The organism is Streptomyces sp. NPDC058000 (genome assembly GCF_042886435.1).
Classification (GTDB): Bacteria; Actinomycetota; Actinomycetes; order Streptomycetales; family Streptomycetaceae; genus Streptomyces.
This window is the reverse complement of the sequence record NZ_JBHVQS010000063.1, coordinates 1-52405: the sequence shown is the minus strand read 5'-3', so window position 1 is coordinate 52405 and position 52405 is coordinate 1. Positions and strand designations below refer to the sequence as shown.

The following is a 52405-nucleotide window of genomic DNA, read 5'->3' as shown; positions in this document are numbered from 1 at the left end:
CGGCTCCAGCTTCGGGCCCCGACGAGGAACTGACGCACCAGCAGAAGAAGAGGTCACACAACAACTAACGATCAACTACTGGCGCAGGACACTAGTAGGACTCCGTTAGGTCGGTGTGGGTCTGGGTGGGCTGTGTCGGTCTGATGTTCTTGGTAGGGGGCGGTGGCAGGTGGTGCAGGTGCCGGTCCAGCAGTTCAGCAGGGTCTGGAGGGTGTCCAGGACTTGGTAGAGCGAGAGGCCGGTGTGTGGACTTTTGGGGAGAGCCGCTGTTCGGTAAGGAAGGCGTGGGCGGCTGTGACCAAGGTGACGTGATGGTGCCAGCCGGTCCAGGAACGGCCCTCGAAGTGGTCCAGGTCGAGGCCGTGCTTGAGTTCCCGGTAGTCGTGCTCGATCCGCCAACGCATCTTCGCCAGGCGGACCACGGCGGGTGTGCCGCGGCCCCGTGGTCTACAGCCGCCGAGGGCGGGCGCCGGACAACTCTGTCATCGCGTCTGACTCAGCCCCGCGACGAGGAGTGAGGCGAGTCGGCGTGCGTCGTATCGGGGGTCGCTCTCGGCGCCGATGCAGAGGTTTCCGATGCCGCGCATGAGCTGGTAGGCATCGATTCCGGAGTGGATCTCACCGGAGGCGGCGGCAGCGTCGAGGAGCTGGGTGCACACCGGCAGGAGGCGGTCGAGGAAGTAGGCGTGCAGCGTCTCGAAGCCGGCGCCGTCCCCCTGCATGGCGGCGGCCAGGCCGTGTTTGGTGACCAGGAAGTCGACGAAGAGGTCGACCCACCGCCCCAGGGCGGCATGGGGTGTTGGGCCGGCCGCCAGTAGCGCCGGGCCGGCCTCGGCGCAGGCGTCGACCTGGTGTCGGTAGACGGCGATGACAAGGTCTGCCCGGGTCGGGAAGTGCCGGTAGATCGTGCCCAGGCCGACTCCGGCCTGGGCTGCGATGTCGCGGACCGGCGCTTCCACTCCCGAGGCGATGAAGACCGCGGCGGCAGCGTCCAGCAGGGTCTGCTGGTTGCGCCTGGCGTCCTTGCGCTTGGACTGGGTCGAGGTGCCCGGGCCCTGGCCGCTGTCGTTCACTGCGGCACTCCTTTCGTGACGTGCATTGCAAACCGGAACAGCGTTCCGTATCGTTAGCGGAGCGACGTTCCGTTTCATTCGATGGTACCGGCGAGCGGCCCACCAGGGCCGCTGCTGCCGCCATCACGCTCCACCCGCACGGAAGAGCACGGCCCGCCGGCAGCCGACGCCGATGCGGCGTCTCACGAGAAGCACTCCTCGCTCCCCACCCGCGCCAGTCCTGCGACGCCGCCAACGAACCAGACGGCGCGAAGACACCGAACGGAAGGCAACTCCATGTCCGACTCCAACACCGCGAACGCCCAGCAGATCGCGGACGCACCCACCACGGTGGTATCCGCGCGGCCGGTCGCCCTGTCCGCCCCGGGCCGCGGCGAGGACCTCCAGGTCCGCGTGTCCGCCCCCGCGACCGGCAGCAACCTGCCCGTCATCGTCTTCTCCCACGGCTTCGGCTGGTCGATGGACGGCTACGCCCCGCTGGCGGACCACTGGGCCGCACACGGCTTCGTGGTCATCCAGCCCACCCACCTCGACTCCCGCACACTCGGCATCCCCGCCGAGGACCCCCGCACGCCGCGGATCTGGCGCTTCCGCATCGAAGACCTCACCCGCGCGCTCGACGAACTCGACGTTCTGGAAGCCTCCGTGCCCGGCCTCGCCGGACGACTCGACCGCGACCGCATCGCCGTGGCCGGCCACTCCTGGGGAGCCCAGACAGCGAGCACGCTGCTGGGCGCCCGCGTCCTCGACTCCGACGGCACGCCCGGCGAGGACATGTCCGACCCCCGCGTCACGGCCGGTGTGCTGCTCGCCCTGACCGGCCTCGGCGACGACCTGACCCCGTTCGCCGCCGAGCACTTCCCCTTCATGAAGCCGTCCTTCACCACCATGACCACACCGGCCCTCATCGTCGCCGGCGACCACGACCAGTCCCACCTGTCCACCCGCGGACCGGACTGGTTCACCGACCCCTACACCCACAGCCCGGTGAACAAGAGCCTGCTCACCCTGTTCCGAGCGGAGCACTCGCTCGGCGGCATCCCCGGCCACCAGGTCGCCGAGACGACGGACGAGAGTCCCGAGCGCGTCGCCCTGATCCAGCACCTCACCACGGCCTTCCTCCGCAGTGCCCTGCACGGCGAGGACGCCGGCTGGAAGGCGGCGGCCACCGCACTCGAAGGCGACCCCAACGCGCTGGGGAAGCTGCAGAGCAAGTAGGCGAACGCACCAGGGCCCACTGCGCGGTGCCGGTACGCGACAGGGGGAGTGGGCACCCGGGCGCCCCTTCCCTGTACCACGAGGTGGCGCCCGCCCCGCCCGACCGGCCCCCGGCAGGGACTGCCGACACCACCAAGCAGTCCGCACCGCACGGCATTCGAATGAACAAGGACCCAACGCCCATGACGCAATCCCTCCCTCCCCGCTTCGGGATCATGACGGCTCCCTCGCAGGTCGAATACCACGACATCCTGCGGGTGTGGCGCGAGGCCGACACCATCCCGGAGATCGAGCACGCCTGGCTGTTCGATCACCTCATGCCGATCGGCGGCGACCCCAACGGGGTGGCCTACGAAGGCTGGACACTCCTCTCCGCCCTCGCAGCCCACACCCGACGACTGCGCCTGGGCGTGCTCGTGACGAGCAACCGCTTCCGTCCGCCCGCGCTACTGGCCAAGATCGCCGCGACCGTCGACGTCGTCTCCGGCGGACGCCTCGACTTCGGCATCGGCGTCGGATCGCGCCCCAGCCACCCCGGCGCCCGGCGCGAGTACGAAGCCCATGGCCTGCCCTTCCGTGACACAGACCGCGCCGTGGCCCACCTCGCCGAAGCCTGCACCGTGATCCGGCGGCTGTGGGTCGAGGCCGAACCGTTCGACTTCCACGGCACCCACATCCAGCTGACCGGCGCCTTCGGGAATCCCAAGCCCGTTCAACGCCCGCACCCGCCCCTCCTCATCGGCGGACGCGCCGCCTCGACGCTGCGGGTCGTGGCCCAGCACGCCGACGTGTGGAACATCCCCGGCGGCGACATCGACGACGCAGTACGGCGCAGCGCGCTACTGGACCGCTACTGCGCCGAGATCGGCCGTGACCCCGCCGCCATCACCCGCTCGACCGTGCTGCCGGTCTCCTACGGCCACCCAGACGCGACCCGGAACGCGATCGGCGAGGCCACCAACGCCGGGTTCCACCACATCATCCTCGGCCTGCCGGCGCCCTACCCCGCAGGTGTCGCACGATGGGTCGCCGACGAACTCATCACCGGATCGCCCCAGGAACACTGCTCGGCATGAGCGCGAAAACGCCAGGATCCCGACCGGACAAGCAATGATCCTCGTCATCGGAGTCTTCGGTTCACCGGACTCCGCACCGTACGAGTCCTGCTCGACCAGGGCGAAGACTGCGCCGTGGTCCAGCGCACCGCCCGCGAACTCCCGGCCGTACTCGTCGCTCTTAGCCGCGACGATCTACCTGGGCGCTTGTCAGCTGTGTGCAGAGGGCGTCGAGTGTGTTTGTGGCACGAGCGAGCCCGAGATGGTCGATGTAGTCCCGCGACTCGACGATCAGCCCTTCGCGGATCCGGAAGACGATGATGCCCGGCATGGTCCAGCCCGCGTCGCCGCGGTAGGTGAACTCGCCGATGACCACCTCGGGGTCGGCAGTGTGATGGACGCGTACATCCTCAACGCGAAAGCCTGCCAGGCCAGCCATGAATGTCTTTCCCAATGCGCGGCCGGGAGCCCTGTTCTCCGACGCTGCCAGCTATCGATTCCGCGTCCGTCCGGCATCCGCGCCCGTGGGAGATTCCGGCTCACTCCTCGATGTCGGCACCGACGAATTCGCGCTTGCCTGCACCTTCTCAATTCCGGTCGGCCCGGATGACGACGGGGAGCTGACGCAGCGGGGAACGTGCGTGCTGCCCAACGGAGAATCGGTTTCGTTGCTGGTGAATGACGAGCGGGGCGGTGAGGGGCAGGACGTGCGGTGCTACGCCGGGCTGCGGCTGGATCCCTTCTTCATGGACGTGGCCAAGGAGGTGGAGACGCGGGCGAGGCGGCGGCTCGCCTTCGTACCGAAGGGCACCAACTCCCTGGAGGGCACCGACGTCCTCACCGTCGTGGCAGAGCTTGACGTCGCCGGGGTGTTCGGGGCGGCCTCGGGGAGCGTCTTCGCCGTTGCGGCGGAAACCGTCACGGTCGGACCGTATCCCGTGCGCCTCGAACGCCTCGGCCGCCCCGAGGTCAAGAACATTCTCCTGTCAGACAACGGGGTCGACGCCGCCAATAAAGTCGTTGACCTGCGCGACCTCTACAACGAGGAAGACCCGTTCCGGCTGGGCCCGGGCTACGTGGCCGCCTATCGCTCACGCCTCAACGCCAACCTGGTCTTCTTCGACGGCCTCGACGGCAAGGCGGACTGGACGACGCAGCCGGACGGCACGCATCCGCTGACGGAGCTGCTGCTCGCGGACTTCCTGGTCGTGGACGTGGCCAAGCCGTACGCCGAAGACAGCTATTTCGAGATCGAGCGGGCCCTACTGGAGGGACGAGAGCATGAGACCTGTGGCGGCCGGTCGCTCAACGACGATGTCATCGACACGCTCTACACGCTGATCGTCAACGCGGGCCATGGTCCGCGCGTGAGCGACGGCGTCGACGGGACCGTCCCGGCTTCGCGCGAGTTCCCGTACCTGGCACCGCCCAACCCCGACCCGCCCGAACCCGTTTCCGTCCCGACGGCCGCCGCAAGCTGATGAGCAGTTCCAGGGCGGCCACTCTTGCAGACGGTGAGAGGGGGCCCGGCCTTGCGGGCGGGCCGCCCACGACAGCCGGGGTCATCGCCATGGGCAACCTCGACGCGCGCATCGAAGGTCTGACGTCGCAGGCGACACAGGGAAGACTCACCGCCGACGGCTGGGGCGAGTTGGTAGAGCTGACCGCCCTGCGCGGGCACGTACTGGGTCGCATCGACGAGGCCGAGCGCGCGGCATCGCTGGCCGAGACGTTCGCCGACCAGGCGCCGCGCGATCCTCGCTCGCTCATGGCGCGCGCCAGGCTGGCGGGCCTTTTCCACCGGTTCGCGGCGGCGCTGGACGATCTGGACGCGGCGGCTGCGCTGGGGCTCGATCGGCGCAGCGTGGACGAGGAGCGAGCAGCCGTCTGCCAGGCGGTCGGGCAATACGAATACGCGCTTGCGCTGCATCGACAGGGGCTGTCGAGGAGGCAGGACTTCAGGACCCTCGGTGCCATGGCCCGCTGTCATGCCGAGTGCGGCGAGACCGAAGAGGCCGAGAGGTGGTTTTTGGCGGCGAGATGCGCCTACCGCGGGATCAGCCCCTTTCCACTCGCGGTTCTCGAATTCCAGTGCGGGCAGATGTGGCTGGTCCAGGGCGGTCTGGTGAGCGCGCGCGCCTGGCTGGAGTCGGCCGCTCGCCGACTGCCGTCCTATGTGCCGGCCCAGGGCCACCTCGCTGAGACCGACGCCGCCGAAGGCAGGACGGCCGTGGCGACAGGGCGCCTGCGCCGGCTGGCCCTCGTCAGCGACGATCCCGACTACGCGACCCGGCTTGCCCGCCTCCTGGGCAGGTCCGAGGCGTCGGCGGAGGCTCGGTTCTGGCGTGCCCACGCTGCCGTGCGCTACGAGGAGTTGATGGCGCGCCACCCCGAGGCGTACGCCGATCATGCGGCGGAGTTCTGGCTGACCGTCGGCGGCGATCCCCAGCGAGCGCTTCGGCTCGCGCGGTGGAACCTTGCGCTCCGAGCGACCCCGCGCGCTCAGGCGCTCGTCAATCGCGCGATGTGCCGTGTCGGACAGCATCGAAAGTAGCTGCAATTGGTACAAAGTCGCCGATAGCTGACCGGAAGGACCTCATGACAGCGACTGAAGCCCCACCGCTGCAGCTGGACGAGATTCAGGGCATCGTGCTGCGCAACCGGCCCTCCCCGTACGTCGGCACCTACATCCTGCTGCGTGTGGACGATCCCAGCGCCGGGCGCGAGTTGATGGGGCGTCTGGCCGAGCTGGTCGACTCCGCTGCCAACTGGTGGCAACCGGACCTGCCCGCACTCCTCAACGCCGGACTGACGTATCGAGGGCTCGAAGCGCTCCAGGTCTCGCCGGCCGCCCTGAACACCTTCCCCGAGGAGTTCCGGCAAGGCATGGCGGCGCGCGCCGAATTCATCGGTGACACCGAGGAGAGCGCGCCCGCACGCTGGGAGCCGCCCTTCGGCACCGGCCAGGTACACGTCGTGCTGTCCCTCCTGGCCGCCGACCAGGAGTCATTGGCGGTCGTCCTCGAACGTGCGCGCAAGGCCCACGCACAGCTTCCCGGTCTTCAGGTCGTCCATCGGCAGGACTTCTACCAGCTGTCCACCGGGCGCACCAGCTTCGGCTACAAGGACGGCATCGGCAACCCCACGATCGAAGGCAGCGGTGCCGAGAGTCCGCCCGGTGACGGTTCCGTGCTCAAGGCAGGCGAATTCGTGCTCGGCTATCGCGACGAGACCGGAAACCTGCCACCGATGCCGCAGCCAGCCGAGCTGGGCCGCAACGGCACCTTCGTGGCCTGGCGAAAGCTGCACACGCGCGTCGCGGCCTTCCGCCGGTATCTCCACGACAACTCCGGCAACCCGGAGGAAGAGTCGCTGCTCGCCGCCAAGATCGTGGGCCGCTGGCAGAGCGGCGCCCCGTTGATCCTGGCGCCCGAGCACGACGACCCGGCCCTGGGAGCGGACGACCAACGCAACAACGACTTCCGCTACGAGTCCGATCCGCGTGGCACGATCTGCCCCCACGGCGCCCACGCCAGGCGAGCCAACCCGCGCGACTCAGAGATCATCGGCGACATCCGCCTGCACCACATGATTCGACGGGGCACCAACTACGGCCCCCCACTTTCAGGCCGGCATCCTGGACGACGACGGCGCCGACCGTGGCATCGTCTTCGTCTTCATCGGCTCGCGCCTCGACCGGCAGTTTGAATTCGTGAAGTCGCAATGGTTGAACGACGGCCATTTCACCGGCCTCGACCAGGAGAAGGACCTGCTCACGGGCAATAACGACGGCACGGGCATCTTCACGATCCCGCAGCACCCCATCCGGCGCCGCCTGCACGGCGTAGAGCGTTTTGTTATCACCCGCGGCGGAGAGTACTTCTTCCTGCCGAGCCTCAGCGCGCTGCGTTGGCTGGCGAACCCTGGCGCCTGAGCCGGCCCAACGATCGCATCAATGGACCCACGGCTGTTGTGGGTGGCTGCCTGTCCACAGATGAATGAAGCCGACTGCCAGCAGCTGGGCATCGCGTCATCCTCCAGCAATGCGACTGACAGATAGTTAGTGGCCTGAATCAACAGAATTGCCATTCCGACCGTCAGGTCGCTGCCCGCCGGGGCACGCGGTGACGACCGCGATCACGAAGGTCAGGGCAAGCACGGCGCCGAGGAAGGCAAGAGGTAGGGGCCCTGGTCGCCCTTACTGGCGGTGCTGAAACAGGTCGGGCGTGCCCTGCTGGCGGCAGCTGCGGGACTGGAACGAGGTGGGTACAGTGGCGGGCAGTTGAAGGCTATCGGCGAGCCCGTTACCGGCCGGACTTCCAGGATTTGATGCCCACCGTGTGTGACCAGGGCGCTCTCCGTTTGGATCAGTCCCGCGAGTTGCCGAACAGGATGCGGTATCCGACACCGTGCAGGCGTGGCCGACACACTCCGCGAGCCCGCCGGCCGTTGTTTGTGACGGCAGGAGCCGCGGGGGAGAACCGCAACCCGCGGCTGTGGCAGGTCATGCCTATTCGTCTACTGGTGGCCGGATTCGTGGGCCGCGCTGAGGATGAGATCCGTGACGGCTTGGGGGTGGGAGACCAGGGACACGTGCGAAGAGTTGATCTCCACCGTCTTGCGTGCGTGTGCGCGTTTGGCCTCGTACCGCTCGAGGCTCGGGTTGATGGCCCGGTCCTGCTTGCCGACGAGCACGTAGACGGGCTTGTCCCGCCAGGCTGCCGCGGTGAGCTTGTCGGTGAAGGCCGACTGTGCGATCGGGCGCTGTGTCGCTGCCATGACGGACGCCTGCTGCTGGGAGAGGTCCTGGGCGAAGCTGGCGTGGAGTCTGGCGGGCTGGATGTACACGTCGGTGCCCGTGGTGCCGTCGCCGTTGCGGAACGGGACCTGCTTCAGCGCCTTGGTGAGCGGGGCGGCGGGGAACTTGCCGGAGAGGCTGGCGAAGGACTCTCCCTTGTCCGGCATGATCGCGTTGATGTACACGAGTGCTTTGACGTTGTCGACGCCGGTGGCTGCCTGTGAGATCACTTCGCCGGCGTAGGAGTGTCCGACGAGGACGATCGGTCCCTTGATGGTTTTGAGGAGGCTGTTCAGGTATGTGGAGTCCTGGGGTATGCCGCGCAGCGTGTTGGGTGGGGCGATGACCTGGTAGCCGTCCTGCTGCAGGCGCTGCACCACTGCATTCCAGCTGGACCCGTCGGCGAACGCGCCGTGTACGAGCACCACGGTCGGCTTCTGGCCCGTGGGGGCCCTGCCGAGATCGTCTGCGGCGTGAGTCGGCATCACGGTCAGGGCGGAGAGGAGTGCCACTCCGAGGGCCAGTCTGCCCTTGCTGGATGCCAGGATTCCAGAGACGGTCATGTGCTTCCACTTCCTTGGCGTACAAGTGAAGTTGGCCTGTCAGGCGACTGGGAACACTGAAGATCGTGCGGAAGACGTCGGCAACAGCGACCGCGATTGCCGTATGCGGTCGGCGACGCGAACCGGGACGGGGCCTCAGACGCGGAAAGCGTGATGGTCCGCGTTCCGCCATATGCCGCAGATCACCATCTTCGCGCGTCTGTGCTTGCCTCGCATCCGATGTCGTGCTGGATGAGCGGCAGCGGTTGTGGTGGCTGCTCGACAGGCCGTCGCTGTTGGAGCGCGGGGTTCTCGCCGGGCTGGAGGGCACGGAGCCCGATGGTTGGCACCGCGCTTGCGGTTTGGGCGAGGGCGCAAATGATTGAGTTGCGGCGGCGCGTTCGGCGGTGGCGGCGGCCCAGCGGCCGGAGGCCACGATGCCGAGGATCGCGACGGCCCCTCCGCAGCCGGCGGTGATCCACCAGGCTGCCGGGCGGGCCCCGGAGGCGACCGTGGTGCCGATCACCGCGATGCCGAGGGAGGTGCCGACCTGGCGGCTGGTGGCGGCGACCGCGGCGGCCGCCCCGGCTTGGGCGCGCGGCATTCCGGACACCGCCGTGTACGTGATCGGTGCGTTGACGAAGCCGAAGCGGGGTGGAACGAGGCGAGATCTGCCCCGACGTCGACCCCGACCTGATCTCCGACCTCCTCGTCTCCCCCCCCTCGTCCGTATGGCATCGGGCGGCACCGACCAGCTCGACCCGGAACAGGTAAGCCTGCGGATCATCGACCTTGTCCTCGACGGTGCGGCGCCCGCGCCGAGCTGACGGAAGATGAGCGGACTGGGACACAGCCCGACACGCCGTCACGGCCCCCAAGGCGCAGCCCGTCAGCCAGCACCCGCACCGGATCCCCGGCACCGTCCTCCTGGACGCCGGCCTCCCCGATTTCTGCAGCGACAGGAGAGCCGGTCGGCTTCCACCGCCCGGGTGCCGTCCGAGGTACCCCCGGCAGCCCGTTCGCGTACCGTCGACGCTGACTTCCTGTTGCACCGGTTGAGCCGGGACTGCTGAGGCGGGATCAGGCATCACCCGCCTGTGGGGCGCTGAGTGTGTAGGTGGTTCCGACGCTGGTCTGCACCCGTGCGTCCGGGAGGGCTGCGGCGAGGGTGTGCTGGGCGCGCCAGCCGGTGCAGTGACCGGGGGCGATCAGCTCGGGTGCGAGGAAGGAGCCCGCCGCGTCCGCCACCTGCTCACCCGCCAGCCCCTTACCCAACGGGCCCGCGGCGCCATGCTCTTCGAAGCCCTCTCCCTCGGCAGCCTCGGCCGTGCCCACGAAGCCGAGGCGATCTGGCACGAGTTGATCGCGCTGAGCACCACTACCGGCGACGACCTCCTCCTCGGCCAGGCCCACTCCCAGTACGCCGCGTTCCTCACCCGCAACGGTCGTAGCGCGGACGCAGCGCCTCATCTGGACGCGGCCATCGACATCTACCACCGCCGCAATGACGGCCGCGCCGTCGCCGCGCTCACCGGGCACCTCACCACCCTCGGCCCCAGCGGACAGACCATCACCGACACAGGGCAGTAGCCGCAGGTCTCCAGCTGCCGGGGACGCCCGGGGCGTGTCCGACGGGTCGTATGGCTGCCTGGTGTGCCTGTCGTCCTGATCCGCGTGAGGCGAGGCGAGCCGTCAGAGGCCGACCGGGCGCGGCCGGTGCCGCATCTGGCGTCCGGCCTGAGCACGGCTCGGCGGCCTGGGGCAGGCAGTTCATCCACTGGTGATCTTCGCGGACGGCTCGCCCGCGAAGATCACCACCGGCCCATCGCCCCAAGGAGTTGATCGATTACCCAACGCTCTCTCGGGTGAGGAACTCGTCGATGGCTGTCGCGATCTCCTCGGCATGGGTCTCCAGGGCGAAGTGGCCGGTGTCGAGGAGGCGGATGACGGCGTCGGGGAGGTCGCGCTTGAACGCCTCGGCGCCGGCGGGCAGGAAGAACGGGTCGTTCCGGCCCCACGCGGCCAGGAACGGCGGCTGGTGCTGCCGGAAGTACTTCTGGAAGGCCGGGTAGAGCGCGACGTTGGTGTGGTAGTCGCCGAAGAGATCCAGTTGAATCTCGTCGGCGCCGGGTCGCGCCAGGTACGCGTCGTCAAGTGTCATGCCGTCCGGGGAGACCGCAGTCGGATCGGCTGTACCGTGTGTGTACTGCCAGCGGGTGGTGTCAGGCGACAGGAAGCGGCGCAGCGCGTCGCGGTGGACCGGCGACCGGTCCTGCCAGTAGGCACGGATCGGGTTCCAGCCCTCGCTCAGGCCTTCCTCGTAGGCGTTGCCGTTCTGCGAGATGATCGCGGTGATCCGCTCCGGGTGCTTGGCCGCGATCCGGAAGCCGGTCGGCGCGCCGTAGTCGAAGACGTAGAGCGCGAAACGGTCCAGGCCGATCACCTCGGTGAAGCGGTCGATGACGCCCGCGATGTGCTCGAAGGTGTAGTTGAAGTCGTTGCGCGGTGGCATGTCGGACTGGCCGAAACCGGGCAGGTCGGCGGCCACGAGGTGGAACCGTCCGGCCAGGTGGGGGATGAGGTCGCGAAACATGTGGCTTGCGCTTGGGAAGCCGTGCAACAGCAGCAGTGTCGGGGCGTCGGCGGGACCGGCCTCGCGGTAGAAGATGCTCAGGCCGTCGACGTTTGCCGAGCGGTAGGCGATGGACGTCATGGTGTTTCTCCCTTGACTTTTTAACTGGTTAAGTATCTCTAGTCCGGTTACCTTCTCGGCTCGGTCACTCGGACTTCCCGGTCGTCGACACGCTGCGGGCGGCGTCCAGGATGATGTCCACGACGACGTTGGGGGCGGTGACCATCGGCGTGTGGTCGACCGGCTTCGACACCTGACGGGCCGACATCCGCCCGGCCATGAACCGTTGGGTCTCAGGGGCGATCATGCGGTCCTCCTCGGCCACGAGGAACCAGCTCGGCCGGTCCTTCCATAGCGGTCGCTGGACCTCAACGGTGATGTTGGACAGGGCGATCGGTCGCTGGACGGCTGCGAGAACTGCCTGCTCCTCGGTGGTGGCGCGCTGCGCGAACGCGGCTGCGAACGCCTCCTGCGGGAGCCAGATCAGGCCGTCGGGGTCGGGGTTGAGCACGGGGGCCTTCGGGTGCGGCTCGGCGCGGCCGAAGACGGCGGCGACCGTCTCGCCCTCGTCCGGCGCGAGCGCGGCGACGTACGCGAGGGCTTGCACTTTCGGGTTGCGCGTCTCGGCGATCACGGCGCCGGCATAGGCGTGGCCGACCAGCACGACCTGGCCTTCGACCCGATCGAGCGTCCGCTCCAGCGTAGCCACGTCCGCTGCCGGCGACGTCAGCGGCAGCTGTGCCGCGACCACGTTCGTACCGGCATCCCGCAAGGGGCCGATCACCTTGCTCCAGCTCGAACCGTCCGCCCATGCGCCGTGTACGAGCACCACGGACATGTCGTTGAGGGACATTGCCCACTCCTCTGGATCCGGTCGCCTCGAAGCTCAGCCCATAACCGCCTTGGCGACGTTTTGAAGGTTAGGTAGGTCGTTTGTAACTTGTCAAGAGCCGACAGAGTGGTTACTCTCGATTCGAGGCTGACATCGACCCATGGAGCGTGTTCCGTGTCGGACCACCGGCCGCCGGCCATCTTCATCGCCGACGCGCTCGGCCTGGACTTCCTGAACTCGCTCGCCACCCCGGCAGGTGCCCAGGTCGACTGGATCGCCGACGGCGAGGGCCTGGTGGCATGGCTGGACCAGGCAGAGCTGGTGCCGGCCGAGGTGCTCGAGAAACTGCGAGCGGAGGCCATGCCAGGGGAGATGGACCTTGTCGCCGCCCAGGCGAGAACCCTTCGGGAATGGTTCCGGGGGTTCGTCAACGTGCGGAAGGGGCGGGCTGTCCGGTCCGAGGACGCGCGCGATCTGGACCCGCTCAATCAACTGCTCGCGCGCGATGAACAGTTCGTGCGGATCGTGGCCGGCGGACCTGCAGGCTCCAACGGTCTGAAACTTCGCACGGAGCGCCGATGGCGGACACCGGAGTCGCTGCTGCTGCCGATCGGACAGGCGCTCGCGGGGGTCGTCAGCCAGGAGGACTTCACGAACGTCAAGGCGTGCCAGGGGTCGGCCTGCACACTGATGTTCGCGGACCATACCCGGAGCCGCGCTCGCCGCTGGTGCAGTATGGCGACCTGCGGCAACCGCGCGAAGCAAGAGGCTCACCGAAACCGCGCCAAGGCACCACGCTGAGGCCGGCTACCTCGCCCGGGGCACCGCTTGGTTCCGTGACCGCCTGGTGGCCGCCGTCCTGGCTCCGTCGAGGACGGGGGGCGACTGCCGTTACTGACTTCGGCTCGTCAAGGTGACGCTGGATTGCCGAGGGTCAGGCCGGTGCCCGGTTGGCCAGGCGTGCGTCGCGGCCTCAAGATCCCACCCGTACAGGGTAATTGGCCTGATTGCGGCCTTCTGTAACACGCTTTGGGGTGGCGCAGGTGGTCCAGGCCCGCACGTATCCTCCGACCCAGTCGCGAACCTGCTGTTCGGTCACCATCGGTGCCGCCTCTCCGTGACGCATGTACACGGTCCTTCAGCCTTGGGCGGTGGGCCGGACGACGAGTTCGTTGACGTCCACGTCGGCGGGCTGGGTGAGGGCGTAGTGGACTGCTTCGCCGATCGCGGCGGCGGGGATCGCGATGCCCATCTGCTCCTCCACCGCGTCCTTGACTCTGCTGTCGCCGATGGACCCGGTCAGCTCGCTGCGGGTCAGGCCCGGGCTGATCACGGTGACCCGCAGCTCCCTGCTCTCCTGGCGCAGTCCTTCCGACAGGGCGCGTACGGCGTGTTTGGTGGCGCTGTAGACGGCTGCGGTCGGGTCGACCTTCAGTCCGGAGACGGAGGAGATGTTCATGATGTGTCCGCTGCGCTGGGCGTGCATGATCGGCAGGACGGCGGCGATGCCGTGCAGGACTCCGCGCAGGTTCACGTCGATCATGCGGTTCCACTCGTCGACCCTCAGTGCGTCCAGGCGCGACAACGGCATGACGCCGGCGTTGTTGACCAGGACGTCGATGCGCCCGTACCGGTCGTGGGCGGCTGCGACGAAGGACCGCACGCTGGCCGGGTCGGTCACGTCCAACTCGTGCGGGAAGGCACTGCCCGCCCGGGCCTCGATGTCCTTGGCGAGGGCGGCGAGGCGATCGGTGCGCCGTGCCCCGAGAACCACGTGGTGGCCCGCGGCAGCAAGCCGTCTGGCGGTGGCCTCGCCGATACCGCTACTGGCCCCGGTGATCAGGACCACCTTCGGAGCGGCCATGGTGGTGGACGGGTGGGGCATGTTCTTCCCTTCGTGGCGCCGACGGCCGCGTGGTGCGTCGGCCGGTGCCGCCAGGATGCGGGCGATCGCGCGCAGGGGGCAGGACGGGTCTTCCTGGGTGCGCCGCTCCTGGGAACCGACGACTACGATCCGGGCATGAGCGGCAACGAACTGGGGGAATTCCTGCTGGCCCGTCGCTCCCGGCTCAGCCCGGCCGACGTGGGCCTTCCCCGCTCCCGAGGCCGCCGGGTCAGCGGGCTGCGGCGCGAAGAGGTGGCCGTCCTGGCGGGTGTCAGCGCCGACTACTACGCCCGTCTGGAGCAGGGCCGCGAGCGGCACCCTTCCGGTCAGGTCGTCGATGCCCTCGCCCGTTCCCTGCACTTGGATTCCGACGCCTGCTGGCACGCCTACCGCCTGGCCGGGCTCGTGCCAAGGCCCCAAGCCCCTTCGCCGGACGAGGAGCGGGTCGCACCGGAACTGCTGCGGCTGATGGACGCCTTCCCGGCGGCAGTGGCCTACGTGATCAACCGACGCCTGGACGTCCTCGCATCGAACGCCCTGGCCGACGCCCTGCTCTCCCCGCTCGCGGACCCGCGCGGCATGTCCCGTTCCCTCTTCTGCGACGCCGCGGCCCGGGAGTTGTTCGCCGACTGGCACACCGTGGCCCGTGACACCGTCGCCGCGCTGCGGCTGGCCCACGGCCACGAGCGGCACGACCCCCGCACGGCCGCCCTGATCGATGACCTGCTCGCGGAGAGCGAGGAGTTCGCGACGCTGTGGAGCCACCAGAACGTCGGCCGTCTGGGCAACAGGACCAAGACCTTCCACCATCCGCAGGCGGGACAACTGACGCTCGCCTACCAGACCTTCGAAGTACAGGACGCGCCCGGCCAGTGCCTCTTGGTCGGCACCGCAGAGCCCGGAAGCCCCGACGCCCACCGCCTGGCCCTGCTGGACGCCCACGGCGCGGGGGGCGATCAAGGAGTCGTCGCGGGGCAGCGGTAGCGGCATCCGCAACGGAAATCCTCGGGGGCTTGCCGCGGGCAGTCGTAACCATTAGAGTTACGACATGGATGGAGGTGAGGGGTGACGTGAGCGCCAACAGTAGATTGACCGTCGGTGCACACGCCCTGACCTGGATCGGGCTGTACCAACGCCGCGGCCATGAGGTCGCCACGTCCGAACAGATCGCGACGAGCGTCAACACCAACCCCGTGGTGGTCCGCCGCCTGCTGGGCCAACTGCGCAAGGCCGGCCTGGCCGACTCGCGTAGGGGTGCCGGTGCCGGCTGGACGCTGTCGCGGGACCTCTCGGCGATCACTCTGCTCGACGTCTACGAGGCGGTGGAGTCAGGGCCGATCTTCGCCCTTCATCCAGCCCAGCCTGACCCTGAGTGCGTCGTTGGTCACGGCATCACACCGGCGATGACCGCCGTCTACGAAGGGGTCGAGGCCGCCCTCCGCAAGGAGCTGACGAGAACCACCCTCGAGGACGTGCTGCAGGACGTCCTGAAAGCCGCCTAGCTTCGATCATCACGCCCTGTCGGCGACGGGAACTCCCGCGCCGCTTCCTGCGCCCCTAAATGTAACAAGAATAGTTACGTCAAAGATTCGGAGAACGTCATGGGACAGCTGGACAACAAGACCGCCCTCATCACCGGGGCCTCCACCGGCATCGGCCTGGCCATTGCCCGCCGGTTCACCGCCGAGGGAGCAACCGTCTACCTCACCGGCCGCCGCAAAGCCGAGCTGGAGGCCGCCGTCGAACAGGTCGGCAGCCACGCCATCGGCATCCGAAGCGACGTATCGCAACTCGACGACCTCGACCGGCTCTTCGCCGAGATCACAGAGCGCAGCGGTCATCTCGACATCGTCGTGGCGAACGCCGGCGTCGGCGACTTCGGTCCGCTCGGCACGATCACCGAGGAGGGGTACGACCGCACCACCTCCATCAACCTCAAGGGCACCGTCTTCACCGTCCAAAAGGCGCTTCCGCTGCTGCCGGCCGGCGCTTCGGTGATCCTGCTCTCCTCCAGCGCGGCCCTGCGCGGCGTCCCGGGCCTGGGCGTCTACGCCGCCACCAAGGCCGCGATCCGCAGCCTCGCCCGCACCTGGGCCGCCGAACTCGCCGACCGCGGCATCCGCGTCAACGCCCTCACCCCCGGCCCCGTCACAACCCCCGGCGCCGACGAGCTGCGAGCCGCATTCCCGCAAGGCGAGGGCGCCACCGCGGCCACCGAGTCCGCCGCGCCGACCCCGCTCGGCCGAGCCGGCCGCCCCGACGAGGTCGCCGCCACCGCCCTCTACCTCGCCGGGGACCAAAGCTCCTTCACCACCGGCGCGGAACTGCTCGTCGACGGCGGCGCCACCCAGCTCTAGGGCGAAACCGCCTCTGAGAGGTCGTTTTCAGCTGTGATGCGCCGGTATTTCCTGGGTTTGAGCGTGCGGGATTACCGTGTACCGGGCCTCGATCACACAATGGGAGGCGGAGCTGATGGCGCGGCGTCCCAAGATGCCGAAGCTGATGGCCAACGAGCGGCCGCGAGTATGTCCAGAAGCGGCTGGCCGGACAGATCCTGCGACCGGACGGAATACCGGTCGCAGGGCCGCAGGCATCTGTGTGGAAGGGGCGCAACAAGCCCCGGCGGCAGGACCGCCGGTGGGCGACGGCATGAAGCCCGGGGCAGATCGCGAACCTGGCTCCGGATGAGATCAGCTTGATGAACTGCCGGATGCGGGCCCGTATGTCCGGTGGCGTGAGAGGAGGGCCGGGCGACCCGGCCCTCCTGCTCGATTCGCCGGGCAGGCCCCCGCCTGGCCGCAGCTCCGTGCGGGGCCGGTGGTGCCGCCTCACCCGTCTCACACATCTCTCACAAAAGAGAGCGCACGGGGAGCACGCGAACACCTCTGACCTGGACCTTTGCTGTCGCCACGGACCACGGCGGACCAGGTGGACATTACATAGGCTAGGAGCATGGCCTACGAAATTCCGGTGACGCAAGCCCGGGCCGAGCTCGCGGATCTGATCAACCGCGTCGTCTATGGCGGCGAGAGGGTGGTCGTGACCCGCCACGGGAAGCCCCTCGTGGCGCTGGTGTCCGCCGCTGACCTGGAGCGACTCGAAGAACTGGGGCGCCAGGAGGCGGCCGTCGAGCAGGAGCGGGTGATCAGTACGGTCTCCTCCGAGCAGCATCTCCAGTCCGCTCCGGGCGAACGGCAGCGCTTCGGTATCGCGGCGGAACACCGCGACCCGGCCGCCGGGGGCCGGCGACCGGGTCGGGAGAGGTGACCGCGAGGAGGCGGACGGCCGCGCGGTGCGGCGGCCGTCAGCGCTCTCGCGTCGTCAGGAGCTGAGCTGCCACACGGCGTTGGCGATGGCGTCGGTGTGGTTGTGCAGTGCGGTGTCGTCGATGTTCTTGGACGTGTCGCAGGACCGGTGGTAGCAGGCATCGAACGCCTTGCCCGCGGTGCCGCCCCACGCCTTCGCCTGGGCGTCGGTCTTGATGTAGTCGGCCCCGGAGAAGAGCCCGCCGACCGGGACGCCGGCCTGTTGGAAGGGGGCGTGGTCGGAGCGGCCGTCGCCCTCGGTGTCCCGCTCGGTGGCGATGTTCTTCGCGGTGAACCAGTCCTTGAAGAGCTTCTCCAGCTTGGCGTCGTAGCCGTAGACGAAGTAGCCCGGGTTCGGCGAGCCGATCATGTCGAAGTTGAGGTACGCGGAGATCTTTGAGGTGTCGGCGCCGAGGGCGTCGACGTAGTGCCGGGAGCCGACCATGCCGTCCTCCTCGTCGCCCCACCAGGCGAACCGCAGGTGCTTGGCGGGCTTGAGGTGTTCCCGGGAGACGGCCAGTGCGACCTCCAGGATGCCGGACGAGCCGGAGCCGTTGTCGTTGATGCCAGGGCCCGCGTCGACCGAGTCGAGGTGCGAGCCGGTCATCACGGTGGAGTCCTCGGCGCCGCCGGGCCAGTCGGCGATCAGGTTGTAGCCCTTCGCGCCGCCGCTGCTGAACTCCTGGACGGCGGTGGTGAAGCCCGCCGCGTCGAGCTTGCCCTTGATGTAGTCGACCGAGGCCCGGTAGCCGGCCTGGCCGTGGGCGCGGTTGCCGCCGTTGGCGTCGGCTATGGACTGGAGTTGGTCCAGGTGTGCCTTGATGGCGGTGACCGGGATGTCCGGTGCGGCCTGCGTCCTGGGGGAGGTGGCCTGGGCGGCCGCCGCGGTGCCCAACAGGGCGGCTACGGCGGTGCAGGCGCCGGCGGCGAGCGCCGCGCGGCGGATACGGGTCGAACGGGTCACGGAGGGCTCCGATGCTGTTGTGGGGGGTTGAAGTGCAGCGGAATTGTTGACGCGTGCATGAGCATTACGAGCCCGTTTGAAATCCGTCAAGAGCGGATACCGGACACCCGCGTTCGCGCATCGGAAGGGGTGTCGGGTTTGCCGAGATAATGCCGATTGATTACCTGGCACCCGCTCTTTTTTCCGCATTCCGGAAGGGGGTTGGGGGTGTGGAATTCGCCACCACGATTCGGTACAACCTTTGGGCCGCGGGGCGGAAAGTCCCCGCTCTCGAATCCGGCCGCCGGCCCGTGGCCAGCGGTGATTTCCGCGGTGTTACGTCAGGTGCGACAAGGGTTGCGAAATGTGCTGCCCGCCGTAACGGCGTCGAAATCTCGCCTAACTAGCCTTCCGCGATGGGGAAGTTGATGGTCAAGTGCTGGAAGTCGGTTTGCTTCGCCTTTAAACACTGTGTGGTACATCTATCGTCACGGGTGTGTCCATGCCTGTGACCTGGGTAAACGCGCCCGGGCGAAAACCTGTGAGGTGGAACGTATGCAACTGACCCCGCATGAGCAGGAACGGTTGTTGATTCATGTGGCGGCAGACGTGGCTGAAAAGCGGAGGGCGCGGGGACTGAAGCTCAACCACCCCGAAGCCATCGCCCTGCTGACGGTGCACATCCTTGAAGGAGCGCGGGACGGCCGTACCGTCGCCGAGCTCATGTCCTCCGGGCGCAAGGTGCTTGCGCGCGACGACGTCATGGAAGGCGTCCCGGAGATGATTCACGACGTCCAGGTCGAGGCCACCTTCCCCGACGGCACCAAGCTCGTCACCGTTCACGAACCCATCAACTGACCACGGGAGAGCAGACAATGATCCCGGGACAGATCCTCTACGCCGACGAGCCGGTGCGCCTCAACGAAGGCCTCCCCCTCACGCGCATGACCGTCCTCAACTCCGCCGACCGCCCCGTCCAGGTCGGCTCCCACTACCACTTCGCCGAGGCCAATCCCGGCCTCGACTTCGACCGCGCCGCCGCGCACGGCAAGCGGCTGAACGTCGCGGCCGGCTCCGCCGTGCGCTTCGAGCCCGGCATCCCCACCGAAGTCGAGCTGGTCCCCCTCGCGGGCAAGCGGATCGTCGTGGGTCTGCGCGGTGAGACCGGAGGTCCCCTCGATGGCTGAACTGACCCGCCAGGAATACGCCGACCTGTTCGGCCCGACGGCCGGCGACCGGATCCGGCTCGCCGACACCGACCTGGTCATCGAGATCACCGAGGACCGCTCCGGCGGCCCCGGCCGTGCCGGCGACGAAGCGGTCTTCGGCGGCGGCAAGGTGATCCGCGAGTCGATGGGCCAGTCCCGCGTCACCCGTGCCGAGGGCGCCCCCGACACCGTGATCACCGGCGCCGTGGTGCTCGACCACTGGGGCATCGTCAAGGCCGACGTCGGCATCCGCGACGGCCGGATCACCGCCCTGGGCAAGGCCGGCAACCCGGACACCATGGACGGCGTCCACCCCGACCTGGTCATCGGTCCGGAGACCGAGGTCATCGCCGGCAACGGCAAGATCCTCACCGCCGGCGGCATCGACACCCACGTCCACTTCATCTGCCCCCAGCAGGTGGACGAGGCGCTGGCCGCGGGCATCACCACCATGATCGGCGGCGGCACCGGCCCCGCCGAGGGCAGCAAGGCCACCACCATCACCCCCGGTGCCTGGCACATCGCCCGGCTCTTCGAGTCGATGGACAACCTGCCGGTCAACGTCGGCCTGCTCGGCAAGGGCAACACCATGTCCCTGCCGTCGATGCGCGACCAGCTGCGCGCCGGCATCCTCGGTTTCAAGATCCATGAGGACTGGGGCGCCACCCCCGCCGTCCTCGATGCCTGTCTGACGGTGTGTGAGGAGAGCGGCGCCCAGCTCGCGATCCACACCGACACCCTCAACGAGGCCGGGTTCCTCGGCGACACCATCGCCGCCATCGCGGGCCGCTCCATCCACGCGTTCCACGTCGAGGGTGCCGGCGGCGGTCACGCCCCCGACATGATCGCGATGGTCTCCGAGCCCAACGTGCTCCCCGCGTCCACCAACCCCACGCGGCCGCACACCGTCAACACCGTCGAGGAGCACCTCGACATGCTGATGGTCTGCCACCACCTCAACCCCGCGGTCCCGGAGGACCTGGCCTTCGCCGAGTCCCGGATCCGGCCCTCCACCATCGCCGCCGAGGACATCCTGCACGACCTCGGCGCCATCTCGATCATGTCCTCCGACGCCCAGGCCATGGGCCGGATCGGCGAGGTCGTGATGCGGACCTGGCAGACCGCGCACGTCATGAAGCGTCGCCGGGGCGCGCTGTCCGGCGACGGCCACGCGGACAACCACCGCGCCCGGCGCTACGTCGCGAAGTACACGATCAACGCGGCCCTCGCCCAGGGCATCGACCACGTCGTCGGCTCGGTCGAGAGCGGCAAGCTCGCCGACCTCGTCCTGTGGGACCCGGCGTTCTTCGGCGTCAAGCCGCAGCTGGTCATCAAGGGCGGCCAGATCGCCTACGCGCAGATGGGCGACGCCAACGCGTCCATCCCCACCCCGCAGCCGGTCCTGCCCCGCCCGATGTTCGGCGCCTTCGGCAAGGCGCCGGGGAGCAACTCGCTCAACTTCGTCTCCCAGCAGGCCCTTGAGGACAACCTCCCCGAGCGCCTCCCGCTGGGGAAGTCCTTCGAGGCCATCCGCTCCACCCGCGGCGTAAAGAAGGCCGATATGCGCAACAACGACGCCCTGCCGCGCGTCCACGTGGACCCCGACACCTTCACGGTGACCATCGACGGCGAGGTGGTCGAACCCGCCCCCGCCGCCGAACTCCCCATGGCCCAGCGGTACTTCCTCTTCTGAGTCTCCTGAAGTACCCGTCAATGAAAGATCCGGAGCACCATCGATGAGCCGCGCTGCGCTGCTCGTCCTCGCCGACGGTCGGTTCCCCGCCGGAGGGCACGCCCACTCGGGCGGCGCCGAACCGGCCGTCACCGCGGGGCACATCAAGGACGCCGCCACCCTGGAGAGCTTCTGCCGGGGCCGGCTGCACACCACGGGGCTGGTCGCCGCGGGCCTCGCCGCCGCGGCCGCGGCCGGCCTGGACCCGCTCGTGCTGGACGACGCCGCGGACGCCCGCACGCCGGTCCCGGCGCTGCGCCAGATCGCCCGCCGGCTCGGCCGGCAGATGATGCGGGCCGCCCGGGCCACCTGGCCGAGCCCCGAACTCGACGCGCTCGCCGCGGCCCGCCCACGCGGCGCCCACCAGCCCGTAGTCCTCGGCCTGGCCGCCCGGTCCGCCGGTCTGACACCGCTGGACGCCGCCCACGCGGTCGCCTACGAGAACATCAGCGGCCCGGCCACCGCCGTGGTCCGCCTGTTGAGCCTGGACCCCTTCGACGCCACCGCGGTCCTCGCCCGCCTGGCCGCCGACCTCGAACAGGTCGCGGAACAGGGCGCGGCTGCGGCGCACCGCGCCGTCACCGAAGGACCGGGCGCGCTGCCTGCCGCCTCCGCGCCGTTGCTCGACATCGCCGCCGAAGCACACGCCGCCTGGCCGGTCCGGCTCTTCGCGTCCTGACCTTCCGTCCGCCTACCGCGCCGCGTACCCCGCGGCCGTACGAACCACTGGAGTCACCATGCACCTCGACCACCAGGACGGCTTCCCCGAGCGCCACACCTACAGCGCCGCCGACCCGGTACGCCACGACGGCACCCGGCGCGCCCTGCGGATCGGCCTCGGTGGCCCGGTCGGCACCGGCAAGACCGCCACCGTCGCCGCCCTGTGCCGCGAGCTCCGCGACCAACTCTCCATCGCCGTCGTCACCAACGACATCTACACCCGCGAGGACGCCGAGTTCCTGCGCCGCGAGGCGGTGCTCCCCACCGAGCGGATCACCGCCGTGGAGACCGGCGCCTGCCCGCACACCGCCATCCGCGACGACATCTCCGCCAACCTCGAAGCCGTCGAGGACCTGGAGGAGACAGTCGGCCCGCTCGACCTGGTCCTGGTCGAGTCCGGCGGCGACAACCTCACCGCGACCTTCTCCAAGGGCCTGGTCGACGCCCAGATCTTCGTCATCGACGTGGCCGGCGGCGACGACATCCCGCGCAAGGGCGGCCCCGGCGTCACCACCGCCGACCTGCTGGTCATCAACAAGACCGACCTCGCCCCCTACGTCGGCGTCGACCTCGAAGGCATGGCGCGCGACGCCAAGGCCCAGCGCGGCGAACTCCCGGTCGCCTTCACCGCCCTCAAGCAGCCCGACGGCGTCCGTCCGGTGGCCGAGTGGGTCCGGGCTCAGCTGGCGAACTGGACCGCGGCCCAGGCATGACCCGTACCCTTCCGCACCCCGCGGCTCCGCAGGCCGCCGCCCTCCCGGCGGGCGGTCTGCGGGCCACCGCACGCATCGTGGCCCGGGCCGACGCACACGGAGTCAGTCGGCTGCCGGTCCTGGACGGCGGCGGCCCGTTCGCGCTCCGCCGCATCCAGTCACACGCCGACCAGGCCCGGGTCTGCGTCATCGGCGCCATGAGCGCCCCGCTCGGCGGCGACCGGCTGCGCATCGAGGCCACCGCCGAGACGGGCACGTCGCTGAGGATCACCGCGGCCGCGGCGACCGTCGCCCTGCCCGGCCGGACCGGTGACCTCGCCACCTACGACGTCCATCTGACGGTCGGCGACGGTGCCCGGCTCGAATGGTTGCCGGAACCGCTGATCTCCGCGGAAGGCAGCAATCTGCGGATGACCACGACCGTGGACCTCGCGCCCACCGCCCGGCTGGTGTTCCGCGAGGAGCAGGTGTTGGGCCGCAGCGGCGAGCACACGGGCGCACTGCGCAGCCGCCTGACGATCCGTCAGGCCGGCCGCACGCTGCTCGACCAGGAGACCGCCTACGGGCCCGGCGCCCCCGGATGGGACACCTCCGCGGTCCTCGGCGGCCACCGTGCCATCGGTCAACTCCTGCTCGCCGAGCCGGAGTTCGTCGACAAGCCGGCCGAGGTCCGGCTGCTCGGCGGCGCGCACGGCGACGGCCCGGCCCGGGGCCAGGCCGTCCTGGCGCCGCTCGCCGGCCCCGCCGCGCTGGCCACCGCGGTCGCCCCGGACGGCCTGTCGCTGCGGCGACTGCTGGACGAGGCCGCGGCCGGCTGAGGAGGCTCACACCTCCAGTTCGGCCTCCAGACGGGCAAGGCGGTGGCGCGCCAGCGCGAGATTGGCGCGCTTGCGGTCCAACACCAGGTAGAGGAAGAGTCCGCTGCCGTTCTTGCCCGTCACCGGCCGGATGATGTGGTACTGCGACGTCAGGGTGATCAGCATGTCCTCGATGGCGCCCTGGAGTTCCAACATCTCCATCGTGCGCAATTTGGCGCGCACCACATCGGTGTTCCCGGCCGCCGCCACGTTGAGGTCGAACGTCTGCGGATCGCCCAAAGTGGCCAGCGCCATTCCGCTGGTGTGATCGACCAGGGCGACACCTATCGCCCCCTCGATCGTCGACATCGCTTCGCCGAGAGCGTTTTCCATCTGTGCCATGAGGGGTCGGGCCTTTCCGTGGGTTTCGCTGGATTTCCGTCGTACGGGAGGGTGGGACTTCTCGCCGGTGGCCGACGGCCGTTGGTACGCGACCGTCGACCGGCGAGGAGGAACAGCCGGGCGACATGGACGGCCGCCGGACCGCAATCGCGGTGCGGCGCCCCGCGGTCAGCGGCCCGGCGGCGCGTCGAGCAGGGTCGCGATGCGCGCGGCGGTGCGCCGGGCCTGGAGGTGGAGCCGCCCCACATTCGTGTCCGGGCCCGCCACGGCGGTGAGCACGGCGCGGTTCCCGGCCGCGTACGCCGCGACGTAGCCGCGGCTGCCGCGCGTCAGGGACTCCTCGAATCCGCCCTGCCCGGTGGCGTCGGTCAGTCGGGTGGCGACGCCGATGGCGGCGGCGGTGAGCGCGGCCAGACCGTCGGGTTCGATGTCCGGCAGGTCATGGGCGATCACCATGCCGTCCGCACTCGCCACCATGCCGCCGTGCAGATGCCGGATGTGCGCACGCAGCGCGCGCAACTCTTCCCGGATCCCGGATGCGATCGCCTCGGTCTCGCTCGTCATCGGTCTTCTGACGCTCCTTCTCCTGACACGCTTTCCGAATACGGGGCTCATGGCCGGGGGTCACAGGGGTTCACAGGTTCTCCTCCAGTGCGGTGCGCAGGCGGACGAGGAGGGCGACGTCCGGATCGGCGGTCTCCAGCACGCCCGGGTCCGGCAGATGCCAGACCGGGGCGCCCGCGACGGCGTCCGGCCCGCGCCGCTCGGGCCGGAAGGCCCCGGGACGCCGCCTCGGCAACGCCCCGGGCGCAGGCAGCCGCACCCGCCCGGCCGCGGCCAGCCGCCGTATCTCCAACAGGGTCAAGAACGCCGACTGCCCCAGGGCGTGGGCGAGTTCGCCGGGGGTGCGGACGCCGTCGGCGTGCGCGAGCAGCCGTCGCTGCCGGCCGGTGAGGGGTGGGCGGTCCGGGAGTTCCGGCCGGATCGGGACGACCGGCGCGCCGTCGGCCGCCGCCCAGGCCCCCAGCCGGTCCAGCTGCGCCCGCCGGCGGGCCACCGCGGCCAGCAGGACGGCGGTGCCGACCGGGCGCACCACACCCAGCCAGTGCGCGTCACCGGGGGCGAAGGAGGTGGCGGCGGGCTCCGGCGGGAGGACGAAGCACGCCGCGTCGAGCAGCGCGGTGAGCTGGCACACCTCCAGCTCGCCGCGGGTCAACCAGCCCTGCTGGAGGAGGAATTGCCCGCCCAGGTGGTCCGCTCCCGCGGTGTCCGCCGCATGCCGCCAGAATTCCGCTGGCAGCCGTCCGGCGGTGGCGAGTCGGGCCCCGACGTCGGGCGCCGCCGGGCACTCGACGCAGTAGACCGCGCCCTCGTGGAGGTAGACACAGCCGTCCGGGCCGCGCAGGGCGCCGGTGGCGCGCTCGGCGGCGTACCGGTCGAGCGGGCCGGGCCGGCCGTCGCCGCCGGCGTATCCCGAACGTGAGGATGACGTAGTCGCCATGACGGAACGTCAGCTCGCTGCCAGCTCCGCGGCCAGTTCGCGCAGCCGTAACCGGGCGATGGCGAGATTGGCCTGCGCCCGGTCCAGCCAGAGGTGGAGGCAGGTCTGGCTGTCGAAGGCGGTGGGCACCAGGCGGATCAGGTGGTAGCTGTTCCCCGTGGTGATGATCAGGTCCTCCAGTGCCTCCCCGTCGCCGCCCGCTGTGTCGAACGTGGCGTTCCGGGTCACCGCCTGCACCACCTCGGCGGTGTCCGCGGCCGCCGCGTCACGGTCGCCGTGCGGGGCCCGGCCGGCCGTCCCCAGCGTCAGCCCGCTGGTCCAGTCGGTCAGCCCGGCCCCCAGGACTCCGGGTATCCCCATCGCGCGGGCCAACACCTGGTCGATACCGGGCACTTGACGTCTCCCTCCGGCGAGCACGCTGCACGGCGCAGCACACGGGCACAACGCGGAGGCTCCCCCACGTGGCGGTGTGTGGGAGAGCCTGCACGGAAGGTTACTGAAGGCGGCGCGGCCCGCACCGGCATATGCAGTAGCGCAGTGGCAATTGACCTGTTCTCGTCTCTCCTCGGCCCGTTGTCGGCGCTCTGTTGACCGCGGCCCTTCACCCGGGCCGCTGCTCACCCCACCAGGTCCCCGGCGGTCAGGGTCCGGCCGCTGAGCAGTCCCGCCTCCCGGTACGCCGCCTGCTGTGCCATCAACTGCCCACTATTCGGCCTGAGTTGGGGATCCCACTGGTACGGCGGGGAGTGGCGCAGCACGCTCGGCCGCTGCCCGGTGGCCTTGGCCAGGACGGCCACGTTCTCGTCCGACGTCCGGCCCGCCCCCTGGAGGTCGGCGGCGGCCCTGCGCAGTGCGGCCAGGAACTTCCGGGCGGCGGGCTGCCCCGCGAACCGCGCGCCGAGGACCACCCCGGACGCGACGGTGCCCTTCGGCGGTACGGCCAGCGGTCGGGCGGTACCGGCCTCCTCCATCAGCGTGCTGAAGGGCGCCGGCGGCAGGGCCGCGTCCGCACCGCCGTTGGCCAGCGCGGTGCGCATGTCGGGGATGGCGACGTTGACCACCGTGACGTCCTTGAGCGTCAGACCCGAGCCGCGCAGTATGGCGGCGAGCTGGTAACCGCCGGCCGCGCCCGGCCCACCCGAGACGGCGATCTTCCGGCCGCGCAGATCGGCCGGCGTCCGCACCGTCCCGGCGTCCAGCAGGCGGCTGGCCACCTCCAGGGAGGAGGGCGAGGGGTGCGCCCCGGTGGCGGCGCCCATGGACGCGGCGACCTTCACCCCCAAGCCCTTGGCCACCCCGTTGAACAGCCCGGCGGAGAACCCCGCCACCACCGCCTCGATCTGCCCGGTGGCGGCGAGCGGCACGGCGTCCTGGCCGTTCTTCACCGTCTGCAACGTGACCGTGAGCCCCGCCGCCCTGAAGTAGCCCTTGGCGTCCGCGAGATAGAGCGGGGCGAAGAGCGTGGACGGGACGTGGGCGACCCGGATCGCGGACCCGCCGGGCCCACCCGGGCCGGCCCCGCCGCTCTGGCAGGCGGCGATGAGCAGGCCGAGGACGGCCACCAGGAGGAGCGGCAGGCGGAGACGGCGCATCGCGGAGCGGACCTTCCGGTTGATGGGTCGGACGGATCGGACGGATCGGACGGGTCAGAGGGGCCAGAGAGGGTCGGGCAGGTCGGACGGGCCAGAGGAGGCCGGACAGGGCCGGACGGGATCGGGACGGGTTCGGGAGGCGAGCGCAGGGCCGGGACGCGGCCGCACCCCGGCCGTGGCACGCCGACCGGACCGGATCGCGGGGACGCACGGCTACCGGGACCGCTGCCAGGGCATCGCCCACCGCCCCAGCAGCGCCACCAGCCCGGAGAACAGCGCGCCCAGCACGGCGACCGCCACCAGACCCACGTACATCCGGTCGGGCTGGAAGAGTGTCCAGGCGTTCCAGATCAGATAGCCCAGACCGCTCTCGGACGCCACGAACTCCACGGCCACCACGACCACCACGCCCAGCCCCGCCGCCGTCCGCAGCCCCGTCAGCACCCCGGGCAGGGCGCCCGGCAGCAGCACGAAACGCAGCAGCCGCAGGCCGGACGCGCCGTACGAGCGGGCCGACTCCAGCAGCCGGGGATCGATCTGGCGGACCCCCGCGGCGGTGTTGATCTGGAGGACGAAGAAGACCGTGATGGCGACCGAGAGGATCTTCGGGGTCTCGGACAGGCCGAAGAGGAGCAGCAGCAGCGGCAGCACGGCGATCTTCGGGACGGAGTACAGCGCGGAGAACAGCGGGCCCAGGGCGGCCTCCGCGGTCCGCGAGACGCCCATCACGAACCCGGCCAGCGCGCCGGCCACCGCGCCCAGCGCGTACCCGGGCAGCAGCCGGCCGACGGTGGCCGCGGTGTCCCTGCCCAACTCGCCGGAGGCCGCAAGCGCGACGCACCGCGCCGCGATCCGGGTGGGCGACGGGAAGAGCAGGGTGTCGATGGCCCCGGCCATCGCCGCCAGCTGCCAGCCCAGCAGCAGTACCACGGGCACCGCGAGCCCCAGTGCGGCGTGCCACCAGGCGGTCCGCCGGGCCCGTACGGCGACCGCGCGGGCCGCCACCGCGGCGTCAGGGGCGGCGGTCTCCACGGGACGGGTCGGGGCGGTCACCGGGCACCCACCGACAACTCGCCGCGCAGCCGGTCCCAGAGCCGGGCGCGCAACCGGCCGAACTCCGGGCCGTCCTGGATACCGGGATCGCGGGGCCGCGGGAACGGCACCGTGAGCTCCTCGGTGATCCGGCCCGGCCGCGCCGACATCACCAGCACCCGGTCGCCCAGCAACAGCGCCTCGTCGAGGGAGTGGGTCACCAGCACCACGGTCTTGCGCTCCTCCTGCCACAGGGCGAGCAGTTGCTCCTGCATCAGCCGGCGGGTCTGCGGGTCCAGCGACCCCAGCGGTTCGTCCATCAGCAGCACCGGACTGCCGGTGGTGAACGCCCGTGCGAGCGCGAGCCGTTGGCGCATCCCGCCGGACAGTTGGTCCGGATAGCCGTCGGCGAACTCGGCCAGTTCCATGCGCCGCAGCCAGGCGTCCGCGGCCCGTTCGGCGTCCCGGCGGCGCACCCCGGCCATCCGCAAGCCGAAGGCGGCGTTGGCGCGGACCGTCAGCCAGGGGAGTACGGCGAAGTCCTGGAAGACGAACGCGGTGGCGGGGACCGGTGGTCGGCCCGGATGCCGCGTCACGCTGCCCGCCGACGGCTCGATCAGCCCGCCGAGTATCCGCAGCAGGGTGGACTTCCCACATCCCGACGGGCCGACGACGCAGACGAACTCGCCTTCGTGCACGGTCAACGAGACGCCGTCGAGAGCCTGTACGACACGGCCGTCGGCGGACCGGAAGAACTTGCCGATGTCCCGGCCGGACACCATGGGGGGCGGCGTGGTCATGCCCGGAGAATTACCCGCTGCCACGCCCCCCGATCCACGAGGTACGCAACCGTGCGATTCCTACAGCTTGGTAAAGAAATTGTGGCCAAATCTGTTCAAGTGTGGCCCGTACACGACAGGATCCCCCCATAGCTCTGTGAACACCGCCGCCACAAACGGCGCACCATGCTGGGGGAACAACCACGTGAAACGAACAGTAGCGCTCGGCGCTGCCGGCACCTTGGTGACCGGCGCGCTCCTCGCCGGCGCGATAGCCACACCGGCCACCGCCGGCGAGCGGCGCCCCGGCGGCACGACCGAGGCGCGCGGAGTCGCGCTCGCCGCCGCCCGGGCCGCCAAGGCAGGCATCAAGTGGCAGGACTGCCCTGCCGACTGGGGACTGAAGGCCCCGGTCCAGTGCGGCTACGTCACCGTCCCGGTCGACTACGCCAAGCCCAACGGTCGGACCATCAAACTCGCCGTCGACCGCGCCGTCGCCACCGGCGGCCCGCAGCAGCGGCAGGGCGCCCTCCTCTACAACCCCGGCGGCCCCGGCGGCTCGGGCATGCGCTTCCCGACCCGCATCACCAACAAGAGCGCGCTGTGGGCCAAGACCGCCCAGGCGTACGACTTCGTGGGCTTCGACCCCCGGGGCGTGGGCCACTCCGCGCCGATCTCCTGCCAGGACCCGCAGGAGTTCGTCAAGGCCCCCAAGGCCGACCCGGTGCCGGGCAGCGAGGCGGACAAGCGCGCCCAGCGCAAGCTCGCCAAGCAGTACGCGCAGGGCTGCCTGGAGCGCAGCGGCGACCTCCTGCCGTACATGACGACGCCGAACACCGCCCGCGACCTGGACGTGATCCGCGCCGCGCTGGGCGAGAAGAAGCTCAACTACCTCGGCGTCTCCTACGGCACCTACCTCGGCGCCGTCTACGCCACGCTCTTCCCGGACCACGTCCGCCGGATGCTCGTCGACAGCGTCGTCAACCCCTCCCGCAAGAAGATCTGGTACCAGACCAACCTCGACCAGGACATCGCCTTCGAGACCCGCTGGGGCGACTGGAAGAAGTGGGTAGCCAAGAACGACGCCGCCTACCACATCGGTGACACGCCGGAGAAGGTCCAGGCCGCCTGGGAGAAGCTGCGCGGCACCGCCAAGCAGCACCCCATCGGCGGCGTGGTCGGCCCCGCCGAGCTCACCGGCTTCTTCCAGAACGCGCCGTACTACGACGACTCGTGGGCCGAGGTCGCCGGGGTCTGGAGCGCGTACCTGGCCGGAAACACCAAGCCGCTGATCGACAACGCCGGTCCGCACCCCGACGACAAGGCCGGCAACATCAAGGCCGAGAACGGCAACGCCGTCTACACCGCCGTCGAGTGCACCGACACCAAGTGGCCCACCAACTGGCAGAAGTGGGACCGCGACAACACCCGCATCCACCAGCAGGCACCGTTCATGACCTGGGCCAACGCCTGGATGAACCTGCCCTGCGCCACCTGGCCGGTCAAGCAGCAGAACTCCGTCGAGGTCAAGACCGGCAAGGGCCTGCCGCCGGTCCTGATCGTGCAGAGCACCCGTGACGCGGCGACCCCGTACGACGGCGCCGTCGAGCTGCACAAGCGGTTCGCGGGCTCCCGCCTGATCACCGAGCGGGACGCCGGTTCGCACGGCGTCACCGGTCTGGTCAACCCCTGCATCAACGACCGCGTCGACGCGTACTTCCTGAAGGGCACCACGGACCCGAAGGACGTCACGTGCGCCCCGCACGCCACGCCCGTCCCGGCGAAGCAGACGGCCAAGGCCGCCGGCTGATCCACCGCCGGGGGCGGTCGGGAGGATCCCTCCCGACCGCCCCCGGTCCTCCGTGGCCCCCGCGCAACCTCGTCGTCAGGCCGGGAACACCGCGGCGAACGCCGCCCTGTTGGGGGAGTCCACCCGGCGGTCCGGCACGGCGAAAACGACACGGGTGAACCACCCCGCGAAGCGGCCGCCGGGCAGCAGGAGCCCCGCGAACGCCTCGGCCACCTGGGCCGGTTCATTGCGGAACACCCCGCACCCCCAGGCCCCGAGCACCAGTTGGCGGTACCCGCCCGCCGGTGGCCCGACCACCGCCCCGGTCGGCGGCGCGCCGCGCCGCACCCCCTGGGCCGCGGCCTCCAACACCCGCTCGGCACGCGCCGCCAGCGCCGCCGGCAACCGTCCCACCTCGTCCGGCCGCTGCCGGGCGATCACCCCCGCGTTCGGCGCCGCCGCCGTCAGGAACCCCGCCTCGTAGGGCGCCTCGCGCAGCCGGCCGCGGTCGTCGCGGAACACCGGCACACCGGGGGAGAGGATCACCCGGTCGCTGTAGAACGGACTCGGGTCGGCCCGGTGCGCCGCATAGAACTCCGGCGCCGCGCGAACACAGGCGTACAGCGCCGAGCCGCGGCACAGCGCCTCCTCCTGCGCCTGCGCGCCCTTGAGGTACCCGCCACCGGGATTGCGGGCCGACGCGAAGTTCAACACCGCGACCGGACCGAACTCACCGGCCGCCGCGGCCAGTCGCCCGCCGGCCGTCAGACTGCCCTCCGCCGTCACCTCGAACACCGTCCGCAGGCCCGGCGTCGCCCCGGTCACCGCCACCGGTCCCGGCCCGTACAGCCGGGTCCCGGCCCGAGCCCGGGCCACCGCCGCCGCGAAGTCCACCGTCCGTCCGCCCGGCGTGCGGTAGCTGGCCGCCGCGACGATCCGCTCCGTCTCCTGCGCCATCCCGCGCAGCCGGGCGCTCACCGGCGCCACCCCCGTATCCGTACACTCACGGAGCTCACCGTAGGGGCGGCCGCCGCGCTCCGCGAACGGTTATCCCGCCCGCCCCGGACCGCCCGCCCCGCTGCCGCCGCCGGGCCCCCGCCGCCCGTGCGCCCGCGCCGCCGCCTGCGCCGCGGCCTTGGCGTCCGTGGCGTACTCGTCCACGTACTCCTGCCCGGACAGCGTGAGGATGGCGTACATGATCTCGTCGGTGACGGCCCGCAGCGCGATGCGCTCGTCCACCAGGTCCGCGTACCGCGAGAACTCCAGCGGCGGCCCGAAGCGGACCGTGACCCGCATCGCCCGCGGCAGCCGCCGCCCGGTCGGCTGCGCCTCGAACGTCCCGATCATCGCGCACGGCACCACCGGCACCCCCGCCTTGAGGGCCAGCGCCGCCACCCCGGTGCGCCCCTTGTACAGCCGCCCGTCGTGCGAGCGGGTGCCCTCCGGATAGATCCCCAGCAGCCGCCCCTTGCGCAGCACCGACAGCCCCGAGGAGAGCGCCGCCTCCGAGGCCCGGCCCCCGGAGCGGTCCACCGGGATCTGCCCGACCCCGCGGAAGAACGCCGCGGTCAGCCGCCCCTTGAGCCCGGCCCCGGTGAAGTACTCGGACTTCGCCAGGAACGTCACCCGGCGCGGCACGAGCGCCGGCATCACGAAGTGGTCCGCGAACGACAGGTGGTTGCCCGCGATGATCGCCGGCCCCTCGTCGGGCACCTGCGCCAGCCCCTCCACCCGCGGCCGGAAGATCAGCCGCAGCAGCGGGCCCAGCAGGACGTACTTCAACACCTGGTACAGCACGGCGGCCCCCTCTTCCGTCCCCCGGACCACCGGCGCGGCCGGATCGTGCCAGGTCACAGGGGACGTCCAGGGCCGTCAGTGTAGGCGCGCGAGCCGCCGTCCGTAACCGCCCCGGCCCGGTCCGTAACCGCCGGGCCCGCGAAACCGCGGACCCGTCCGGGCGACCGCACGGCGTGGCCGCTTGTGCGCCGGGTCGCGGCGGGATGGCCTGGGGCCGCCGGGCGCCGTCCGCCGTCCCCGCCGGGCGTCGGCCCTCGGCCCACCGCGTGACCCCACCGGGCCACCGCCCCGAGCGTTCCAGGAGACCCCGATGTCCGTGAGCCGCCGACGCCGAACCTCCCGTGCAGCCCTGGCGGCGGGCGTGACCGTGGCACTGTGCACCGCACTCGGCGCGGCGTCGTCCCGCGCCGCCGCTCCGGACGCCACCGACGGCCTCTTCCTGACCGTGTCCGGCGCCGGCGACACCTGGATCCACGGGGTACGGCTCAGCTGCCCGGACACCCGCGGCACCCATCCGCACGGCGCCGCCGCCTGCGACGCGCTGGCCTCGGCCCACGGCGATCTGGACACCCTGCGGGGCGAACCGCACGTCTGCACCCGGGAGTACGACCCGGTGACCGTCACCGCCTCCGGCAGCTGGCGGGGCGCGCCCGTCAACTGGCACCGGGAGTACCCCAACGCCTGCACCATGGACGCCGCCACCGGCCCGCTGTTCCGCTTCTGACGCCCGCCGACGGCGCCGGGTGGCAGCGTCCGGCGCCGTGGCTCAGATCCGCCGCGCCGTCACCACCCCGACCGTGAGCAGTGCCAAGAGCACCCACAGGAACCAAACCCAACCGTTGCCGCCCAACGCCACGGTGTAGGCGGTCGCCGCCACCAACCCGCACACCGTGCACACGGCCATCGTCCTGGCAGATCCGGGCATACCCGCAACCTCCTCACGGCGGCCGTGGGCACAACGCCGCGGGCCGCGGCCAGGAGACCATCGTCCCCGGCCGCGGCCCGTGCCGCCAGATGACCGAACGCGCCGCGGCGACCGCCCCCGGTCCGCCGCGCCCCGCCGGCGCCTCGCTACCGCCCCCGCGCGTTGAGCGAGGCCAGGTAGGCGTTGTACTCCGCCAGGTCCTTGTCCCCGTTGCGGTCCGCGGCCCGGTCGGCGCGCTGCGAGGTGCGCGCCTCGGACTTGTACCACTGGAAGACCAGCGCGATCAGCACCACCACCGACGGGATCTCGCTGAACGCCCAGGCGATCCCGCCGGCCGCCTGCTGGTCGCCCAGCGCGTCGATGCCCAGCGAGGCCGGCGGGTGCAGGAAGGTGTCCACCATCGGCTCGGACGCCATCATCAACGCGATCCCGAAGAACGCGTGGAACGGCATCCCGGCGAACAGCTCCAGCATCCGCATCACGTACCCCGGCCGGTGCGGGCCCGGGTCCACGCCCATGATCGGCCAGAAGAAGACCAGCCCCACCGCCAGGAAGTGCACCATCATCGCGATGTGCCCGGCCCGGGACTGCATCAGGAAGTCGAACAGCGGCGAGAAGTACAGCGCGTAGAGGCTCGCGATGAACAGCGGGATGGTGAACGCCGGGTGCGTGATGAGCCGCATGTACCGGCTGTGCAGCAGTGCCACCAGCAACTCGCGGGGCCCCTTGCGGCCCCGTCCGGCGGTCGACAGGGCGCGCAACGCCAGCGTCACCGGCGCCCCGAGCAGCAGCAGGATCGGCGAGAGCATGCTGACGATCATGTGCTGGACCATGTGGACGCTGAACATCGCCATGCCGTAGTCGTTCAGCTTGGTGCACATCGACAGTGCCACCGTCAGCACGCCCAGCACCCAGGCGACGACCCGGCCCATCGGCCACCCGTCCCCGCGCCGCCGCAGCCGGATCACGGCCCAGCCGTAGAGCGCCAACCCCAGCAGGCAGCCGACGAGAAAGAACGGATCACCACCGAACTCCAGGCCCCGCCCCAGCGTGAACGGCGGCAGATCCATGTTCATGCCGTCCATGCCGTGCCCGCTGTGATGCATCCGCTCGCTCCTGATTCATACCAATGCTCCGGAGGCAAGCGTAGAGGCGCCCCCGGCCGGTGCAGCGGCCGGGGGCGCCCCGAACGGACCCGAACCCCGCGGGTGGGCTACGGACGGATCACAGCACGCACTCGGCCTCGTCGTAGCGCTCGGCGGGCACCGTCTTCAGGCTCGCCACCGCCTCCGCGAGCGGCACCAACGTGATGTCCGTACCGCGCAGCGCGGTCATCATCCCGAACTCCCCGCGGTGCGCGGCCTCCACCGCGTGCCAGCCGAAGCGGGTGGCCAGCACCCGGTCGTACGCGGTCGGCGTCCCGCCGCGCTGGACATGGCCGAGGATGACCGGACGGGCCTCCTTGCCGAGCCGGCTCTCCAGCTCCAGCGACAACTGCCGGGCCACACCGGCGAACCGCTCATGGCCGTACACGTCCGTGCCGCCCAGGTCGAACGACATGGTGCCCTCGCGCGGCTTGGCGCCCTCCGCGACCACCACGATCGCGAACTTCTTTCCGGCCTCGAACCGTTCCGCGACCCGGGCGGTCAGCTCCTCGATGTCGAACGGCCGCTCCGGCACCACGATCGCGTGCGCCCCGGCCGCCATCCCCGAGTGCAGCGCGATCCAGCCGGTGTGCCGCCCCATCACCTCGACGATCATCACCCGCTGGTGCGACTCGGCGGTGGTCTTGAGCCGGTCCAGCGCCTCGGTCGCCACGCCCACCGCGGTGTCGAAGCCGAACGTGACGTCGGTGACGGCGATGTCGTTGTCGATGGTCTTCGGCACGCCGACGATCGGCAGCCCGGCGTCCGACAGCAGTCGGGCCGCCTTCAGCGTGCCCTCACCGCCGATCGGGATGATCGCGTCCAGGCCCAGCTCCGCGACGTGGCCGCGGGCCCGCTCCACGCCGTCCCGCAGGTGGGCGGGCTGTACCCGCGACGAGCCGAGGATGGTCCCGCCGCGTGCCAGGATGCCGCCGACGGCGTCCAGGTCGAGCTTGCGGTAATCGCACTCCAGCAGGCCCTTCCAGCCGTCCTTGAAGCCGATCACCTCATCCCCGTGGTCGGCGGTGGCACGGTGGACGACGGACCGGATGACGGCGTTCAGGCCGGGGCAGTCGCCGCCGGACGTCAGGACACCAATACGCATTGTTCGTAGTAACCCATCGCAACTCAACCGGACGCCCGGACCCCGTCGTCCGGTTGGATTCCGCTCAGCCTACAAGCGCGCGGCGCCCCGGGACACGGGCGCCCGGAGTGCGGACGCCGGCGCACGGAAAACGGCCGGATCCGGGTCAGCTGACCCGGATCCGGCCGTCGTCGTCACCGGACCCGTCAGGCGGTCTGCGTCGCCGCCGCGATCCGCTCCTGGCGCAGCGCCTCGTACCACCGGTCGTCGGCCGGCGGCAGCGCGTTGACGTCCAGCGCCAGCTTGATCAGCAGGTCCGCGACGTGCGGGTTGCGGGCCATCACCGGGCCGTGCATGTACGTCCCGAAGACGGTGTCGTTCCACGCGCCCTCGTAGCCGTCGCCGACACCGTTGCCGTTGCCGAACCGGACCGTGGCGAACGGCCGGGCGGTCTGGCCCAGGTGCGTCACGCCCTGGTGGTTCTCGAATCCGGTCAGCGGCGGCAGCCCCAACTGCGGGTCGATGTCGGCGAGTACGTCACCGACGCACCGCTCGCCCTCGCCGCGGGTGCTCACCACGTCCAGCAGCCCCAGTCCCTGCTGCCGCTCGCCGAGGTCGTTGATGAACTCGTGGCCCAGGATCTGGTAGCCGGCGCACACCGAGAAGACGATCGCGCCGTTGGAGACCGCACGGTCCAGGCCGCCGTCGCGGATCAGCCGCTCGGCCGCCAGCCGCTGCGGCCGGTCCTCGCCGCCGCCGATCAGGTAGATGTCCCCGGAGGTGGGGATCTGCTGGTCGGACCGGACATCGACGCGCTGGACGTCCAGGCCGCGCTGTCGCGCCCGCCGCTCCACCACCAGGACGTTGCCCTGGTCGCCGTAGGTGCTGAGCAGGTCCGGATAGATCCACACCACGCGCAGGCTGTTGTCACTCATGCTCGCTCGTCCTTGTCCGTGTTGTCGGTGGACCGCACTCAGTTGCCCACGCGGCGGCGCAGGTCCTGGAAGGCCGTGTAGTTGGCGATGACCTCGATCCGCCCGGGCGGCGCCATCTGGACCGCCTCGTCGAGGGTCTCGCACACCTCGAAGTCGAGCCCGGCGACCTCCAGGCGCACCGCCAGGTCCAGCTTGCGGTCGCCCAGCACGAAGATCGGGTGCCCGGCCAGCCGGGTGTAGTCCACGTCCCACAGCCAGGAGGTGTCGGTGCCGTCCGCCCCGCGGGCGTTCACCGACATGATCACCGGGGTCGGCGGCCCGTCGATCAGCGAGAAGGTCTCCAGCCAGCCGGCCGGGTTCTTCGCCAGCAGCAGCCGCAGTTCCCGCTCCGCGAAGGTGACCACGTCGTAGCGGCCGGCGACGGCCTGCACCGCGAACATCCGCTCCAGGGCGACCTGCGGCGGCACCCCGAAGGCGGCCGCGACGGCTGCGGAGGTGGTGGCGTTCGCCTTGTTGGCGCGGCCCGGCAGCTGGAGCTTGATCGGCCAGGCGCTGCCGTGCGGGTCGAGGACGTGGTCGCCGGAGAGCGCCCAGCTGGGCGTCGGACGACGGAAACCGCACTCGGCGCAGAACCAGTCGTCGCCCGGCCGCTGCATCACGCCGCCGCACGAGGGGCAGGACCAGGCGTCGTCCTTCCACTCCTGGCCGGCGGCGACCCACACCACGTTCGCGGACGACGAGGCCGCCCAGACGATCAACGGGTCGTCGGCGTTGGCGATGATCAGCGCCTTGGAGCCGGACAGGCCCTCGCGCCAGCGCTCGGCCAGCATCCGGGTCTCGGCGGCCCGGTCGAGCTGGTCCCGGGAGAGGTTCAGTAGCGCTATGGCCTTCGGCGTGACGTCCCGGGCCACCGTGGCCAGGTACTTCTCGTCCACCTCGATGACGCCGTACTTGGCGTCCGAGCCGCCCGCCAGCGCCGAGGTGATGCCCGCGGGCATGTTGGCGCCCAGCGCGTTGGAGACCACCGGGCCACTGGCCCGCAGCGCCTCGGCGATCAGCCGGGTGGTGGTCGTCTTGCCGTTGGTGGCGGACACCAGGATCACGTCCAGGTGCCTGGCCAGCGAGGCCAGCAGGTCGGGGTCGAGCTTGAGCGCCACCTTGCCGCCGATCACCGATCCGCTGCCGCGGCCTGCCGCGCGCGACACCGCTGCCGCGGCCTTGCCGGCCGTCACGGCCAGCTTGGCCCGCGGCGACAGCGGCTCCGTGTTGCCTGCCATCGTCTCAGATCCTCCTTGCATCCGGCGCACTCCTGCCCTGAGGCTGCCGGAAGAGTGCGCCTCCTCCGTGACCATCGACCGTCCGGAGGCTGTCGGTCGGGGTTCAGCCTATCGAGATCCGGCGGCCGGCCCGAACTCCGCCACCTGTGTGACGCTATCCGGAATGCCCGGCCCGTACGCTGGGCCCATGCGCCACCGCACCATCCCCGGCAGTTCCGGCCGCCCCCGTCCACTGCGCCTGTACGGCGATCCCGTCCTCACCCGTCCCTGTGCGGAGGTCACCGTTTTCGACGGTGAGCTGGCCGCGCTGGTCGAGGACATGTACGCGACGATGTACGCCGCGAACGGGGTGGGCCTGGCCGCCAACCAGGTCGGTGTTCCCCTGCGGGTGTTCGTCTACGACTGCCCCGACGACGAGGACCGCCGGCACCTGGGGCACGTCGTCAACCCCCACCTGGTCGAAGCGGACGGGCCGGTGTTCCGCGGGCCCGAGGGCTGTCTGTCGCTGCCCGGTATCGAGGCCGGTACCCCGCGTCACGACCACGCCGTCGTGACCGGGTTCGACCTCACCGGCGCGCCGGTGACGGTGACCGGCACCGGGTTCTTCGCCCGCTGCCTCCAGCACGAGTGCGACCACCTCGGGGGCGGCCTCTACGTCGACCGGCTCACCGGCCTGCGGCGGCGCCGGGCGCTGCGTGCGGTGGCCCGGGCCCCGTGGGCGGCGGCGACGGACGACCGGGCGGCGGCACCGGCCTGACGCCGGCCGCCCGGAACATCAGAATCCGGGGCCGTTGGCGAGGTCCTTGGCGGTGGCCAGCTGGCCCCACAGCAGATCGGTGAGGTGGCGCACCAACTGCTCGCGGGAGCAGGGGCGTTCACGCAGCCACCAGTCGCCGGCCGCGTGCATCATGCCGACGATGCCGTGCCCCCACACCCGGGCCCGTTCCTCACCGTCCGGCCCCAGGTCGAGCCGTTCGGAGATGACCTTCGCCAGTTCCTCGCCGAGTCGGCGCAGCAAGGGAGCGGAGTGCCGGCCGACGTCGAAGCCGGACTCCGAGGCGTTGTCCTCGTCGGCCGGGTGCATGAGGAAGCGGTAGACCTGCGGCCGGGTCTCGATGGCGACGAGGTAGGCGTCGAGGGTGGCCTCGACCCGTTCCCGGCGCAGGGCCTGGGCGTCCAGTGCGGCCCGGAGGTTGGCCAGCAGGGCGTCGGTGTGCCGGACGGCGAGGGCGCGGTAGAGGCCGCCCTTGTCGCCGAAGTGTCGGTAGAGGATCGGCTTGGTGATCCCGGCCTCGGCGGCGATGGCGTTCATCGACGCGCCTGGGCCGTCGCGCAACACGATGCGCTCGGCGGCCTCCAGGAGCTCCCGCCGTCTGCGCTCGGTCGCGGTCTGTTGCCGGTTGCCGCCTGCGGTGCCGGTCTGTGCCGTACCGGTCTGTCCGGTGCTGTCGATGCTGTCCATGGTCGTGCTCCCCACCCTTGTTAATCCGTGGCGCTCGCGCAACGTAACACCCTGACTCGGCGACTCCCGAACTCCGCGGGCCAAATCGGCGCCCGCGAGGAGTTGACATCGATTACCGACGGGTAACACACTTCGGTTACCGCAAGTAACGGCTGGCCGTACGCACCACTGGAGGGGACATGGCCGAGTTCACCATGGAACTCAACGACGAGCAGAAGGAAGTCCGTGACTGGATTCACGGCTTCGCCGCGGACGTCATGCGCCCCGCCGCCGCCGAGTGGGACGAGCGCGAGGAGACCCCCTGGCCGGTGATCCAGGAGGCCGCCAAGATCGGCCTGTACTCCCTCGACTTCTACGCCCAGCAGTTCTTCGACCCCACCGGCCTCGGCATTCCGATGGCGATGGAGGAACTGTTCTGGGGCGACGCCGGCATCGCGCTGTCCATCGTGGGCACCGGCCTCGCGGCCGTCGGCGTCCTGGCCAACGGCACCGAGGAGCAGATCGGCACCTGGATCCCGCAGATGTACGGCGACGCCGACGACGTCAAGGTCGCCGCCTTCTGCTCCTCCGAGCCGGACGCCGGCTCCGACGTCGCCTCGATGCGCACCCGGGCCGTCTACGACGAGGCCAAGGACGAGTGGGTGCTCAACGGCACCAAGACCTGGGCCACCAACGGCGGCATCGCCAACGTCCACGTCGTCGTCGCCGTCGTCGACCCGGATCTGGGTTCCAAGGGGCACGCCTCGTTCATCGTCCCGCCGAACACCCCCGGCCTCTCCCAGGGCCAGAAGTTCAAGAAGCACGGCATCCGGGCCTCGCACACCGCCGAGGTCGTGCTGGAGGAGGTCCGGATCCCCGGTCACTGCCTGCTCGGCGGCAAGGAGAAGCTCGACGAGCGACTGGCCCGCGCCCGCGAGAGGGCCAAGGGCGGTGAGCGCGTGAAGAACGCCGCGATGGCCACCTTCGAGGCGTCCCGCCCGGCCGTCGGCGCGATGGCCGTCGGCACCGCCCGCGCGGCGTACGAGGAGGCCCTGGAGTACGCCAAGACCCGCGAGCAGTTCGGCCGCCCGATCATCGACAACCAGGGCGTGGCCTTCCAGCTGGCCGACATGCGGACCCAGATCGACGCCGCCCGCCTCCTGGTCTGGCGGGCCTCCTGGATGGCCACCACGGGCAAGAAGTTCGAGAGCGCCGAGGGCTCGATGTCCAAGCTCTTCGCCAGCGAGACCGCCAAGAAGGTCACCGCCCAGGCGGTCCAGATCCTCGGCGGCAACGGCTTCACCCGCGAATACCCGGTCGAGCGGATGCACCGCGACGCCGCGATCTACACCATCTTCGAGGGCACCAGCGAAATCCAGCGACTGGTCATCGCCCGGACGCTGTCGGGAATGCCGATCCGTTAGGCAGTCGATCCGTTAGGCATCGGAGCAGTGCGACACGCGTAGATCGCTCTCATGTTGTAGGCCCCGTCCCAGTTGGGACGGGGCCTGTGCCCACCCGGAGCTCACACCACGACTGCGTCCTCCCGCGGAAACACCGCCGGACACCGCCGGCAAATCAACGACCGTTCCCACGCCGCCCGCGCATCCTCGGCAGCCGACGCCCGCTGCGACAACCAGAAGCCCAACCCGATGCCGCCCGGCACCAGCACAATCCCCGCGGCCACCGAGCCCGACACCAGAGCCACCACACCCACGACGCCGACACCCACCGGCAGCAGCCACTGCATCGCACACTCCGGCGGTGGTGCGTGCTTTCCCTTCGCCTCCGCATCCTGCGGCAACGAACGCCAATACTCCGCCAGGTGCAACACCTGACTCGATTCCTTGCACCGCGGACACGCAAACGCCATAAGCCCCCCTCAGGCCAGAAAGCGAAAGCCTTCCATGGGCAGACGACGATCGGCAGGGTGCGAAGTCGCCAACAGTCGCCAACTAGGGGCGCATGGAAGCGAGTTACCCCGCCACGGGAGGGCGAGGTAACTCGTCGTCGACGGTCATACGAACTGCGACCAGAAGGCATCGTGAGGAAGTCTCTCCCGCGTCCGAGGGCGAGCCGGCTGAAATCGGCGACACGCGCTGACGGGGAGCCGGAGGTGAGGAGGCGCCGGCCTCTCTTCCCCCAGACTCCCCGCGTGATCGAGGTACTCGGCAGGGCTACCTGGCGCGAATCTTGAACGGCAACGTCTGGTAGGACAACGACGTGTCGCCGGAACCCACCGACACACCCGCTTCGACGTTGGCCACGGGAGCGTCTCCCGCGACCGCCAGACGCATCCGGTAGACGGCGGTGGCGCCGGGTACCAGCGGTGTCTTGGCGGTCGGGAGCAGTTCGGCGCTCATGCCCGGGTCGCAGCCGCCGGGCACCAACGACACGCGCTGCCACCCGTGGCCGGGCACGTACTGCTGTAGCACCAGGTCCTTGGGGGCCACGGCACGGGCGCCGCTCTGACCGTAGGCGGAGTACCCGGCGTTGAGCGCCGGATAGGCCCGCTTGGTGGTGTTCTTGACCGTGAGCTCGAACTCCTTCGCCGCACCGCCACGAACCAGGCCGGCGCCACGCGGCCAGCCCGTGACCGTGGAGGTGGGCCGGTCGACGACGGTGCTACGCGTAGGCGCGCGGTAGGTGTGCCCCTGGCCGTCGTTGACCGAAGCGGCCACGGCCAGCCGACCGGGACGGTCGATGGCCTGGACCCGGAGAGCCACCGTGGCGGGGCGGCCGGGACTCGCCGTCACCGAGACGGGGAAGGAGAACCTCCCCTTGTTCGGGTTTTCGGTGCCGGCCGATTCGACATCCAGGTCGACCCAGCGGTGGCTCTTCTCGTCGTACCGCTGCATCAGGAGGGAAGCGGCGATGAAGCCCTGCGTGGTGACGTCCAGGCGGACGGTGCCCTTGGAGACCGGGGTGCGCAGGGTGACGTTCGAGGACGACCAGAGGCCGATCGGCGCCTCCGGGGCGAGGCTGTAGGACAGCATCTGCGCCGCATTTCCGGTGACGGCCATGGCCGTGGCCGGGGCCGATTCCGTCGCCGCCGCGGCGTTCGTCCGCGGTGCCGCAGCCGTGCGCGCCGTCGCAGCGGCACCGCAGTTCAGCATGGGCCGTGCCCCCGCAGTCGCCGTTACGGGGACCGCCTGCCCAGGTGCCGCCGCCCCGATCACCAGGGTCAGTCCGGCGAGCACCGCCGCCGCAGAGCCGGCGGTCGTCCTCCGCGCTCCCACGGACCGTTGTGCCATACGTGACATATTGCCCCCACTTCGTACCGGACACACCGATGTGCATCTCTGCGAATGAGGAGTCGACTTTCCCGTACCGGGTTCCTGCATGCCCCTGAAATGGCGCGTTTTTACAGGAAAGCTACGGTCCCGGAGCAGGTCGGAAAACGAAAGGCTGCCAGAGGACGGCAATAGCCGACAGAACGCGAAGTCACCAACTGGGCGCGCACAGAAGCAAAGGGCTTACGCAGGACTTCCCCGCAACCCTATGTGCGCCAACACGCCCCAATGGTCACCGCGACCAAAACTCGCCGCACCACCTCCACGATCAACGGGGAGCCTCCCCTGCGACAACAGCCATCAACAGCCACCAACAGGTTCCCCGAGGACTGGTGGTGGACGCTCATCGTGATCGAGCTGCTCGCCGCCGGCCTCATCACCGGAATCCATGCGGCGGGCATCGGCGCGGCTGCGAACGCCGGCGTCATCTACTACTTCCTCGCGGCGTCAAGAGTGCCCGGCGGCATGCGCGTCGCGCCGCGCGGTCGAGTGGGATCGGGCCCGACCGTTCCTCCTGGTCAGCGCCGCTCATTGGACTTTCTGCTGAGGGAATTCAGCGTCCCTGGTGGGGAAAGCGCATTGCGTACAAGGGGGTTGGTGGATTGGATCGCCAAGATCGAGGTCAAGGCGGCGGGCTGCTCCCTGGTTTGGAGAAGGGGGGAGGTGGCGGAGACCGGGGCCGCGGTCATCGAGATCACCGCTGACCCGCCCCCGTCACGGCGACACACGACCCGCACGGCTTCCGGTTCGGAAACCGGTACAGAAGGAAGCGAATGACATCCATGCTCGACGGCTGCACGCCCTGGCCCGAGGAGTTCGTCGACCGCTACTGGGCGGCCGGGCACTGGCGTGGCAACACACTGGACAACCTGTTGCGCGGCTGGGCCCTGGAGTACGGACCGCGGACCGCGCTCGTGCACGGCGGCACCCGCCTCACCTACGCGAACCTGAACCGGCGCGTGGACCGCACGGCCGCCGGATTCCGGCTGCGCGGCCTGAGGCCCGGGCAACGGGTCGTCGTCCAACTACCGAACGTTCCCGAGTTCGTCATCACCGTGTTCGCGCTGATGCGCGTCGGCGCGGTCCCCGTGTTCTGCCCGGTCTCGCACCGCGAGTCCGTGGTGTCCCACCTCGTACAGGTCACCGAGGCCGTCGGCTACGTCGGCCCCTCGACCTACCAGGGCTTCGACCACACCGCGATGGCCGCGGACATCGCGGCTCAAGGGCCCTTCCTGCGGCGGGTGTTCACCCTTGAGGCGCCGGACGCCTCGTCCCCGTACGGCGGCCTTTCGACCGACCCCTCGGGCTGCCACTACTTCCCGCTGGGCTCCATCGACGCCCCGCCCGCACCGGCGCGGGCGCAGAGCGCCGACCAGGTGGCGTTCTTCCTGCTCTCCGGCGGTACCACCGCGGCGCCCAGGCTCGTTCCGCGCACCCACAACGACTACGCCTACCAGGCGCGGGCCGCCGCCGAGCTGGTGTCGCTCACCGAGAACGACGTGTATCTCGCCGCGCTGCCCGCCGGGTCCAACTTCACCTTCGGCTGCCCCGGCATCGTCGGCACCCTCTCCGTCGGCGGCACCGTCGTCCTGGTCGAGAACCCGGGACCCGCCGCATGCCTCCCGGTCGTCGGACGAGAGCGGGTCACCATCGCGTCGGTGGCGCCCGCCGACGCCGAGCTCTGGCTCGACGTACTTCCCACGGTCCAGGCCGACTTGAGCAGTCTGCGCCTCGTGCAGATCGGTGGCGCGCCCTTGCCCCGGGCGACCGCCGAACGGATGGGCCCCGCAGGGGACTGTCGCCTCCAGCAGGTCTTCGGCACGGCTGAGGGGCCGCTCACTTTCACCCGGCCCGCCGATCCGGACGAGACCGCGCTCACCACGCAGGGCCGCCCGCTCTCGCCCGACGACGAGATCCGCATCGTCGACGCCGACGGCAAGGACGTGCCCGACGGGCAGCCCGGCGAACTCCTCGCCCGCGGTCCGTACACCCTGCGCGGCTACTACCGGGCACCCGACCACAACGCACGCACCTTCACCGCCGACGGCTACTTCCGGACCGGCGACCTCGCGCGGCGCACCCCGGACGGCAACCTGGTGGTGACCGGCCGACTCAAGGACGTCCCGCAGCGGGCTGACCACGGAGACCCATCTCGCCCGTGACGGGCAGGGCGGCGCGCCGCGGGACAGACCGAGCGCGAGCCGTCAACGACTCCGGCGGGAGTTGAGCCGGGCGGCCTGGCGCGTCAGGTGGTCGCGCTCGGCGAGGTTGGGTGCCTTCTGGGCCGCCTCGGCGTAGAGCCGTGCCGCCGTCGCCAGGTCGCCGTCGCGCTCGTGGAGGTACGCGGCCACCGCGGCGTGGCGCGGGAGGGAGGCGTCCAGTGTCGTGAGCGCCGCCAGGCCGGCGCACGGTCCGTCGGCCTCGCCTACGGCCACCGCGCGGTTGAGCCGGACGACCGGGCTGTCGGTCAGGCGCGCGAGCTCGTCGTACCACTCGACGATCTGCACCCAGTCGGTCTCCTCGGCGGTGGGCGCGTCGGCATGGAGCGCCGCGATGGCGGCCTGGGCCTGGAACTCGCCCAGCCGGTCGCGGGCGAGGGCCGCCTGAAGGAGCTCCACGCCCTCGGCGATCAACCCGGTGTCCCACCGGCCGCGGTCCTGCTCGGCGAGAGGTACCAGGCTGCCGTCGGGCGAGGTCCGGGCGGCGCGCCGGGCGTGGTGGAGCAGCATGAGGGCGAGCAGCCCCGCCACCTCGGGGTGGTCGACCTGGGCCGCGAGCTGCCGGGTGAGCCGGATGGCCTCGGCGGCGAGGTCGACGTCGCCGGAGTAGCCCTCGTTGAAGACCAGGTAGAGGACGCGCAGCACGGTGGCGACGTCGCCGGGCTGGTCGAACCGCACACTAGAGACGGTGCACTTGGCCCGGCTGATGCGCTGCGCCATGGTCGCCTCGGGCACCAGGTAGGCCAGGGCGATCTGGCGGGTGGTCAGTCCGCCGACGGCGCGCAGTGTGAGCGCGACCGCGGACGCCGGCGTCAGCGACGGGTGGGCGCACAGGAAGTAGAGCTGGAGCGTGTCGTCCACCGCGGGCGCGGGCCCGGGCGCCGGCTCCTCGTCGACGAGGTCCTCACGCCGGCGGCGGGCGGTGTCCGCCCGGGTCGCGTCGAGGAACTTGCGCCAGGCCACGGTGACCAGCCAGCCCTTCGGGTCCCGGACGGGGTCTCCGCTGCTCGAACGGAGCCGAGAGCTCGGGGAAGGGGCGGCCGGCCAGACGCGGACGGCCTCGACCAGCGCGTCCTGCACGGCGTCCTCGGCCGCCGCGAAGTCGGCTCCGCGGCGGACGAGGATGGCGAGCACGCTCGGTGTGAGGCTCCGCAGCAGGGCTGTGTCCATCTGAGCGGACCTCTGAGCGGACCTCTGAGTGGACATCCGAGTCACTGCGAGGTCACTCGGTGATGGTGGGCGGCGCGGCCAGGAACGGGCGCACTTCGAGCCACTCGTGGATCGGCCTGCCGCCCGCCCCAGGGGCGGCCGACAGCTCCCCGGCCAGTTCGACGGCACGCTCGTAGCTGTCGACGTCGATCACCATCCAGCCGGCGATGAGGTCCTTGGTCTCGGCGAACGGGCCGTCGGTGACCGGCGGGCGCCCCTCACCGTCGTACCGGACGAACGTCCCCTCGGGGGCGAGCGCCTGGCCGTCGACGAACTCGCCGGTCTTTTCGAGCCGGCCTGCGAAGTCCTGCATGTACTTCACGTGCGCCGTGATCTCCTCCGGCGTCCACTGGTCCATCGGCACGTTGTTGACCGGAGCCGGGGCGCCGCGGTAGTGCTTGAGCAGCAAGTACTTGGCCATGGTGATTCTCCTCGGGGCTGGTGCGGCCCATTGTGGTCGCGTTCACCACGGGGACGGAGCCAGCCACGGGTTCTCGACATCGCCGTCCGATTTATTTTCGGGCTCTTTATGGATCAGCCTGGATGAGCCGTCTCGCGGTGTCCGGGTCCACGGCGCGCCGCGAGGGACGTTGGAACGCGGTCGGGAAGCACGTCGAGACCGCGCTCGCCATCAAGCAGCGCGGGTCGGGGCTGAAGCCCATCGGCGTGGACGCGCACATCTGGCGCCCGCGCAGACCCTCACCTCGATGTGGCGATCACCGGCCGGTGGCACTGGCCGTGGCAGGATGCCCGCGCACCGACCGCCGCGGCACCCCATCGAACGGGCTGCGGAGACCGCCCCGCACCTCAGGCGGTGTCTGGGGTGGAACGAACGAGGAACCACCATGATCAGTGGATCGCACGTCATCCTCTACAGCCAGGACGCGGAGGCCGACCGCGCCTTCATCCGCGACGTGCTCGGCTTTCCCGGCGTCGACGCGGGCGGGGGCTGGCTGATCTTCAAACTGCCCCCGGCCGAGGTCGCCGTACACCCCACCGACGACGCACCACGGCACGAGTTCTACCTGATGTGCGACGACCTCCGCGCCCAGCTGGATCAGCTCCGCGCGCAAGGCGTCGAGGTCACCCGCCCGGTCAGCGAGCAGCGCTGGGGCCTCCTGACCGCCGTCCGCCTCCCCAGCGGCGCCGAACTCCCCCTCTACCAGCCGCTCCACCCGGTCGCCCACAGTCTGTGACGACGGACGTGTGGACGCTCTCCGTAGCGGGAGGCGGGGGACGGGAGACCGGAAACCGGCGGTGGACGAGGCATTCGAGGCCACCGAGTGGGGAACCGATGGATCCGATACGGGCCGGTCATCCCCGATCGGTCCGGCCGCTGCGTTCACGAGGAGTACCGCCATGCCCAAGATCCTGCTCATCGCCGGCGACGCCACTGAGGATCTGGAGTTCTTCTACCCGTACCAGCGGCTGCTGGAGGAGGGTTACGAGCTTCGGATCGCCGCCCCGTCCCGCAAGAAGTTGCAGTTCGTCGTACATGACTTCGTCGACGATTTCGACACCTACGTCGAGCGCCAGGGTCACTCCTGGCCAGCCGATCTCGCGTTGTCCGAGGTCGACCCGGCGGAGTACGCGGCCCTCGTTCTCCCCGGCGGCCGGGCGCCCGAATACCTCCGGCACGACGCCGACTTCCGGCGCGTCGTGACGCACTTCTTCGACACGGACAAGCCGGTCGCGCACATCTGCCACGCGGCCATCGCGCTGGCCCCGCTCGGCGTGCTGAAGGGCCGCCGGACCTCCGCCTACCCCGCTTGTGCGCCGGAGGTGGAACTGGGCGGTGGCGTTTTCGTGGACGGCCCGGCGGTGGTGGACGGCAAGGTCGTCTCGGCCCGCGCCTGGAACGACCAGCCGGAGTGGATGCGGGCGTTCGTGGAGATCCTGCGGGAGCACGCACCGGCGGGAAAGCCCGCACAGGGCTGAGCGCTGCGCGGCTGGCTGCCGACCGTAGCCGGCGGACGTCGCATTGTGGTGATGTGGCCATGTGGTCATGTGGCGATGCCGGCGGTAACTCGGTAGGGCGTCGGGTGCGCACAATGTCGGGCACGCAAGCAGGGGGCTGACCTGCCGATTTATAGATCCCCAGGGAAAAGAATGGGTTCCCTGTTATGGGGCAATGGGGGTGACGAATTCCGTGAGGGAATGCGGGGATTCGGCCGAGAGGGTGCGGAGTCGAACCTCCGAGCGGGTGAAACGTGGACTGATGGCCTGGGATCGGTGGCATGAATTCCACGTCCTAGCGACCCCATCGATATATCGGAGCCACCATGCGCATGCGCACTGCTCTCACCGCCGCAATCCTGTGTTCGGGCGCCTTCCTCGGGCCCGTCGGCACCGCCGTCGCCGATGAGCACACGGGAGACGTGATGAGCGTCGGCAACCAGGTCATGCAAGACGTGAACACCGACGATTCACTTGCCTGGGTCTTCGGCGATGACGGCTCAGAGCACGGTAAGCAAGGCAAGGAAAGCAAGGAAGGCAAGGAAGGTAAGGAGGGCAAGGAGGGCAAGGAGGGCAAGGCAGGTAAGGAAGGCAAGGAAGGCAAGGAGGCCAACAAGGATGGCTCGGAGGGCCGTCCGGACCAGGACTAGTAAAGCCCTTACGGCCCTGCCCCTGCTTCAGCGTTGGCGCTGAAGCAGGGGCAGGTCCTTTTCCCGCCCAACTCATGCCGCACATGCCGGCGCGGCAGGGCGATCCGGGATTCTCACTTCAGGGCCGGAGCAGGGACGCGGCAGACGGCGGCGATTTCCGCGGTGCCCCAGTAGAAGGGCCGAATTTCGGCGAGTACGCCGTCCCTGATGGTGAGCCTTTGGAGAATGAGGAAGGCGAGTTCTCGACCGTTGGCGCGAGGGTGTGGGCGTGAGCGTGGTGAGGATGACCGCGGTCGGGCCGGTGGCGAGGAACTCCTGCGTCACCATGGTGAACGACTTCCGCGTCCGGCTCGTCGCGAGGAAGAACCGTTCCCCGCCCGTGCGCCCGCGCCACGTGTCGCCGTAGGGCAGTGCGTCGGCCTGGTGGCCGGGGGCGGGCCGGGTTGCGGAGGAGAGCGGCAAGTCCGGTGATGCGCCGGGGTGTTGGTCCGGCAGGCCGGAGGGCGGGGCTGGGGGTGTGCCCCGGCCCCGCCCTCCGGTGTGGCGTCAGTCCCGGCCGTCGCGCGGGGCGAAGTGCAGCAGTCGGTCGGCCTCCCGCTGGGTCTCCTGCGCGGCGCGGCGGCTCTCGGCGACCACATCGCCGTGTTTCGACACGAGGCTCTCGTAGATCGGTGAACCGCTCGCCGGGGCGGGCGCGGGGGCTGGCAGGGGGGCGGGCATGGGTTACTCCTGAAAATCGATCGGGCGGACGGCGGCAGCCGGGCACGGTGCACGCCGCCGGCGCCCGACTACCCAATCACGCCGAGCCCACTCCTTGCCGCCTATGTGATCAGTTACACGTCCGGATGGTGAGACGTGATGCCTGAGGGGCGGTCATGACTCCCGGGCCACCGGGCCGTCCGTCACTGGTTCCGCGTTGCGCCGGGTCTTCGCCCAGCCGTTGCGGCCCCGCGGCATCCGCACGAAGCCCCGGGCCGGCACCACGAACAGGTGATGGGCGTACAGCCACAGCGCAAGGCCCCGCAGACGGCCGCCAGTCGGGACGCCTCCGGCGCGTGGTTCGCGACGGTAGACCGGACCTCACAGCAGGAACGGGCCGATGGCCAGCAGGCGACGCTGCGGGGCGGCAGGGCGGACGCGGTGACTCCAGGGGACGGGACCGGTGGGTACGTCCGCCAAGGCCGCCGTCGTCCGTTGCCGCGACGGATGGCGCTCGGTTGCCCGAGGGTTGCTTTCCGGACCCGGCCTGCAAGAGAGGACCTGGGGCCACCGCGGTGCGGGACTCGGCGGTCCGCAGCGGTCCATAGCGGTCCACGGCGATCCACGGCGATCCGTGGGGCCGCCCGTCCGCGTCGTACAGCGGCGCCGTCTCGCGTCGGATGATCCGGCCGTCGGTGAGTGGGAACTCGGCGGCGCGGGGCACCCGGCGCGCGGTGAGGGCGGTGGTGCGTGTGGCGGTCGGGTCCGGGCGCACCGCGAACCGGCCGGCCACTTCCTCGACGACCGAGCCCAGGGGTGCGCCGGGGGAGTGGTCCACCGCGTCGAGCCCGAACATCTCGATGAAGCGGCGGTTGACGGTGACCATGTGCGCGTCCCGACCTTGCGCGATCGCCGCCCGTGGCAGGGCCTCCAGAACGGCCTGTAGTCGGCCGCGCGCACGGTCCACCCGCTCAGGTACGCGTGCGAGGGGCGGGTCCCGGGGAACTCGGAGGCCCGGCGGCCCGCCGCGCCGCGGGACTGCCCGCGTACCAGGGCGCCGCTACGCGGGTTTTCTCGTCCTGACCGGCACGTCTTGTTCAGGCCGTCCCCTGAACGCCTCTTGACGCGTTGAACGTCTCGCTCTACGTTCTCCTTCCATAAAGCAAAACATTAATTCCATGATGCGGAATTAAGCCTCCCGGCCTCTTCGGCCGGACTTGCCCGTGACAGGTCGACGCAGGAGTACTCGATGCCTCGAATGACAGCCGCCCGCGCTGCGGTGGAGATCCTCAAGCGCGAGGGCGTGACCAACGCCTTCGGAGTGCCGGGCGCGGCGATCAACCCCTTCTACGCGGCGCTCAAGGCCGGTGGCGGGATCGACCACACGCTGGCGCGCCATGTCGAGGGCGCCTCGCATATGGCCGAGGGCTACACCCGGACCCACCCGGGCAACATCGGCGTCTGCATCGGCACGTCGGGCCCGGCCGGCACCGACATGATCACCGGTCTCTACTCCGCGACCGGTGACTCCATCCCGATCCTCTGCATCACCGGCCAGGCGCCCGTCGCGGTGATCCAGAAGGAGGACTTCCAGGCCGTCGACATCGCCGCGATCGCCAAGCCGGTCGCCAAGGCCGCGACCACGGTCATGGAGGCCGCCCAGGTCCCCGGCGTCTTCCAGCAGGCGTTCCACCTGATGCGCTCCGGCCGTCCCGGCCCGGTCCTGATCGACCTGCCGATCGACGTCCAGCTCACCGAGATCGACTTCGACCCGGACACGTACGAGCCGCTGCCCGCCTTCAAGCCGGCCGCGACCCGCGCCCAGATCGAGAAGGCGATCACCCTCCTCAACGAGTCCGAGCGCCCGCTGATCGTCGCCGGCGGCGGCGTCATCAACGCCGACGCGTCCGACCTGCTGGTCGAGTTCGCCGAGCTGACCGGCATCCCGGTCATCCCGACCCTGATGGGCTGGGGCATCGTCCCCGACGACCACGAGCTGAACGCCGGCATGGTCGGCCTGCAGACCTCGCACCGCTACGGCAACGCGAACTTCCTGGAGTCCGACTTCGTCCTCGGTATCGGCAACCGCTGGGCCAACCGCCACACCGGCAAGCTGGACCTGTACACCAAGGGCCGCAAGTTCGTCCACGTCGACATCGAGCCGACCCAGCTCGGCAAGATCTTCGCCCCGGACTACGGCATCGCCTCGGACGCCAAGGCCGCCCTGGAGCTGTTCGTCGAGGTGGCGAAGGAGCTCAAGGCCGCCGGCAAGCTGCCCGACCGCGGCGACTGGGCCGCCTCCACCCAGGAGCGCAAGGCCCAGCTCCAGCGCCGTACGCACTTCGACAACATCCCGATGAAGCCGCAGCGCGTCTACGAGGAGATGAACAAGGCGTTCGGCCCGGAGACCCGCTACGTCACCACCATCGGCCTCTCCCAGATCGCCGGCGCGCAGATGCTGCACGTCTACAAGCCGCGCCACTGGATCAACTGCGGCCAGGCGGGCCCGCTGGGCTGGACCATCCCGGCCGCGCTGGGCGTCGCCAAGGCCGACCCGGAGACTCCGGTCGTCGCGCTGTCCGGTGACTACGACTTCCAGTTCATGATCGAGGAGCTGGCGGTCGGCGCCCAGCACCGGATCCCCTACGTCCACGTCCTGGTGAACAACGCGTACCTGGGCCTGATCCGCCAGGCGCAGCGCAACCTCGACATCAACTTCCAGGTCAACCTGGAGTTCGAGAACATCAACTCGCCGGAGCTGGGCGTCTACGGTGTCGACCACGTCAAGGTCGTCGAGGGCCTGGGCTGCAAGGCGATCCGGGTCACCGACCCCAGCGAGCTGGGCGCCGCCTTCGAGGAGGCCAAGAAGCTGGCCGCCGAGTACCGCGTCCCGGTCGTCGTCGAGGCGATCCTGGAGCGGATCACCAACATCTCGATGAGCGGCAGCGACATCGCCAGCGTCAATGAGTGGGAAGAGATCGCGACCGAGCCGGGCCACGCCCCCACCGCGATCAAGCCGCTCAAGGTCTGACGGGCGAGGTCGGTTTCCGGACCCGATCCGGACGATGTGCCGGGTGCGGCTTGACGGTCGCGCCCGGCGCCCCTCAGCATCTCGTAAAGCAGAAATAGAAATCCGCTATCCGGAAGGAGCGCCGGGCCCTATGGGTTTCACGGACACGCGCTTCAACGTCAATCTGTCGATCCTGTTCACCGAGCTTCCGTTGTTG

56 protein-coding genes and 3 pseudogenes are annotated in these 52405 nt (G+C 70.4%); 29 read left to right on the top strand and 30 right to left on the bottom strand.

All coding sequences use genetic code 11. From position 1 onward, the window contains the following. Positions 1 to 194: 194 nt before the first annotated feature. Both ACFVT2_RS36685 and ACFVT2_RS36680 read right to left on the bottom strand, forming a co-directional pair. Positions 195 to 422 (bottom strand): annotated as a pseudogene (locus ACFVT2_RS36685) (IS701 family transposase); the annotation flags it as partial. A gap of 60 nt (positions 423 to 482) precedes the next feature. Next, positions 483 to 1073: a TetR/AcrR family transcriptional regulator gene (locus ACFVT2_RS36680; RefSeq protein ID WP_390025236.1), complete on the bottom strand. Its 591-nt coding sequence runs from the start codon at positions 1071 to 1073 to the stop codon at positions 483 to 485. A 276-nt stretch (positions 1074 to 1349) separates the two neighbouring features. Between ACFVT2_RS36680 and ACFVT2_RS36675 the strand changes: the two genes are divergently transcribed. Together ACFVT2_RS36675 and ACFVT2_RS36670 are read left to right on the top strand one after the other, a co-directional pair. Further along, a complete protein-coding gene (locus ACFVT2_RS36675) occupies positions 1350 to 2291 on the top strand; it encodes an alpha/beta hydrolase family protein (protein WP_390025234.1) in 942 nt (313 codons plus the stop codon). A 182-nt stretch (positions 2292 to 2473) separates the two neighbouring features. After that, positions 2474 to 3367, top strand: a complete 894-nt coding sequence (locus ACFVT2_RS36670; RefSeq protein WP_390025232.1) for an LLM class flavin-dependent oxidoreductase — start codon at positions 2474 to 2476, stop codon at positions 3365 to 3367. A gap of 160 nt (positions 3368 to 3527) precedes the next feature. Here the strand turns inward: ACFVT2_RS36670 and ACFVT2_RS36665 are convergent, their stop codons facing one another. Further along, the gene (locus ACFVT2_RS36665; RefSeq protein WP_390025230.1) at positions 3528 to 3785 is read right to left on the bottom strand and encodes a nuclear transport factor 2 family protein; all 258 of its coding nucleotides are present in this window, start codon (positions 3783 to 3785) and stop codon (positions 3528 to 3530) included. Between ACFVT2_RS36665 and ACFVT2_RS36660 the strand changes: the two genes are divergently transcribed. From ACFVT2_RS36660 to ACFVT2_RS36645, 4 genes are all read left to right on the top strand, one after another. Continuing rightward, positions 3784 to 4827, top strand: coding sequence for a DUF4331 family protein (locus ACFVT2_RS36660; protein ID WP_390025228.1), 1044 nt, complete (start codon positions 3784 to 3786; stop codon positions 4825 to 4827). The genes ACFVT2_RS36665 and ACFVT2_RS36660 overlap by 2 nt on opposite strands. An 89-nt stretch (positions 4828 to 4916) precedes the next feature. Further along, the gene (locus ACFVT2_RS36655) at positions 4917 to 5900 is read left to right on the top strand and encodes a tetratricopeptide repeat protein (RefSeq protein ID WP_390025226.1); all 984 of its coding nucleotides are present in this window, start codon (positions 4917 to 4919) and stop codon (positions 5898 to 5900) included. A 95-nt stretch (positions 5901 to 5995) separates the two neighbouring features. Continuing rightward, positions 5996 to 7054, top strand: coding sequence for a Dyp-type peroxidase (locus ACFVT2_RS36650; RefSeq protein ID WP_390025224.1), 1059 nt, complete (start codon positions 5996 to 5998; stop codon positions 7052 to 7054). A 4-nt stretch (positions 7055 to 7058) separates the two neighbouring features. Beyond that, positions 7059 to 7280, top strand: a complete 222-nt coding sequence (locus ACFVT2_RS36645) for a hypothetical protein (RefSeq protein WP_390025222.1) — start codon at positions 7059 to 7061, stop codon at positions 7278 to 7280. Positions 7281 to 7864: 584 nt separating this feature from the next. Here ACFVT2_RS36645 and ACFVT2_RS36640 read toward each other — a convergent pair. The 3 genes and pseudogenes from ACFVT2_RS36640 to ACFVT2_RS36630 form a co-directional block, all read right to left on the bottom strand. Next, positions 7865 to 8707 carry an alpha/beta fold hydrolase gene (locus tag ACFVT2_RS36640; protein ID WP_390025220.1) on the bottom strand — a complete coding sequence of 281 codons (843 nt, stop codon included), beginning with the start codon at positions 8705 to 8707 and terminating at the stop codon, positions 7865 to 7867. 370 nt (positions 8708 to 9077) lie between these two features. Then, a pseudogene (locus ACFVT2_RS36635) lies at positions 9078 to 9335 on the bottom strand (MFS transporter); the annotation flags it as partial. 431 nt (positions 9336 to 9766) lie between these two features. Then, on the bottom strand, positions 9767 to 9961 hold the full coding sequence (locus tag ACFVT2_RS36630) for a hypothetical protein (protein WP_390025218.1): 195 nt from the start codon (positions 9959 to 9961) through the stop codon (positions 9767 to 9769). A 15-nt stretch (positions 9962 to 9976) separates the two neighbouring features. Here ACFVT2_RS36630 and ACFVT2_RS36625 point away from each other — a divergent pair, with 15 nt between their 5' ends. Continuing rightward, complete coding sequence (locus tag ACFVT2_RS36625) at positions 9977 to 10276, top strand: hypothetical protein (protein ID WP_390025216.1); 300 nt, start codon at positions 9977 to 9979, stop codon at positions 10274 to 10276. 256 nt (positions 10277 to 10532) lie between these two features. On the opposite strand, the gene ACFVT2_RS36620 is transcribed toward ACFVT2_RS36625, so the two are convergent. Then, complete coding sequence (locus ACFVT2_RS36620) at positions 10533 to 11399, bottom strand: alpha/beta fold hydrolase (RefSeq protein ID WP_390025214.1); 867 nt, start codon at positions 11397 to 11399, stop codon at positions 10533 to 10535. Positions 11400 to 11463: 64 nt separating this feature from the next. Continuing rightward, positions 11464 to 12171 (bottom strand): alpha/beta fold hydrolase, encoded by a 708-nt coding sequence (locus ACFVT2_RS36615; RefSeq protein WP_390025212.1) that lies wholly within the window; start codon positions 12169 to 12171, stop codon positions 11464 to 11466. A 153-nt stretch (positions 12172 to 12324) separates the two neighbouring features. Here ACFVT2_RS36615 and ACFVT2_RS36610 point away from each other — a divergent pair, with 153 nt between their 5' ends. After that, entirely contained in the window at positions 12325 to 12951 is a 627-nt protein-coding gene (locus tag ACFVT2_RS36610; protein ID WP_390025210.1) for a CGNR zinc finger domain-containing protein, read from the top strand. A 337-nt stretch (positions 12952 to 13288) separates the two neighbouring features. Here ACFVT2_RS36610 and ACFVT2_RS36605 read toward each other — a convergent pair whose 3' ends face one another. Beyond that, on the bottom strand, positions 13289 to 14035 hold the full coding sequence (locus ACFVT2_RS36605) for an SDR family oxidoreductase (RefSeq protein ID WP_390025208.1): 747 nt from the start codon (positions 14033 to 14035) through the stop codon (positions 13289 to 13291). A gap of 135 nt (positions 14036 to 14170) precedes the next feature. On the opposite strand from ACFVT2_RS36605, the gene ACFVT2_RS36600 reads away from it, so the two are divergent. The 5 genes and pseudogenes from ACFVT2_RS36600 (at position 14171) to ACFVT2_RS36580 (ending at position 17302) form a co-directional block, all read left to right on the top strand. Beyond that, positions 14171 to 15019 carry a helix-turn-helix domain-containing protein gene (locus ACFVT2_RS36600; protein ID WP_390025206.1) on the top strand — a complete coding sequence of 283 codons (849 nt, stop codon included), beginning with the start codon at positions 14171 to 14173 and terminating at the stop codon, positions 15017 to 15019. 86 nt (positions 15020 to 15105) lie between these two features. Beyond that, the gene (locus ACFVT2_RS36595) at positions 15106 to 15537 is read left to right on the top strand and encodes an Rrf2 family transcriptional regulator (RefSeq protein ID WP_390025204.1); all 432 of its coding nucleotides are present in this window, start codon (positions 15106 to 15108) and stop codon (positions 15535 to 15537) included. Positions 15538 to 15636: 99 nt separating this feature from the next. Continuing rightward, on the top strand, positions 15637 to 16392 hold the full coding sequence (locus ACFVT2_RS36590) for an SDR family NAD(P)-dependent oxidoreductase (protein ID WP_390025202.1): 756 nt from the start codon (positions 15637 to 15639) through the stop codon (positions 16390 to 16392). A 79-nt stretch (positions 16393 to 16471) separates the two neighbouring features. Beyond that, positions 16472 to 16685 (top strand): annotated as a pseudogene (locus tag ACFVT2_RS36585) (IS30 family transposase); the annotation flags it as partial. Between the two features lie 302 nt (positions 16686 to 16987). Continuing rightward, positions 16988 to 17302, top strand: coding sequence for a type II toxin-antitoxin system Phd/YefM family antitoxin (locus ACFVT2_RS36580; RefSeq protein ID WP_390025200.1), 315 nt, complete (start codon positions 16988 to 16990; stop codon positions 17300 to 17302). A gap of 54 nt (positions 17303 to 17356) precedes the next feature. On the opposite strand, the gene ACFVT2_RS36575 is transcribed toward ACFVT2_RS36580, so the two are convergent. Further along, positions 17357 to 18304: a M28 family metallopeptidase gene (locus ACFVT2_RS36575; RefSeq protein WP_390025198.1), complete on the bottom strand. Its 948-nt coding sequence runs from the start codon at positions 18302 to 18304 to the stop codon at positions 17357 to 17359. 534 nt (positions 18305 to 18838) lie between these two features. Here ACFVT2_RS36575 and ACFVT2_RS36570 point away from each other — a divergent pair. From ACFVT2_RS36570 to ACFVT2_RS36545, 6 genes are read left to right on the top strand one after another with little or no spacing between them, the layout of a single operon-like run. Beyond that, positions 18839 to 19141 (top strand): urease subunit gamma, encoded by a 303-nt coding sequence (locus ACFVT2_RS36570; protein WP_016572110.1) that lies wholly within the window; start codon positions 18839 to 18841, stop codon positions 19139 to 19141. Positions 19142 to 19158: 17 nt separating this feature from the next. Then, positions 19159 to 19470, top strand: a complete 312-nt coding sequence (locus ACFVT2_RS36565; protein ID WP_390025196.1) for an urease subunit beta — start codon at positions 19159 to 19161, stop codon at positions 19468 to 19470. Continuing rightward, positions 19463 to 21184 carry an urease subunit alpha gene (locus ACFVT2_RS36560; protein ID WP_390025194.1) on the top strand — a complete coding sequence of 574 codons (1722 nt, stop codon included), beginning with the start codon at positions 19463 to 19465 and terminating at the stop codon, positions 21182 to 21184. Before ACFVT2_RS36565 ends, ACFVT2_RS36560 begins: the two co-directional genes overlap by 8 nt. A 43-nt stretch (positions 21185 to 21227) precedes the next feature. Continuing rightward, entirely contained in the window at positions 21228 to 21902 is a 675-nt protein-coding gene (locus ACFVT2_RS36555) for an urease accessory protein UreF (protein WP_390025192.1), read from the top strand. A gap of 58 nt (positions 21903 to 21960) precedes the next feature. Further along, positions 21961 to 22656 (top strand): urease accessory protein UreG, encoded by a 696-nt coding sequence (ureG, locus tag ACFVT2_RS36550; RefSeq protein WP_390025191.1) that lies wholly within the window; start codon positions 21961 to 21963, stop codon positions 22654 to 22656. Further along, positions 22653 to 23474, top strand: coding sequence for an urease accessory protein UreD (locus tag ACFVT2_RS36545; RefSeq protein WP_390025189.1), 822 nt, complete (start codon positions 22653 to 22655; stop codon positions 23472 to 23474). Before ureG ends, ACFVT2_RS36545 begins: the two co-directional genes overlap by 4 nt. A 6-nt stretch (positions 23475 to 23480) precedes the next feature. Here the strand turns inward: ACFVT2_RS36545 and ACFVT2_RS36540 are convergent, their stop codons facing one another. The 7 genes from ACFVT2_RS36540 to ACFVT2_RS36510 all read right to left on the bottom strand — a co-directional run bounded on the left by ACFVT2_RS36540 (position 23481) and on the right by ACFVT2_RS36510 (position 28780). Then, positions 23481 to 23855, bottom strand: coding sequence for a hypothetical protein (locus tag ACFVT2_RS36540; RefSeq protein WP_390025187.1), 375 nt, complete (start codon positions 23853 to 23855; stop codon positions 23481 to 23483). A 168-nt stretch (positions 23856 to 24023) separates the two neighbouring features. Then, on the bottom strand, positions 24024 to 24419 hold the full coding sequence (locus ACFVT2_RS36535) for a roadblock/LC7 domain-containing protein (RefSeq protein WP_390025185.1): 396 nt from the start codon (positions 24417 to 24419) through the stop codon (positions 24024 to 24026). Between the two features lie 70 nt (positions 24420 to 24489). Then, positions 24490 to 25356: a hypothetical protein gene (locus ACFVT2_RS36530; protein WP_390025183.1), complete on the bottom strand. Its 867-nt coding sequence runs from the start codon at positions 25354 to 25356 to the stop codon at positions 24490 to 24492. 9 nt (positions 25357 to 25365) lie between these two features. Next, on the bottom strand, positions 25366 to 25749 hold the full coding sequence (locus ACFVT2_RS36525; RefSeq protein WP_390025181.1) for a hypothetical protein: 384 nt from the start codon (positions 25747 to 25749) through the stop codon (positions 25366 to 25368). A 224-nt stretch (positions 25750 to 25973) separates the two neighbouring features. Next, on the bottom strand, positions 25974 to 26948 hold the full coding sequence (locus tag ACFVT2_RS36520; protein ID WP_390025179.1) for an ABC transporter substrate-binding protein: 975 nt from the start codon (positions 26946 to 26948) through the stop codon (positions 25974 to 25976). A 213-nt stretch (positions 26949 to 27161) separates the two neighbouring features. Beyond that, positions 27162 to 28001 carry an ABC transporter permease gene (locus tag ACFVT2_RS36515; RefSeq protein WP_390025177.1) on the bottom strand — a complete coding sequence of 280 codons (840 nt, stop codon included), beginning with the start codon at positions 27999 to 28001 and terminating at the stop codon, positions 27162 to 27164. Beyond that, positions 27998 to 28780 carry an ABC transporter ATP-binding protein gene (locus ACFVT2_RS36510; RefSeq protein ID WP_390025175.1) on the bottom strand — a complete coding sequence of 261 codons (783 nt, stop codon included), beginning with the start codon at positions 28778 to 28780 and terminating at the stop codon, positions 27998 to 28000. The genes ACFVT2_RS36515 and ACFVT2_RS36510 overlap by 4 nt, the downstream gene beginning before the upstream one ends. 184 nt (positions 28781 to 28964) lie before the next feature. On the opposite strand from ACFVT2_RS36510, the gene ACFVT2_RS36505 reads away from it, so the two are divergent. After that, positions 28965 to 30569 (top strand): alpha/beta hydrolase, encoded by a 1605-nt coding sequence (locus ACFVT2_RS36505; RefSeq protein ID WP_390025173.1) that lies wholly within the window; start codon positions 28965 to 28967, stop codon positions 30567 to 30569. 75 nt (positions 30570 to 30644) lie between these two features. Here ACFVT2_RS36505 and ACFVT2_RS36500 read toward each other — a convergent pair whose 3' ends face one another. Continuing rightward, positions 30645 to 31526: a TIGR02452 family protein gene (locus tag ACFVT2_RS36500; RefSeq protein WP_390025240.1), complete on the bottom strand. Its 882-nt coding sequence runs from the start codon at positions 31524 to 31526 to the stop codon at positions 30645 to 30647. Between the two features lie 69 nt (positions 31527 to 31595). Further along, positions 31596 to 32345, bottom strand: coding sequence for a lysophospholipid acyltransferase family protein (locus ACFVT2_RS36495; RefSeq protein ID WP_390025238.1), 750 nt, complete (start codon positions 32343 to 32345; stop codon positions 31596 to 31598). Between the two features lie 310 nt (positions 32346 to 32655). Here ACFVT2_RS36495 and ACFVT2_RS36490 point away from each other — a divergent pair, with 310 nt between their 5' ends. Further along, positions 32656 to 33069, top strand: a complete 414-nt coding sequence (locus tag ACFVT2_RS36490) for an SSI family serine proteinase inhibitor (RefSeq protein WP_390025171.1) — start codon at positions 32656 to 32658, stop codon at positions 33067 to 33069. 42 nt (positions 33070 to 33111) lie between these two features. On the opposite strand, the gene ACFVT2_RS36485 is transcribed toward ACFVT2_RS36490, so the two are convergent. The 5 genes from ACFVT2_RS36485 to ACFVT2_RS36465 form a co-directional block, all read right to left on the bottom strand. Beyond that, entirely contained in the window at positions 33112 to 33270 is a 159-nt protein-coding gene (locus ACFVT2_RS36485) for a hypothetical protein (protein WP_390025169.1), read from the bottom strand. A 146-nt stretch (positions 33271 to 33416) separates the two neighbouring features. Beyond that, the gene (locus tag ACFVT2_RS36480; RefSeq protein WP_390025167.1) at positions 33417 to 34376 is read right to left on the bottom strand and encodes a cytochrome c oxidase assembly protein; all 960 of its coding nucleotides are present in this window, start codon (positions 34374 to 34376) and stop codon (positions 33417 to 33419) included. 118 nt (positions 34377 to 34494) lie between these two features. After that, positions 34495 to 35520 (bottom strand): 6-phosphofructokinase, encoded by a 1026-nt coding sequence (locus ACFVT2_RS36475; protein ID WP_390025166.1) that lies wholly within the window; start codon positions 35518 to 35520, stop codon positions 34495 to 34497. A 185-nt stretch (positions 35521 to 35705) separates the two neighbouring features. Beyond that, a complete protein-coding gene (locus ACFVT2_RS36470; protein ID WP_390025164.1) occupies positions 35706 to 36434 on the bottom strand; it encodes a type 1 glutamine amidotransferase in 729 nt (242 codons plus the stop codon). Between the two features lie 38 nt (positions 36435 to 36472). Next, positions 36473 to 37711: a MurT ligase domain-containing protein gene (locus ACFVT2_RS36465; RefSeq protein WP_390025162.1), complete on the bottom strand. Its 1239-nt coding sequence runs from the start codon at positions 37709 to 37711 to the stop codon at positions 36473 to 36475. Between the two features lie 187 nt (positions 37712 to 37898). On the opposite strand from ACFVT2_RS36465, the gene def reads away from it, so the two are divergent. Continuing rightward, complete coding sequence (gene def, locus ACFVT2_RS36460) at positions 37899 to 38468, top strand: peptide deformylase (RefSeq protein WP_390025160.1); 570 nt, start codon at positions 37899 to 37901, stop codon at positions 38466 to 38468. A gap of 18 nt (positions 38469 to 38486) precedes the next feature. On the opposite strand, the gene ACFVT2_RS36455 is transcribed toward def, so the two are convergent. Next, the gene (locus ACFVT2_RS36455) at positions 38487 to 39173 is read right to left on the bottom strand and encodes a TetR family transcriptional regulator (protein WP_390025158.1); all 687 of its coding nucleotides are present in this window, start codon (positions 39171 to 39173) and stop codon (positions 38487 to 38489) included. A gap of 179 nt (positions 39174 to 39352) precedes the next feature. On the opposite strand from ACFVT2_RS36455, the gene ACFVT2_RS36450 reads away from it, so the two are divergent. Then, positions 39353 to 40576 carry an acyl-CoA dehydrogenase family protein gene (locus ACFVT2_RS36450; RefSeq protein ID WP_390025156.1) on the top strand — a complete coding sequence of 408 codons (1224 nt, stop codon included), beginning with the start codon at positions 39353 to 39355 and terminating at the stop codon, positions 40574 to 40576. A gap of 101 nt (positions 40577 to 40677) precedes the next feature. On the opposite strand, the gene ACFVT2_RS36445 is transcribed toward ACFVT2_RS36450, so the two are convergent. Together ACFVT2_RS36445 and ACFVT2_RS36440 are read right to left on the bottom strand one after the other, a co-directional pair. After that, the gene (locus ACFVT2_RS36445; protein WP_390025152.1) at positions 40678 to 40986 is read right to left on the bottom strand and encodes a hypothetical protein; all 309 of its coding nucleotides are present in this window, start codon (positions 40984 to 40986) and stop codon (positions 40678 to 40680) included. Between the two features lie 343 nt (positions 40987 to 41329). Further along, a complete protein-coding gene (locus tag ACFVT2_RS36440; protein ID WP_390025151.1) occupies positions 41330 to 42406 on the bottom strand; it encodes a hypothetical protein in 1077 nt (358 codons plus the stop codon). A 267-nt stretch (positions 42407 to 42673) separates the two neighbouring features. Here ACFVT2_RS36440 and ACFVT2_RS36435 point away from each other — a divergent pair, with 267 nt between their 5' ends. Further along, positions 42674 to 43222 carry a hypothetical protein gene (locus ACFVT2_RS36435; protein WP_390025149.1) on the top strand — a complete coding sequence of 183 codons (549 nt, stop codon included), beginning with the start codon at positions 42674 to 42676 and terminating at the stop codon, positions 43220 to 43222. After that, positions 43219 to 44607 carry a (2,3-dihydroxybenzoyl)adenylate synthase gene (locus ACFVT2_RS36430; RefSeq protein ID WP_390025147.1) on the top strand — a complete coding sequence of 463 codons (1389 nt, stop codon included), beginning with the start codon at positions 43219 to 43221 and terminating at the stop codon, positions 44605 to 44607. Before ACFVT2_RS36435 ends, ACFVT2_RS36430 begins: the two co-directional genes overlap by 4 nt. A gap of 42 nt (positions 44608 to 44649) precedes the next feature. On the opposite strand, the gene ACFVT2_RS36425 is transcribed toward ACFVT2_RS36430, so the two are convergent. Continuing rightward, entirely contained in the window at positions 44650 to 45834 is a 1185-nt protein-coding gene (locus ACFVT2_RS36425; protein ID WP_390025146.1) for an RNA polymerase sigma factor, read from the bottom strand. Positions 45835 to 45886: 52 nt separating this feature from the next. Next, positions 45887 to 46294 carry a YciI family protein gene (locus ACFVT2_RS36420; RefSeq protein ID WP_390025144.1) on the bottom strand — a complete coding sequence of 136 codons (408 nt, stop codon included), beginning with the start codon at positions 46292 to 46294 and terminating at the stop codon, positions 45887 to 45889. 424 nt (positions 46295 to 46718) lie between these two features. Between ACFVT2_RS36420 and ACFVT2_RS36415 the strand changes: the two genes are divergently transcribed. From ACFVT2_RS36415 to ACFVT2_RS36405, 3 genes are all read left to right on the top strand, one after another. Beyond that, positions 46719 to 47069, top strand: a complete 351-nt coding sequence (locus ACFVT2_RS36415; RefSeq protein WP_390025142.1) for a VOC family protein — start codon at positions 46719 to 46721, stop codon at positions 47067 to 47069. Positions 47070 to 47232: 163 nt separating this feature from the next. Beyond that, complete coding sequence (locus tag ACFVT2_RS36410; RefSeq protein ID WP_390025140.1) at positions 47233 to 47811, top strand: DJ-1/PfpI family protein; 579 nt, start codon at positions 47233 to 47235, stop codon at positions 47809 to 47811. A gap of 344 nt (positions 47812 to 48155) precedes the next feature. Further along, the gene (locus ACFVT2_RS36405; protein ID WP_390025139.1) at positions 48156 to 48479 is read left to right on the top strand and encodes a hypothetical protein; all 324 of its coding nucleotides are present in this window, start codon (positions 48156 to 48158) and stop codon (positions 48477 to 48479) included. Between the two features lie 546 nt (positions 48480 to 49025). Here ACFVT2_RS36405 and ACFVT2_RS36400 read toward each other — a convergent pair. Continuing rightward, on the bottom strand, positions 49026 to 49199 hold the full coding sequence (locus ACFVT2_RS36400; protein ID WP_390025137.1) for a hypothetical protein: 174 nt from the start codon (positions 49197 to 49199) through the stop codon (positions 49026 to 49028). A 1228-nt stretch (positions 49200 to 50427) separates the two neighbouring features. Between ACFVT2_RS36400 and gcl the strand changes: the two genes are divergently transcribed. Next, on the top strand, positions 50428 to 52209 hold the full coding sequence (gene gcl, locus ACFVT2_RS36395; protein ID WP_390025135.1) for a glyoxylate carboligase: 1782 nt from the start codon (positions 50428 to 50430) through the stop codon (positions 52207 to 52209). The last annotated feature ends 196 nt before the right edge of the window (positions 52210 to 52405 follow it).

Coding starts and splice junctions, on each gene's coding strand:
- ACFVT2_RS36560 (WP_390025194.1), top strand. CDS start 19,463: ATGGCTGAACTGACCCGCCAGGAATACGCCGACCTGTTCGGCCCGACG.
- ACFVT2_RS36510 (WP_390025175.1), bottom strand. CDS start 28,780: ATGACCACGCCGCCCCCCATGGTGTCCGGCCGGGACATCGGCAAGTTC.
- ACFVT2_RS36530 (WP_390025183.1), bottom strand. CDS start 25,356: ATGGCGACTACGTCATCCTCACGTTCGGGATACGCCGGCGGCGACGGC.
- ACFVT2_RS36435 (WP_390025149.1), top strand. CDS start 42,674: ATGGTCACCGCGACCAAAACTCGCCGCACCACCTCCACGATCAACGGG.
- ACFVT2_RS36430 (WP_390025147.1), top strand. CDS start 43,219: ATGACATCCATGCTCGACGGCTGCACGCCCTGGCCCGAGGAGTTCGTC.
- ACFVT2_RS36615 (WP_390025212.1), bottom strand. CDS start 12,171: ATGTCCCTCAACGACATGTCCGTGGTGCTCGTACACGGCGCATGGGCG.
- ACFVT2_RS36535 (WP_390025185.1), bottom strand. CDS start 24,419: ATGACGAGCGAGACCGAGGCGATCGCATCCGGGATCCGGGAAGAGTTG.
- ACFVT2_RS36475 (WP_390025166.1), bottom strand. CDS start 35,520: ATGCGTATTGGTGTCCTGACGTCCGGCGGCGACTGCCCCGGCCTGAAC.
- def (WP_390025160.1), top strand. CDS start 37,899: ATGCGCCACCGCACCATCCCCGGCAGTTCCGGCCGCCCCCGTCCACTG.
- ACFVT2_RS36580 (WP_390025200.1), top strand. CDS start 16,988: ATGGCCTACGAAATTCCGGTGACGCAAGCCCGGGCCGAGCTCGCGGAT.
- ACFVT2_RS36405 (WP_390025139.1), top strand. CDS start 48,156: ATGCGCATGCGCACTGCTCTCACCGCCGCAATCCTGTGTTCGGGCGCC.
- ACFVT2_RS36410 (WP_390025140.1), top strand. CDS start 47,233: ATGCCCAAGATCCTGCTCATCGCCGGCGACGCCACTGAGGATCTGGAG.
- ACFVT2_RS36545 (WP_390025189.1), top strand. CDS start 22,653: ATGACCCGTACCCTTCCGCACCCCGCGGCTCCGCAGGCCGCCGCCCTC.
- ACFVT2_RS36555 (WP_390025192.1), top strand. CDS start 21,228: ATGAGCCGCGCTGCGCTGCTCGTCCTCGCCGACGGTCGGTTCCCCGCC.
- ACFVT2_RS36675 (WP_390025234.1), top strand. CDS start 1,350: ATGTCCGACTCCAACACCGCGAACGCCCAGCAGATCGCGGACGCACCC.
- gcl (WP_390025135.1), top strand. CDS start 50,428: ATGCCTCGAATGACAGCCGCCCGCGCTGCGGTGGAGATCCTCAAGCGC.
- ACFVT2_RS36485 (WP_390025169.1), bottom strand. CDS start 33,270: ATGCCCGGATCTGCCAGGACGATGGCCGTGTGCACGGTGTGCGGGTTG.
- ACFVT2_RS36480 (WP_390025167.1), bottom strand. CDS start 34,376: ATGCATCACAGCGGGCACGGCATGGACGGCATGAACATGGATCTGCCG.
- ACFVT2_RS36670 (WP_390025232.1), top strand. CDS start 2,474: ATGACGCAATCCCTCCCTCCCCGCTTCGGGATCATGACGGCTCCCTCG.
- ACFVT2_RS36590 (WP_390025202.1), top strand. CDS start 15,637: ATGGGACAGCTGGACAACAAGACCGCCCTCATCACCGGGGCCTCCACC.
- ACFVT2_RS36470 (WP_390025164.1), bottom strand. CDS start 36,434: ATGAGTGACAACAGCCTGCGCGTGGTGTGGATCTATCCGGACCTGCTC.
- ACFVT2_RS36520 (WP_390025179.1), bottom strand. CDS start 26,948: ATGCGCCGTCTCCGCCTGCCGCTCCTCCTGGTGGCCGTCCTCGGCCTG.
- ACFVT2_RS36660 (WP_390025228.1), top strand. CDS start 3,784: ATGAATGTCTTTCCCAATGCGCGGCCGGGAGCCCTGTTCTCCGACGCT.
- ACFVT2_RS36400 (WP_390025137.1), bottom strand. CDS start 49,199: ATGCCCGCCCCCCTGCCAGCCCCCGCGCCCGCCCCGGCGAGCGGTTCA.
- ACFVT2_RS36420 (WP_390025144.1), bottom strand. CDS start 46,294: ATGGCCAAGTACTTGCTGCTCAAGCACTACCGCGGCGCCCCGGCTCCG.
- ACFVT2_RS36640 (WP_390025220.1), bottom strand. CDS start 8,707: ATGACCGTCTCTGGAATCCTGGCATCCAGCAAGGGCAGACTGGCCCTC.
- ACFVT2_RS36450 (WP_390025156.1), top strand. CDS start 39,353: ATGGCCGAGTTCACCATGGAACTCAACGACGAGCAGAAGGAAGTCCGT.
- ACFVT2_RS36440 (WP_390025151.1), bottom strand. CDS start 42,406: ATGGCACAACGGTCCGTGGGAGCGCGGAGGACGACCGCCGGCTCTGCG.
- ACFVT2_RS36570 (WP_016572110.1), top strand. CDS start 18,839: ATGCAACTGACCCCGCATGAGCAGGAACGGTTGTTGATTCATGTGGCG.
- ACFVT2_RS36565 (WP_390025196.1), top strand. CDS start 19,159: ATGATCCCGGGACAGATCCTCTACGCCGACGAGCCGGTGCGCCTCAAC.
- ACFVT2_RS36540 (WP_390025187.1), bottom strand. CDS start 23,855: ATGGCACAGATGGAAAACGCTCTCGGCGAAGCGATGTCGACGATCGAG.
- ACFVT2_RS36655 (WP_390025226.1), top strand. CDS start 4,917: ATGGGCAACCTCGACGCGCGCATCGAAGGTCTGACGTCGCAGGCGACA.
- ureG (WP_390025191.1), top strand. CDS start 21,961: ATGCACCTCGACCACCAGGACGGCTTCCCCGAGCGCCACACCTACAGC.
- ACFVT2_RS36605 (WP_390025208.1), bottom strand. CDS start 14,035: ATGCCCCACCCGTCCACCACCATGGCCGCTCCGAAGGTGGTCCTGATC.
- ACFVT2_RS36665 (WP_390025230.1), bottom strand. CDS start 3,785: ATGGCTGGCCTGGCAGGCTTTCGCGTTGAGGATGTACGCGTCCATCAC.
- ACFVT2_RS36425 (WP_390025146.1), bottom strand. CDS start 45,834: ATGGACACAGCCCTGCTGCGGAGCCTCACACCGAGCGTGCTCGCCATC.
- ACFVT2_RS36600 (WP_390025206.1), top strand. CDS start 14,171: ATGAGCGGCAACGAACTGGGGGAATTCCTGCTGGCCCGTCGCTCCCGG.
- ACFVT2_RS36415 (WP_390025142.1), top strand. CDS start 46,719: ATGATCAGTGGATCGCACGTCATCCTCTACAGCCAGGACGCGGAGGCC.
- ACFVT2_RS36455 (WP_390025158.1), bottom strand. CDS start 39,173: ATGGACAGCATCGACAGCACCGGACAGACCGGTACGGCACAGACCGGC.
- ACFVT2_RS36465 (WP_390025162.1), bottom strand. CDS start 37,711: ATGGCAGGCAACACGGAGCCGCTGTCGCCGCGGGCCAAGCTGGCCGTG.
- ACFVT2_RS36625 (WP_390025216.1), top strand. CDS start 9,977: ATGCTCTTCGAAGCCCTCTCCCTCGGCAGCCTCGGCCGTGCCCACGAA.
- ACFVT2_RS36490 (WP_390025171.1), top strand. CDS start 32,656: ATGTCCGTGAGCCGCCGACGCCGAACCTCCCGTGCAGCCCTGGCGGCG.
- ACFVT2_RS36620 (WP_390025214.1), bottom strand. CDS start 11,399: ATGACGTCCATCGCCTACCGCTCGGCAAACGTCGACGGCCTGAGCATC.